Annotated in this window: 58 protein-coding genes and 1 riboswitch (1 of these 59 cut by a window edge); of the genes, 35 read left to right on the forward strand and 23 right to left on the reverse strand. The window is 71.4% G+C overall.

Annotation, left to right across the window (positions count from 1 at the left end; translation table 11 throughout):
- The first annotated feature begins 116 nt into the window (after positions 1–116).
- Positions 117–395, forward strand: coding sequence for a GlsB/YeaQ/YmgE family stress response membrane protein (locus tag AB0M36_RS32965; protein ID WP_364165728.1), 279 nt, complete (start codon positions 117–119; stop codon positions 393–395).
- Positions 396–808: 413 nt separating this feature from the next.
- On the opposite strand, the gene AB0M36_RS32970 is transcribed toward AB0M36_RS32965, so the two are convergent.
- From AB0M36_RS32970 to AB0M36_RS32980, 3 genes are all read right to left on the reverse strand, one after another.
- Entirely contained in the window at positions 809–2,479 is a 1,671-nt protein-coding gene (locus AB0M36_RS32970) for a PAS domain S-box protein (RefSeq protein ID WP_364165731.1), read from the reverse strand.
- Between the two features lie 138 nt (positions 2,480–2,617).
- Entirely contained in the window at positions 2,618–3,457 is an 840-nt protein-coding gene (locus AB0M36_RS32975; protein ID WP_364165734.1) for a hypothetical protein, read from the reverse strand.
- 54 nt (positions 3,458–3,511) lie between these two features.
- Positions 3,512–4,282 carry an enoyl-CoA hydratase-related protein gene (locus tag AB0M36_RS32980; protein WP_364165737.1) on the reverse strand — a complete coding sequence of 257 codons (771 nt, stop codon included), beginning with the start codon at positions 4,280–4,282 and terminating at the stop codon, positions 3,512–3,514.
- A 36-nt stretch (positions 4,283–4,318) separates the two neighbouring features.
- On the opposite strand from AB0M36_RS32980, the gene hemW reads away from it, so the two are divergent.
- The gene (hemW, locus tag AB0M36_RS32985; protein WP_364165740.1) at positions 4,319–5,518 is read left to right on the forward strand and encodes a radical SAM family heme chaperone HemW; all 1,200 of its coding nucleotides are present in this window, start codon (positions 4,319–4,321) and stop codon (positions 5,516–5,518) included.
- A gap of 39 nt (positions 5,519–5,557) precedes the next feature.
- On the opposite strand, the gene AB0M36_RS32990 is transcribed toward hemW, so the two are convergent.
- Positions 5,558–6,199, reverse strand: a complete 642-nt coding sequence (locus tag AB0M36_RS32990; RefSeq protein ID WP_364165743.1) for a DUF4870 domain-containing protein — start codon at positions 6,197–6,199, stop codon at positions 5,558–5,560.
- 177 nt (positions 6,200–6,376) lie between these two features.
- On the opposite strand from AB0M36_RS32990, the gene hrcA reads away from it, so the two are divergent.
- The 14 genes from hrcA (at position 6,377) to era (ending at position 22,721) form a co-directional block, all read left to right on the forward strand.
- Positions 6,377–7,399, forward strand: coding sequence for a heat-inducible transcriptional repressor HrcA (hrcA, locus tag AB0M36_RS32995; RefSeq protein WP_364165746.1), 1,023 nt, complete (start codon positions 6,377–6,379; stop codon positions 7,397–7,399).
- Positions 7,400–7,460: 61 nt separating this feature from the next.
- Positions 7,461–8,609, forward strand: a complete 1,149-nt coding sequence (gene dnaJ, locus AB0M36_RS33000) for a molecular chaperone DnaJ (RefSeq protein ID WP_364165917.1) — start codon at positions 7,461–7,463, stop codon at positions 8,607–8,609.
- Between the two features lie 2 nt (positions 8,610–8,611).
- Positions 8,612–9,346 (forward strand): 16S rRNA (uracil(1498)-N(3))-methyltransferase, encoded by a 735-nt coding sequence (locus AB0M36_RS33005; protein WP_364165749.1) that lies wholly within the window; start codon positions 8,612–8,614, stop codon positions 9,344–9,346.
- The gene (locus AB0M36_RS33010) at positions 9,343–11,028 is read left to right on the forward strand and encodes an ABC transporter ATP-binding protein (RefSeq protein WP_364165751.1); all 1,686 of its coding nucleotides are present in this window, start codon (positions 9,343–9,345) and stop codon (positions 11,026–11,028) included. The genes AB0M36_RS33005 and AB0M36_RS33010 overlap by 4 nt, the downstream gene beginning before the upstream one ends.
- Positions 11,025–12,776 (forward strand): ABC transporter ATP-binding protein, encoded by a 1,752-nt coding sequence (locus AB0M36_RS33015; protein ID WP_364165754.1) that lies wholly within the window; start codon positions 11,025–11,027, stop codon positions 12,774–12,776. The genes AB0M36_RS33010 and AB0M36_RS33015 overlap by 4 nt, the downstream gene beginning before the upstream one ends.
- A 120-nt stretch (positions 12,777–12,896) precedes the next feature.
- A complete protein-coding gene (locus AB0M36_RS33020; protein WP_364165757.1) occupies positions 12,897–13,796 on the forward strand; it encodes a hypothetical protein in 900 nt (299 codons plus the stop codon).
- 130 nt (positions 13,797–13,926) lie between these two features.
- The gene (locus tag AB0M36_RS33025) at positions 13,927–14,796 is read left to right on the forward strand and encodes a helix-turn-helix transcriptional regulator (protein ID WP_364165760.1); all 870 of its coding nucleotides are present in this window, start codon (positions 13,927–13,929) and stop codon (positions 14,794–14,796) included.
- Between the two features lie 160 nt (positions 14,797–14,956).
- Positions 14,957–15,412 (forward strand): hypothetical protein, encoded by a 456-nt coding sequence (locus tag AB0M36_RS33030; protein ID WP_364165763.1) that lies wholly within the window; start codon positions 14,957–14,959, stop codon positions 15,410–15,412.
- 52 nt (positions 15,413–15,464) lie between these two features.
- On the forward strand, positions 15,465–16,841 hold the full coding sequence (locus AB0M36_RS33035; protein WP_364165920.1) for a serine hydrolase domain-containing protein: 1,377 nt from the start codon (positions 15,465–15,467) through the stop codon (positions 16,839–16,841).
- Positions 16,842–17,365: 524 nt separating this feature from the next.
- Entirely contained in the window at positions 17,366–18,421 is a 1,056-nt protein-coding gene (locus AB0M36_RS33040) for a PhoH family protein (RefSeq protein WP_364165765.1), read from the forward strand.
- A gap of 417 nt (positions 18,422–18,838) precedes the next feature.
- Positions 18,839–19,309 carry an rRNA maturation RNase YbeY gene (gene ybeY / locus AB0M36_RS33045; protein WP_071807580.1) on the forward strand — a complete coding sequence of 157 codons (471 nt, stop codon included), beginning with the start codon at positions 18,839–18,841 and terminating at the stop codon, positions 19,307–19,309.
- A gap of 229 nt (positions 19,310–19,538) precedes the next feature.
- Positions 19,539–20,921: a hemolysin family protein gene (locus tag AB0M36_RS33050; protein WP_364165923.1), complete on the forward strand. Its 1,383-nt coding sequence runs from the start codon at positions 19,539–19,541 to the stop codon at positions 20,919–20,921.
- A complete protein-coding gene (locus AB0M36_RS33055; RefSeq protein ID WP_364165768.1) occupies positions 20,914–21,285 on the forward strand; it encodes a cytidine deaminase in 372 nt (123 codons plus the stop codon). Before AB0M36_RS33050 ends, AB0M36_RS33055 begins: the two co-directional genes overlap by 8 nt.
- Before the next feature lie 560 nt (positions 21,286–21,845).
- Positions 21,846–22,721, forward strand: a complete 876-nt coding sequence (gene era / locus AB0M36_RS33060) for a GTPase Era (protein WP_364165926.1) — start codon at positions 21,846–21,848, stop codon at positions 22,719–22,721.
- 6 nt (positions 22,722–22,727) lie between these two features.
- Here era and AB0M36_RS33065 read toward each other — a convergent pair whose 3' ends face one another.
- Complete coding sequence (locus AB0M36_RS33065; RefSeq protein ID WP_364165771.1) at positions 22,728–23,516, reverse strand: DUF4097 family beta strand repeat-containing protein; 789 nt, start codon at positions 23,514–23,516, stop codon at positions 22,728–22,730.
- A 119-nt stretch (positions 23,517–23,635) separates the two neighbouring features.
- On the opposite strand from AB0M36_RS33065, the gene recO reads away from it, so the two are divergent.
- Entirely contained in the window at positions 23,636–24,448 is an 813-nt protein-coding gene (gene recO, locus AB0M36_RS33070) for a DNA repair protein RecO (protein WP_364165774.1), read from the forward strand.
- Complete coding sequence (locus tag AB0M36_RS33075) at positions 24,445–25,224, forward strand: isoprenyl transferase (protein WP_364165777.1); 780 nt, start codon at positions 24,445–24,447, stop codon at positions 25,222–25,224. The genes recO and AB0M36_RS33075 overlap by 4 nt, the downstream gene beginning before the upstream one ends.
- Positions 25,225–25,486: 262 nt before the next feature.
- Here AB0M36_RS33075 and AB0M36_RS33080 read toward each other — a convergent pair whose 3' ends face one another.
- Positions 25,487–26,161, reverse strand: a complete 675-nt coding sequence (locus AB0M36_RS33080; protein WP_364165780.1) for a haloacid dehalogenase-like hydrolase — start codon at positions 26,159–26,161, stop codon at positions 25,487–25,489.
- A 138-nt stretch (positions 26,162–26,299) separates the two neighbouring features.
- Positions 26,300–26,596, reverse strand: a complete 297-nt coding sequence (locus tag AB0M36_RS33085; RefSeq protein WP_364165783.1) for an MTH1187 family thiamine-binding protein — start codon at positions 26,594–26,596, stop codon at positions 26,300–26,302.
- Positions 26,597–26,653: 57 nt separating this feature from the next.
- On the opposite strand from AB0M36_RS33085, the gene AB0M36_RS33090 reads away from it, so the two are divergent.
- The 3 genes from AB0M36_RS33090 to AB0M36_RS33100 all read left to right on the forward strand — a co-directional run bounded on the left by AB0M36_RS33090 (position 26,654) and on the right by AB0M36_RS33100 (position 30,425).
- Complete coding sequence (locus tag AB0M36_RS33090) at positions 26,654–27,028, forward strand: cyclic-phosphate processing receiver domain-containing protein (RefSeq protein WP_364165786.1); 375 nt, start codon at positions 26,654–26,656, stop codon at positions 27,026–27,028.
- A gap of 334 nt (positions 27,029–27,362) precedes the next feature.
- Positions 27,363–28,892 (forward strand): MFS transporter, encoded by a 1,530-nt coding sequence (locus tag AB0M36_RS33095; protein ID WP_364165789.1) that lies wholly within the window; start codon positions 27,363–27,365, stop codon positions 28,890–28,892.
- 36 nt (positions 28,893–28,928) lie between these two features.
- A complete protein-coding gene (locus tag AB0M36_RS33100) occupies positions 28,929–30,425 on the forward strand; it encodes a hypothetical protein (protein WP_364165792.1) in 1,497 nt (498 codons plus the stop codon).
- Here the strand turns inward: AB0M36_RS33100 and AB0M36_RS33105 are convergent.
- From AB0M36_RS33105 to AB0M36_RS33115, 3 genes are read right to left on the reverse strand one after another with little or no spacing between them, the layout of a single operon-like run.
- Positions 30,406–31,209: an energy-coupling factor transporter transmembrane component T gene (locus AB0M36_RS33105; protein WP_364165795.1), complete on the reverse strand. Its 804-nt coding sequence runs from the start codon at positions 31,207–31,209 to the stop codon at positions 30,406–30,408. The two genes, AB0M36_RS33100 and AB0M36_RS33105, sit on opposite strands and share 20 nt — an antisense overlap.
- Positions 31,206–32,639 (reverse strand): ABC transporter ATP-binding protein, encoded by a 1,434-nt coding sequence (locus AB0M36_RS33110; RefSeq protein WP_364165798.1) that lies wholly within the window; start codon positions 32,637–32,639, stop codon positions 31,206–31,208. Before AB0M36_RS33110 ends, AB0M36_RS33105 begins: the two co-directional genes overlap by 4 nt.
- A 3-nt stretch (positions 32,640–32,642) precedes the next feature.
- Positions 32,643–33,236, reverse strand: a complete 594-nt coding sequence (locus AB0M36_RS33115) for an ECF transporter S component (protein ID WP_364165801.1) — start codon at positions 33,234–33,236, stop codon at positions 32,643–32,645.
- Positions 33,237–33,303: 67 nt separating this feature from the next.
- Positions 33,304–33,410, reverse strand: a riboswitch (TPP riboswitch).
- A gap of 101 nt (positions 33,411–33,511) precedes the next feature.
- Here AB0M36_RS33115 and AB0M36_RS33120 point away from each other — a divergent pair.
- Positions 33,512–34,327, forward strand: coding sequence for an alpha/beta hydrolase (locus tag AB0M36_RS33120; RefSeq protein WP_364165804.1), 816 nt, complete (start codon positions 33,512–33,514; stop codon positions 34,325–34,327).
- Between the two features lie 54 nt (positions 34,328–34,381).
- Positions 34,382–34,927: a DUF6328 family protein gene (locus AB0M36_RS33125; RefSeq protein ID WP_364165807.1), complete on the forward strand. Its 546-nt coding sequence runs from the start codon at positions 34,382–34,384 to the stop codon at positions 34,925–34,927.
- Here AB0M36_RS33125 and AB0M36_RS33130 read toward each other — a convergent pair.
- From AB0M36_RS33130 to AB0M36_RS33160, 7 genes are read right to left on the reverse strand one after another with little or no spacing between them, the layout of a single operon-like run.
- Complete coding sequence (locus tag AB0M36_RS33130; protein ID WP_364165929.1) at positions 34,905–35,510, reverse strand: hypothetical protein; 606 nt, start codon at positions 35,508–35,510, stop codon at positions 34,905–34,907. The two genes, AB0M36_RS33125 and AB0M36_RS33130, sit on opposite strands and share 23 nt — an antisense overlap.
- Positions 35,511–35,540: 30 nt before the next feature.
- On the reverse strand, positions 35,541–35,948 hold the full coding sequence (locus AB0M36_RS33135) for a Fur family transcriptional regulator (protein WP_364165810.1): 408 nt from the start codon (positions 35,946–35,948) through the stop codon (positions 35,541–35,543).
- Positions 35,945–36,247, reverse strand: a complete 303-nt coding sequence (locus AB0M36_RS33140; protein WP_364165813.1) for a metalloregulator ArsR/SmtB family transcription factor — start codon at positions 36,245–36,247, stop codon at positions 35,945–35,947. Before AB0M36_RS33140 ends, AB0M36_RS33135 begins: the two co-directional genes overlap by 4 nt.
- Positions 36,248–36,258: 11 nt before the next feature.
- Positions 36,259–37,134: a metal ABC transporter permease gene (locus AB0M36_RS33145; protein ID WP_364165931.1), complete on the reverse strand. Its 876-nt coding sequence runs from the start codon at positions 37,132–37,134 to the stop codon at positions 36,259–36,261.
- An 11-nt stretch (positions 37,135–37,145) separates the two neighbouring features.
- A complete protein-coding gene (locus AB0M36_RS33150; RefSeq protein ID WP_364165815.1) occupies positions 37,146–37,925 on the reverse strand; it encodes a metal ABC transporter ATP-binding protein in 780 nt (259 codons plus the stop codon).
- A complete protein-coding gene (locus AB0M36_RS33155) occupies positions 37,922–38,845 on the reverse strand; it encodes a metal ABC transporter substrate-binding protein (RefSeq protein ID WP_364165818.1) in 924 nt (307 codons plus the stop codon). The genes AB0M36_RS33150 and AB0M36_RS33155 overlap by 4 nt, the downstream gene beginning before the upstream one ends.
- 48 nt (positions 38,846–38,893) lie before the next feature.
- Entirely contained in the window at positions 38,894–39,154 is a 261-nt protein-coding gene (locus AB0M36_RS33160) for a DUF6703 family protein (RefSeq protein ID WP_364165821.1), read from the reverse strand.
- A 33-nt stretch (positions 39,155–39,187) separates the two neighbouring features.
- On the opposite strand from AB0M36_RS33160, the gene AB0M36_RS33165 reads away from it, so the two are divergent.
- From AB0M36_RS33165 to AB0M36_RS33175, 3 genes are read left to right on the forward strand one after another with little or no spacing between them, the layout of a single operon-like run.
- On the forward strand, positions 39,188–39,529 hold the full coding sequence (locus AB0M36_RS33165; RefSeq protein ID WP_364165824.1) for an antibiotic biosynthesis monooxygenase: 342 nt from the start codon (positions 39,188–39,190) through the stop codon (positions 39,527–39,529).
- A 17-nt stretch (positions 39,530–39,546) separates the two neighbouring features.
- The gene (locus tag AB0M36_RS33170) at positions 39,547–40,131 is read left to right on the forward strand and encodes a hypothetical protein (RefSeq protein ID WP_364165827.1); all 585 of its coding nucleotides are present in this window, start codon (positions 39,547–39,549) and stop codon (positions 40,129–40,131) included.
- Positions 40,132–40,188: 57 nt separating this feature from the next.
- Positions 40,189–41,568: a glycine--tRNA ligase gene (locus AB0M36_RS33175; protein ID WP_364165829.1), complete on the forward strand. Its 1,380-nt coding sequence runs from the start codon at positions 40,189–40,191 to the stop codon at positions 41,566–41,568.
- A 45-nt stretch (positions 41,569–41,613) separates the two neighbouring features.
- Here the strand turns inward: AB0M36_RS33175 and AB0M36_RS33180 are convergent, their stop codons facing one another.
- A complete protein-coding gene (locus tag AB0M36_RS33180; RefSeq protein ID WP_364165832.1) occupies positions 41,614–43,233 on the reverse strand; it encodes a hypothetical protein in 1,620 nt (539 codons plus the stop codon).
- A 128-nt stretch (positions 43,234–43,361) separates the two neighbouring features.
- Between AB0M36_RS33180 and dusB the strand changes: the two genes are divergently transcribed.
- Positions 43,362–44,516: a tRNA dihydrouridine synthase DusB gene (gene dusB, locus AB0M36_RS33185; RefSeq protein WP_364165933.1), complete on the forward strand. Its 1,155-nt coding sequence runs from the start codon at positions 43,362–43,364 to the stop codon at positions 44,514–44,516.
- A gap of 63 nt (positions 44,517–44,579) precedes the next feature.
- On the opposite strand, the gene AB0M36_RS33190 is transcribed toward dusB, so the two are convergent.
- The 5 genes from AB0M36_RS33190 to AB0M36_RS33210 form a co-directional block, all read right to left on the reverse strand.
- Entirely contained in the window at positions 44,580–44,951 is a 372-nt protein-coding gene (locus AB0M36_RS33190) for a hypothetical protein (RefSeq protein WP_364165834.1), read from the reverse strand.
- Between the two features lie 52 nt (positions 44,952–45,003).
- Positions 45,004–45,477, reverse strand: a complete 474-nt coding sequence (locus AB0M36_RS33195) for a roadblock/LC7 domain-containing protein (protein ID WP_364165837.1) — start codon at positions 45,475–45,477, stop codon at positions 45,004–45,006.
- A gap of 51 nt (positions 45,478–45,528) precedes the next feature.
- On the reverse strand, positions 45,529–46,539 hold the full coding sequence (locus tag AB0M36_RS33200) for a helix-turn-helix domain-containing protein (RefSeq protein ID WP_364165840.1): 1,011 nt from the start codon (positions 46,537–46,539) through the stop codon (positions 45,529–45,531).
- Positions 46,540–46,572: 33 nt separating this feature from the next.
- Positions 46,573–46,953: a hypothetical protein gene (locus AB0M36_RS33205; protein ID WP_364165843.1), complete on the reverse strand. Its 381-nt coding sequence runs from the start codon at positions 46,951–46,953 to the stop codon at positions 46,573–46,575.
- A 178-nt stretch (positions 46,954–47,131) separates the two neighbouring features.
- A complete protein-coding gene (locus tag AB0M36_RS33210) occupies positions 47,132–47,632 on the reverse strand; it encodes a DUF4388 domain-containing protein (RefSeq protein WP_364165845.1) in 501 nt (166 codons plus the stop codon).
- A gap of 136 nt (positions 47,633–47,768) precedes the next feature.
- Between AB0M36_RS33210 and AB0M36_RS33215 the strand changes: the two genes are divergently transcribed.
- The 8 genes from AB0M36_RS33215 to AB0M36_RS33250 form a co-directional block, all read left to right on the forward strand.
- Positions 47,769–48,125 (forward strand): VOC family protein, encoded by a 357-nt coding sequence (locus AB0M36_RS33215; RefSeq protein WP_364165848.1) that lies wholly within the window; start codon positions 47,769–47,771, stop codon positions 48,123–48,125.
- A 2-nt stretch (positions 48,126–48,127) separates the two neighbouring features.
- Entirely contained in the window at positions 48,128–49,345 is a 1,218-nt protein-coding gene (locus AB0M36_RS33220; protein ID WP_364165936.1) for a deoxyguanosinetriphosphate triphosphohydrolase, read from the forward strand.
- 19 nt (positions 49,346–49,364) lie between these two features.
- On the forward strand, positions 49,365–51,209 hold the full coding sequence (gene dnaG, locus AB0M36_RS33225) for a DNA primase (protein ID WP_364165851.1): 1,845 nt from the start codon (positions 49,365–49,367) through the stop codon (positions 51,207–51,209).
- Positions 51,206–51,736 carry a hypothetical protein gene (locus AB0M36_RS33230; protein WP_364165854.1) on the forward strand — a complete coding sequence of 177 codons (531 nt, stop codon included), beginning with the start codon at positions 51,206–51,208 and terminating at the stop codon, positions 51,734–51,736. The genes dnaG and AB0M36_RS33230 overlap by 4 nt, the downstream gene beginning before the upstream one ends.
- 32 nt (positions 51,737–51,768) lie before the next feature.
- A complete protein-coding gene (locus tag AB0M36_RS33235; RefSeq protein ID WP_364165856.1) occupies positions 51,769–52,689 on the forward strand; it encodes an ABC transporter ATP-binding protein in 921 nt (306 codons plus the stop codon).
- Between the two features lies 1 nt (position 52,690).
- Positions 52,691–53,443, forward strand: a complete 753-nt coding sequence (locus AB0M36_RS33240) for an ABC transporter permease (RefSeq protein WP_364165859.1) — start codon at positions 52,691–52,693, stop codon at positions 53,441–53,443.
- 40 nt (positions 53,444–53,483) lie between these two features.
- On the forward strand, positions 53,484–54,293 hold the full coding sequence (locus tag AB0M36_RS33245) for an ABC transporter permease (RefSeq protein WP_364165862.1): 810 nt from the start codon (positions 53,484–53,486) through the stop codon (positions 54,291–54,293).
- A 287-nt stretch (positions 54,294–54,580) separates the two neighbouring features.
- Positions 54,581–56,103, forward strand: the 5' portion of a protein-coding gene (locus tag AB0M36_RS33250) for a diguanylate cyclase (protein WP_364165865.1). The gene runs 91 nt beyond the window's last position; 1,523 of the gene's 1,614 nt are visible here — the first part of the coding sequence; it begins with the start codon at positions 54,581–54,583; the stop codon falls past the right edge of the window.

Here is a 56,103-nt window from a genome sequence, read left to right on the forward strand (position 1 = left end):
GGGCGGCGGGCGGCTGAGAGCTTCCTGGCAATTCGCGGTTTGATTTTTCGGGTGCTCGGGAACTCTGCGGTTCGACGGACGCAACGAATGTTCCACCCCCCGAGGAGGTACTCCCAATGACTGTCACCGGCATCATCACCGCGCTCATCGTCGGTCTCATTATCGGCGCCCTGGGTCGCCTGGTCGTACCCGGCAAGCAGAACATTCCGATCTGGCTCACGATGGTTATCGGTGTCGTGGCCGCGCTGCTGGGCACCGTGCTCGCCCGCGCCGTGGGTGTCGACCGGACCGCTGGGGTCGACTGGACTGAGCTGCTGTTCCAGGTCGTTCTGGCCGCGCTGGGTGTGGCGCTGGTCGTCGGCATCGGCGGTCGCCGCGGTGTCAGCCGCCGCTAACCTCAGGCCCCTCGGGGGCTTGTAGGAACCGCACTGCCAAGAGACGCCGGGCCCGAAGGGGCCCGGCGTTTCGCATGCCCGACCCGCCACGGGCGCTGGAGAGGGCCAAGGCAGGTCAGCCCCCACGGCCGGAGAAGAGGGTCAGGCAGGTTGCCCCCACGGCCGGAGAAGAGGGTCAGGCAGGTTGCCGCTACGGCCGGAGGAGAGGGTCAGGCAGGTTGCCCCCACGGCCGGAGAAGAGGGTCAGGCAGGTTGCCGCTACGGCCGGAGGAGAGGGTCAAGGTGGGTCGCCACCACGGCCGGAGGGGCGGGTGTGGCAGGTCAGCCCGGCGCGCCCGTAACGGTCTGGACCAGAGTCCTGGGTCGGGTGTGTGCCACGGGACTGGGGTGTGCCCGTATCTGAAAAAAGATCTTCAGTAGCGGAACTTGTGCTGGGCGCTGCGGCGGTTGACCCAGGCCGGGAGGGCGTCGATGTGCCCGAGGTGGGGGATCTGCTCGACCGGGTCGTGGGCCTGTGTCACGTCGCGCATTGTGACGACGCAGCCTTGGACGAGGCGGTCGCCGCGCAGGTCGCGGTAGGTTGCTTCGACCAGGATCTGGGTGTCGTCCGGGCGGCGTAGGGCGCAGTAGAGGACTCCGTCGCCGTCCTCGCGCAGGGCGCGGCGGACGTGGCTGGTGTCGTCCGGGTGGACCAGGTCCAGGAGGGTGGCGAAGGGCGGGAGTTCCTCGGTGCCCAGCAGTTCGTGGAGGGCGGGGCTGGCGTAGCGGATCACCTGGTCGTCGTCGACGACGAGCATGATGTCCGCGGTGTTGCGGATGACCGCGCGCAGGTAGAGGTCGCTGTCGCGGCGGCCGACCGCGTCGACCAGGCAGATGCGGTCCAGGGCGAGGGCGGCCTGGCCGGCGAGGACTTCGAGGGCGTCGCGGCTGGCGGTCAGGGTGTCGCGGTTGCCTTCGAGGACGAGGGCGCCGCCGTTGGGGCGGGCCACGGCCAGCGGTTCCAGCCAGAGTGGGCACACGAGTGTGGCCTCGCCCACGGGGTCTGTGTCGGTGCCCGGTGGGGTGGTGGGGCGGGTCGGGCTGAGCCACCAGCTGCGTGGGCGGGGGCCGTTCGCGGCCGGGGGCAGGGCGGCGAGGGTGAGTTGGCGGTCGTCGGTGGCGAACACGACGCGGGTCAGGTCGTTCGCGAACAGGAGTTGGGACACGGCGCCGCGGACCGCCCGGTCGACGGCGGCTTCGTCCGCCGCGGCGACCAGGGCCGCGCTGGCCTCGCGGAGGGCTCGTTCGCGCAGGAGGGCCTGGCTGTTGAGCGTGACCGAGTCGGCGAGGCGGGTGATCGTCAGCACCAGGGTGATGGCGGCCGTGACCGCGATGACGACGCCGTCGGTGACCGTGCCTGACGCCGCTTCGACCAGCAGGACCAGCGGGGGTGTGGCGACTGACACACCCAGCAGGGCGGCCCAGCGGCCCTGCCACGGGGCCGGGCGTGTCGGGATGGGGTTGGTCAGGCGGACCATCGAGGGGTGCAGGGCGGCGGCGCCCCAGGCGAGGTAGAGGACCATGTAGCCGATCTCGCTGTACCAGGCCGGGTGCAGGCCGTACGCGAGGTCGCTGGCGAGCAAGCCGACCGCGCCCGTGCAGAGCAGCAGCGCCGACCAGTTGAACCAGGCAGCCGCCGCCAGCCGGACGGTGACGCCGATGAGGAGCAGGGAGCCGATGACGTCGGTCGACGAGAGGGCGGCGAGCCGGCCGCTGTCGCCGATGAGGAAGACCCATCCCACCAGCAGGGCCGCGCAGGCGGCCGCGAGCAGGTCGATGAGCCGGGCACGGCTCATGAGCAGGGCGCCTCTGCGGGTGAACTGCAGCAGCGCCAGCGCCACGAAGACGAACATCGTCAGGTAGCAGGTTGCCGCGGCGTCGTAGGCGCCCAGCGCGTAGCAGGCGTCACCAGCGGAAATGCAGACGATCGAGGCAGCGAGCAGGAGCCAGGGTGCGAGGCGGGCCGGCCGGTGGCGGCTCAGCCCGACGGCGAAGGCTCCGACGCTCGCGGCTCCGAACAGGATCCATTCCAGGGCTTGGAGCACCAATAACTAGTACCAGCACGGTCGCTGTCTGTCCATGTCGATATATACGCAGCGCTATGACCGAGGAAGCGTTGCGCGACCGGCGTGAACCCGCGTGAATGCGCGTGAATGCGCGGACGCATCGAGAATCGGCGCAGGTCAGTGAAATACCTCGGCCACGACAGTGCCGTTGCCGACCCGGCGGTCGCCGGTTACGGGCTGCCACTTTCCGTCCGGTGCGGTCCACTCGCGATCGGCGAAACGTACCCGTTCGAGGCCGGTGGATTCGGCGTGCGACACCAACCAGTGCGCGTACTGCCATCCCGCACTCGGGTCCTTGACGGCGACGGTGAGGTCCGCGGCGTTCGGGGCCTCGACTCCCCAGTCGAGGGCGAAACCCTGCGCCAGGGCCGTCGCCGCGGCCGCGCCCCGCAGGGTGGGTTTGCCGCTGACCGCGCACTCCACCGCGCCGGTGGCCCGACCGGTGAGCGCCTTGGCGAGCACCTCGGACTCGTCGGCCCATTTCTCGTACGCGTTCGGGTACGCCGAGCGCTGCACCTTCTGCGCCGCGTCCGTGACCCGCATCTTCTTCCAGCCCTTGACCTTCTTGAGCGCGGAATAGAACTTGTCCGCCGCGTAGCGGGGGTCCTGGATCTTCTCCGGGGTGCCCCATCCCTGGCTGGGCCGCTGCTGGAAGAGGCCGACCGAGTCGCGGTCGCCGGTGTCCAGATTCTCCAGCTTGGACTCCTGGAACGCGGTGGCCAGCGCGACCACGACGGCGCGTTCGGGCATTTTGCGCCGCATGCCGACCGCCGAGATCGTGGCCGCGTTGGCCATCTGGACCGAGTCGAGAGTGACCTCACCGTCGGCTCGGACCGTGCACTCCGGTCCGAGCCGCGGCAGCTTGAGGCCGCCGGTGAAGGACTTGCTGACGAAGAACAACCCGAGGGCGGCGACGAGCACGACCACCGCGGTAATCGCGATCGGCTTCCGCTTCACCGCAGCCTCCCCCTTGTCGTCGGACGACAAGCGTAGACAACGATCGCGCGTGGTTTACGTGACCGGTACCCAGCTCGCCGGGCGCTTCTCCCGGAAGGCCGTCACGCCCTCGCGTCCCTCGTCCGACTTGAAGTATGCCGCCGAGCGCTCGGAGAGCTCCGCGAGATCGGCGCGGATGGACCCGCCCGGTGACCGGCGCAACAGCTGCTTGGTGCCGGCCAGCGCGAGGGGGCCGCCCTTGACCAGGGCGTCGCAGTACGCGCCCACGGCGGCGTCCAGCCCGTCGGCCTCGACCGCGGCGGTGACCAGGCCGATCTGCTCCGCCCGGGCGCCGTCGAACACGTTGCCGGTCAGGTAGAGCTCCGCGGCGGCCCGGGGAGCCAGCCGGGGCAGCACGGTGGCGCTGATCACAGAAGGGATCACGCCGAGCCGCACCTCGGAGAAGGCGAACGTGGTCTCGCGGGTGCAGACGGCGATGTCGGCCGCGGCGACCAGGCCGAGCCCGCCGGCGCGGGCCGGCCCGCCGATCCTGGCCACCACGGGCTTGGGGAACTCCCAGATGGCCGCCAGCACGTCGGCCAGCAGTTCGGCGGGGACCCGGCCGTTCTCCCGCGCCTCGGCGGTCTCCTTCAGATCGGCCCCGGAGCAGAACACCGGGCCGGTATGGGAGATCACCACCGCCCGGACGGCGGCGTCGGTCAGCGCGGCGCTGAGGCCGCTGAGCAGTTCGGTCATGAGCTGGGAGGACAGCGCGTTGCGGTTCGAGGGGCTGTCCAGCGTCAGGGTGGCAACCCCGGCGTCGGTGACGGTACGGACCAGAGCCATGACCGAACCCTAACGGTGCCCGTGCACACTTGGCAGATGCCTGGTCCCCTGCCCGACGGCGAGCCCGTGCCGGCTGACGGTTCGCTGCCCGCCTCGGCGTTGCGCGAGGCCGGCCGCGGCGGCTTCGGCGTGTACGTCCACGTGCCGTTCTGCGCGAGCCGCTGCGGCTACTGCGACTTCAACACGTACACGGCGAGCGAGCTGGGTGGCGGGGCGAGCCGCGACGAGTACGCGGACACGGTGCTGCGCGAGCTCGCGCTCGCCGGCGGGATCCTGCGGGCGCGGGTCGACACGGTCTTCGTCGGCGGCGGCACGCCCACCCTGCTCGACCCGGGCGACCTGGGCCGGATCCTGGAGGGCATCGACCGCACCTGGGGCCTGGCCGCGGACGCGGAGATCACCACCGAGGCCAACCCCGAGTCGGTGACCCCGGCCTCGTTGCAGGCGCTGCGCAAGGCCGGATACAACCGCATCTCGCTGGGCATGCAGTCGGCCTCGCCCGGCGTGCTCGCGATTCTCGACCGCCGGCACACCGCCGGGCGGGCGCCCCAGGCCGCGGTGGAGGCCCGGGAAGCCGGGTTCGACCACGTCAACCTGGACCTGATCTACGGGACGCCCGGGGAGACCGCGGACGACTTCGCCGCCTCGCTCGACGCCGCGATCGCGGCCGGGGTCGACCATGTCAGCGCGTACTCGCTGATCGTCGAGGACGGCACGCGGATAGCCGGCCGGATGCGCCGCGGCGAACTGCCGTACCCGGAGGACGACGTCGCGGCCGATCGCTACCTGGCCGCCGAGCGGGCCCTCGCGGCGGCGGGATTCTCCTGGTACGAGGTCTCCAACTGGGCCACGTCGGAGGCGGCGCGGTGCCGGCACAACCGCCTGTACTGGACCGGCGGCGACTGGTGGGGCCTCGGGCCGGGCGCGCACAGCCACGTCGGCGGGGTGCGGTGGTGGAACGTCAAGCACCCTTCCGCGTACGCGAAGCGGCTGGCCGACGGGGTCTCGCCGGGACTGGGCCGGGAGGTGCTCAGCGGCGAGGACCGCCGGATGGAGGAGGTCATGCTGCGGCTGAGGCTGGCCGACGGGCTGCCGCTCGGCCTGGCCCGCCAGGACGGCGCCCGGCGGGCCCTGGAAAACGGACTTCTCGAACCGATCGCGTACGGGGAAGGCAGGGCGGTTCTGACCCTGCGTGGCCGTCTGCTGGCCGACGCGGTAGTTCGCGACCTCGTGTGACCTGGGCGGCGCCGCCGAGTGCCGACGCCGCCCCACGCGCTACTTGATCAACGACATCGACATCGGATATTTGTACGGCGTGCCCTCGTTCGCCTTCATGCCGGCGATGAGGGAGAACACGACGACAACCACCCATGCGGCCAACGGCAGGAAGAAGAGCAGACCCGCCGAACACACCGCGAGGATGCTGGACGCGATGGTGGCAATCGCCCAGGTGATCTGGAAGTTGAGTGCGTCGACAGCGTGCGCACGGACCGTCGGTGACACGTTGCCCCGGGCCAGGAGCGCTACCAGCGGAGCGATGAAGCCGACGACGATGCCGCCGAAGTGCGCGAGCAGGATCCAGGTCTTGTCGTCGCCACCGGGCTGGCCGTAGCCCTTCGACGGGTAGCCGGGCTGCTGGCCGTACGCGCCGGGAGCGCCATACGGGGAGCCGGAGCCGGGCGGGGGTCCGTATCCGCCCGCGCCGGAACTCGGCGGCGGGCCGTACCCGCCGGCGCCGGAGGTGGGCGGCGGGGCGCCATAGGGCGGGGGCTGGGGAGCTCCGTAGGACGGAGGCTGGGGGGATCCGTAGGCCGGGGGCGGCGGCGGGGCCGAGCCCTGGCTGCCCGGATACTGGTGGAAAGGCGCGGTGGGGTCCGAGGGATTTCCCTCACCGGGCGGGCGCGGCGGTTCAGTCATGGCCCACACGGTAGGACCGCGGGCCGATCGTGGCGAGGGCAACACCCGGCCCAGGTCGAAGAATAGACACTCGGCTAAGTAGCCTCTGCATCATCGGTCGATCATCGCGCGGCGACCGGGGGCGTCGTAGACTGGCACTCGACTTGACGGAGTGCCAGGGGACAGGGTGGAGGGGTCATGAGTCTCGATGACCGCAAGCTCGAGGTGCTCCGCGCCATCGTCGAGGACTACGTCGCCACCCAGGAGCCGGTGGGCAGCAAAGCCCTCGTCGAGCGCCGCCAGCTCGGCGTCTCCCCGGCCACCGTCCGCAACGACATGGCCGTGCTGGAGGAGGAGGGTTACATCCGCCAGCCGCACACCAGTGCGGGTCGGGTGCCCACCGACGCCGGCTACCGGCTCTTCGTGGACCGGTTGTCGCGGGTCAAAGCGCTGAGCCCGGCCGAGCGGCGGGCCATCGAGCGGTTCCTGGCCGGCGCGGTCGACCTGGACGACGTGGTGCACCGCACGGTGCGCCTGCTCGCCCAGCTCACCCGCCAGGTCGCCGTGGTGCAATATCCGAGTTTGTCCCGCTCCTCCGTGCGGCACCTCGAGCTGGTGCCGATCTCCACCACCCGGATCATGCTCGTGATGATCGCCGACACCGGTCGGGTCGAGCAGCGGCTCGTCGAGCTGCCCGCGCCGACCGGCCCCGACGACGTGCTCGACATGCGGCGCAAGGTCAACGCGAAGTTGACCGGGGTGAAGCTCGCCGACACGCCGCCGCTGGTGCAGGCGCTGGTCGACGAGTCCGCCCCGGAGAAGCGCAACACCGTGGCGTGCGTCGCCTCCGTGCTCCTGGAGACCCTGGTCGAGCGCAGTGACGAACGTCTCGCCCTGGCCGGCACGGCCAACCTGACCCGCGGCGGCGTCCTGGATTTCCAGGGTTCGCTGCGTCCCGTGCTGGAGGCTCTCGAGGAGGAGGTCATCCTGCTCAAGCTCATCGGCGAAGTGGAGCCCAGCACCACCCGGGTCCGCATCGGCGACGAGAACGAGATCGACAATCTCCGGGCGGCGTCGGTGGTGAGCACCGGTTACGGACCGGGTACGACAATCGTTGGTGGCCTCGGCGTGCTGGGGCCGACTCGGATGGACTACCCCGGCACCATCGCCACGGTGCGTGCCGTGGCACGCTACGTTGGCGATCTGCTGGCCCAGAACTGAAGCAAAAGCGACGACGGTCTCCGGCGCACAGCGCGGGGCAGACATGAGGACTCGAAACCCTGTGGCGAAGGACTACTACGGAATTCTCGGCATCAGCCGCGAAGCCACCGACGACGAGATCAAGCGTGCCTACCGCAAGCTGGCCCGTCAGTACCACCCCGACGTCAATCCCGATCCCGAGGCGCACGAGAAGTTCAAGGACATCAACGCAGCCTACGAGGTCCTCTCCGACGACCAGAAGCGGCAGATCGTCGACCTGGGCGGCGACCCTCTCGCCCCCGGCGGCGGCGCGGGTGCCGGTCCGGGCGGTCCCGGCGGCGCCGGCCCGTTCGTCGGCTTCCAGGACATCATGGACGCGTTCTTCGGCACGGCCGCCGGCGGCGCCGGGGCCCGGGGCCCGCGGCCGCGCACCCGGCCCGGCGCCGACGCGATCCTGCGCCTGGAGCTCGACCTGGTCGAGACCGCGTTCGGGGTCGAGGCGCCGATCACCGTCGACACCGCGGTGCTCTGCACCCAGTGCACCGGCGCCGGCACCGCGCCCGGCACCCATCTGGCCACCTGTGAGACCTGTGGCGGCCGGGGCGAGGTCCAGTCGGTGCAGCGCACCTTCCTGGGCCAGGTTGTCTCGTCGCGTCCCTGTCAGAACTGCCAGGGTCACGGCACGGTGATCCCGCAACCCTGCCCGACCTGCGCCGGCGACGGCCGGATCCGGACCCGGCGCTCGCTGACGGTCAAGATCCCGGCCGGCGTCGAGGACGGCATGCGGATCCGCCTGGCCCAGCAGGGCGAGGTCGGCCCCGGCGGCGGCACGGCCGGCGATCTCTACGTGGAGATCCACGAGCGTCCGCACGACGTCTACTCCCGCAAGGGCGACGACCTGCACTGCCGCGTCACCCTGCCGATGACGGCGGCGGCCCTCGGCACCCGGCTGACCATCAAGACCCTCGACTCGGAGGAGAACATCGAGGTCAAGCCCGGCACGCAGCCGGCTTCGACCCTGCGCGTACGCGGCAAGGGCGTGCCGCACCTGCGCGGGCAGGGCCGCGGCGAGCTCTTCGTGCACCTCGACGTGAAGACCCCGACCAAGCTCACGGCCGACCAGGAGCGGATGCTGCGCGACTTCGCCAAGACCCGTGGCGAGGACGTGGCCGAGCTGAGTAAGCAGGGCGGGTTCTTCTCGCGCATGCGGGACGCCTTCAACGGGCACTGACCGTGTCCGCGCCCCTGTTCCTCGTCGACGACCTGCCCACGTCCGGGCGCTTCACGCTGGCCGGCCGGGAGGGCCATCACGCCGCCGACGTGCAGCGACTGCGGGTCGGGGAGGCCCTGGTCCTCGCCGACGGGCGGGGCGGCTCGGTGCGTGCCGAGGTCACCGGGGTCGGCCGGGGCAGCATCGACGTCGAGGTCGGGGAGCGGACCCTCACGCCCGCGCCGGACCCACGGTTGGTCGTCGTGCAGGGGATCGCCAAGGGTGACCGCGGCGAGCTCGCCGTGCAGGCGATGACGGAGATCGGGGTCGACGAGATCATTCCCTGGGCCGCGTCCCGGGCGGTGACGCAGTGGCGCGGAGACCGGGGCGTACGCGCCCGGGAGAAGTGGGTCTCCACCGCGCGCGAGGCCGCCAAGCAGGCACGCCGGCCCTGGCTGCCGCTGGTGTCCGGCGACCCCGACGTGTCGACCAAGCAGGCCGCCGCGCGGCTGTCGGCCGCCGCGGCGGCCTTCGTGCTGCACGAGGAGGCGACCGACCGGCTGACCGGGGCGAAGCTGCCAGACTCGGGCGAGATCGTGCTGGTCGTGGGGCCTGAGGGCGGGATAAGCGACCAGGAGGTGGGCGCGTTCGTCGCGGCCGGCGCCCAGCCGGTGCGGCTCGGCGACGCGGTGTTGCGGACGTCGACCGCGGGGGTTGCCGCGCTCGCCGTGCTGTCGGCGCGGCTAGACCGTTGGTGAGCCGCTCCGGCGGCCGCATTCTGCGCAGGGCGATCACCCGCAACGGCCGGCGGCTGTCGGCCGGCACCGCGCTGGTTGGCCTGTTCCAGGCCTGCGAGGCGGCGATCCCGGTCCTCATCGGCGTGATCGTCGACCGTGCCGTCACCCCGGGCGACGGCACCGCGCTGGCGCTCTGGATCGGGGTGCTCGGCCTGGTGTTCGCCGTGCTGACCCTGTCGTACCGGTTCGGGGCGCGGCTGCTCATGGCGGCGATCGCCGAGGAGGCGCACCGGCTGCGCGTCGAGGTTTCCGCGAAGATCCTGCATCCTCGCGGCGTTCATACCGATTTCCGCGCCGGGGACCTGCTGACCGTGTCGACCAGCGACGCCGACAACACGTCGTACCTGCTCGACTATGTGCCGCGCATCGTCGGCGCCCTCGTGGCAACCGCGGTCAGCGCCGTCACGCTGTTGCTGATCTCCGTGCCGCTGGGGCTGGCAGTGCTGCTCGCGACGCCGCTGGTGCTGATCGTGTTGCAGATCAGCGCCCCACTGATCCGCAAGCGGGTCGCCGACGAGCAGGAGCAGGCCGGCCGGGCCGCCTCGCTCGCCGTCGACCTGGTCACGGGACTGCGGCCGTTGCGGGGCATCGGCGCGCGGGAGGCGGCCGCCGAGCGCTACCGCGGGGTGAGCCGCCGCTCGCTTGCCGCCACTTTGCGCGCCGGCCGTACGCAGAGCATCTATCTCACCGCTTCCACCACGCTGAGCACGCTCCTGGCGTGCGGCATCGCGATCCTCGCCGGGTGGTTCGCCCTCACCGGCCGCATCACGGTCGGCCAGTTCATCACCGTCATCGGCTCCGCGCAGTTCCTCGTCGAGCCGTTCGGCCTGCTGGCGATCGTGCCGGGCCTGGTCGCGGAGGCGCGCGCCAGCGCGGACCGGGTCGCCCGGGCCACCGACGCCGGCCTGATCCTGCCGCGGGGGACCGCCGCCCCCGCCGCCGAGCGGTGCGAGCTGCGCCTGAGCGGAGTCCGGCACGGCCCGCTCGCGGGCCTGGACCTGCACGTGCGCCCCGGGGAGTTCGTCGGCGTCGTGGCCCGTCGGGCGGCGGACGCCGAGGCCCTGGTCGGACTGCTCGCCCTTCCGACCGGCTACGAGGGTACGGTCCAGCTCGGCGGCGTACCGATCGACGAGGTCGACCGGGACCACGCCCGACGCCTCCTGCTGGTCGAACCGCACCACTGCGACCTGTTCACCGGCACCATCGCGGCCAATGTCGCCGTACACGACGATCGCGACTCCCTGGCCGAAGCGCTCGCCGCCGCGGCCGCCGACGAGGTGGTGGACACCCACCCCGACGGGCTCGACACGCCGGTCGCCGAGCGGGGTGCCAGCCTCTCCGGCGGCCAGCGGCAGCGGCTCGCCCTGGCCCGTGCCCTGCTCGCCCGCCCGCCGGTGCTGGTGCTGCACGATCCGACCACCGCCGTCGACGCGGTCACCGAGCACGCCATCGCCCAGGGCATCCGCGCGCTGCGCCACGGTCCGGGATCGGGCTTCGGCACGGTCGTGATCACCAGCAGCCCGGCCCTGCTCGCCGCCACCGACCGGGTCGTCGTCCTCGGCGACGGCGTGGTCACCGCCGAGGGCACCCACGCGGATCTCGGCGCCGCCGACGACTCCTATCGCCGGTTGGTGCTGCGATGACGGCCAGGCTTCCGGTCGCGACGGCTAGGCAGAGCTGGGACTGGCTTCGAGCCGAGGCGCGCGACCGCCGGGGCGAGGTGGCCGGGACGGTGGCGGTCGGACTGCTCGCGGCCGCCGCCTCCATCGTTCCGGTGTGGGCGCTGGGGCTGCTCGTCGACCGGGTCCGCGCGGGAGCCGGCACCTCGGCGATCGTGGGGCTCATCCTCGTCATCGTGGTCTCCGCGCTGGTGGGTGGCGGTGCGACCGGGCTGTCCACGTACCTCGGTGGCCGGCTCGGCGCCCGGATGCTCGCCGACCTGCGCGAGAGCACCGTGGCGACCGCGCTGCGGCTGCCCGCGCTCGTGCTGGACCGGGCCGGCCGCGGCGATCTGCTGTCACGGGTCGGCGCCGACATCGCGGCGATCGGCAAGGCCGTGTCCGACGTCGTGCCCCCGCTGTTCTCGTCCGTCCTGCTCGCCGTGCTGAGCCTCGCCGCGATGACGGGGATCGACTGGCGACTGGGGCTGGCCGGTGCCGTCGCGGTGCCGTTCTACGTCGCCGCGCTGCGGTGGTACCTGCCGCGTTCGGGCCCCCGGTACGCCCAGGAGCGGGCCGCCGTCGCCGAACGGTCCCAGTTGCTCGTCGAGAGCATGCAGGGCCTGCGGACGGTGCATGCCTACCGGCTGGAGGACCGGCACCTGCGCGACGTCGACGGCGCCTCCGCCCGGGCCCGGGACCTCACGGTGAACGTCTTCGCGCTGTTGACCCGCTTCGGCGGCCGGATCAACCGGGCCGAGTTCTTCGGGCTCGCCGCGCTTCTGACGACGGGCTTTCTGCTGGTCCGCGAGGGCGCCGTCACCGTCGGCGAGACGTCGGCGGCCGCCCTGCTGTTCCACCGGTTGTTCAACCCGGTGGCGATGCTGGTGTTCACCTTCGACGAGGTGCAGGCCGCCGGGGCGAGCCTGGCCCGCCTGGTCGGCGTCCAGCGGATGCCCGTGGAGCAGCGTGCCGGCGGGCGGCGGCCCGCCGACTCGACGCTGTCGCTGGACGAGGTCGGCTTCAGCTACGACGGCGTCACCCCGGTCTTGCGCGACGTGTCGCTGCGGGTCGCGCCGGGGGAGCGGGTCGCGCTGGTCGGCTCGACCGGTGCCGGGAAGACGACCGCCGCGTCGATCGCCGCGGGCCTCCTGCGGCCCGGCAGCGGCACCGCCCGGGTCGGCGGCGTGCCGGTCGCCGAGTTGCCCGCGCACACCGTGGCCATCGTCAGCCAGGAGACGCACGTCTTCGCCGGCCCGCTCGTCGAGGATCTGCGCCTGGCCCGGCCGGGGGCGGACGTCGCCGACGTCGAGGCCGCCCTGGCGACGGTCGGGGCGTGGGAATGGGTGCACGCACTGCCCGACGGGCTGGACACGGTCGTCGGCGAAGGTGGCCGTGACCTGACCGCCGCACAGGCGCAGCAGCTGGCGTTGGCCCGGCTCGTCCTGCTCGACCCGGCCGTGGCGATCCTGGACGAGGCGACCGCGGAGGCGGGCAGCGCGGGCGCCCGGGCGCTGGAGGAGGCCGCCGCGGCGGCGTTGCGGGGACGGACCGCGCTGGTCGTGGCGCACCGGCTGACCCAGGCGGCCGCCGCCGACCGGATCGTGGTGCTGGAGCACGGCTCCATCGTGGAGTCCGGCCCGCACGCCGAGCTCGTCGCCGCGGGCGGCCGGTACGCCCGGCTGTGGGCGGCCTGGGAGTCCCGCACTCCCACCGGCGCCGACCATCCGTGATCCAGACCACCATTCGCGGTTTCGCCGACCCCGCCTGAACCGCTTCGTGGGGGCGTACGTGTGAAGGGCGTTCGTATCGCAAAGGCCATAAGAAAGGGCCCAGCCATGCAATCCCCGCGAATGCTTTCTTTTGCCGCAGTTGCCGTCACTGGCGCGCTCCTCCTGTCCGCGTGCGGAAGCGCGACTCCGGGCCCGGCGGCCGCGCCGGTCGCGGCCCTGGCCGACTTGGTGACGGGTACGGCGAAGAGCTCCCAGGCACTGCGCGGCACCGGTGACTGGGCGGCGCCGAAGGGCGGTACGCCGACCGGCGAGGCCGCCACCGTGGCGCAGAAGTGGGTGCAGCTGACCGCCGCCCGGGCCGGGGACCTGAACCCGGTGCTGGTGAACGGCGCCGGCCTGACGCTCTACCGGTTCGATCAGGACACGGCGAAGCCGTCCAAGTCCACCTGCAACGGCGACTGCGCGGCGAAGTGGCCGCCGGTGACCGTCAAGCCCAACGGCAAGATCTTCGTCGCCGGGGTGCCCAAGAGCAAGGTCGGCGTGGTCAAGCGCGATGACGGCCGGCTCCAGGTGACCGTGGCGGGCTGGCCGGTCTACCGCTTCGCCAAGGACACCGCTCCGGGCGACACGAAGGGTCAGGGCGTCGGCGGCACGTGGTTCGGCATCCGGCCGGACGGCAAGAAGGCCGGCGTGGACGAGGGAAGCGAACCCGCCCCCGGTGACGGCGCCGGACGCAACGTTCCGGCCAAGCGCGTCGTGCTCTTCGGCGCCCGGTCCTTCAACGTCTTCGACGAGACCGCGAACTCCCAGAAGATCGAGGGCAAGACCGGCTGTGTCGACGCGACCGAGCCCGGCACCGCGTCGTCCATCGTGTTCGACGGACTCGTCAAGATCTGGAGCGGTCCGGGCTGCACCGGGAAGTCGAAGGAGCTGGGGGCGGTGGACGCGGAGAACGTCGGTGGCATCGCCGACCTGCGGGAGATCGGCTTCGACAACCGGATCGGATCCGTGAAGCTCTGAGCGGGTCGCGGTAGTAAGGGGCGGCCGCGCGGCCGCCCCTTCGCCGTAGCGTCGGGTTTATGCTTGCGCGACGATCGAGGACCGTCCGTTCCTTCCTTCGTCCCAGGCCCGCGACCAGAGGAACCAGCAGATGAGCGCCCCCGAGCAGAACGGCGGGCCGACCGTTCGCCGGCTCCAACTCGGCGCGCGCCTGCGCGGCCTGCGGCTGGCGGCCGGAATCACCCGCGACCGGGCAGGCTACGAGATCCGCGGCTCGGAATCGAAGATCAGCCGGATGGAGTTGGGCCGCGTCGCGTTCAAGGAGCGCGACGTCACCGACCTGCTCACCCTGTACGGCGTGACGGACCCCGGCGAGCACCAGCGGCTGGTCGCCCTCGCCCGCGAGGCGAACTCGCCCGGCTGGTGGCATTCGTACGGCGACGTGCTGACCACGTGGTTCCAGAACTACCTAGACCTGGAGCAGGCCGCCGAGCTGATCCGCTCGTACGAGATCCAGTTCGTGCCGGGCCTGTTGCAGACGGACGCGTACGCCCGCGCGGTCATCATGCTCGGCCACGGCACCGCCTCCGCCGAGGAGATCGACCGCCGCGCCGATCTGCGGATGGCCCGTAAACGACTCCTCGCCCGCGAGAACCCGCCGCGCCTCTGGGCGGTGATCGACGAGGCGGTCCTCAAGCGCCCGATCGGTGGCCGGGCGGTGCTGCGGGAGCAGGTCGCGTACCTGTTGGAGATGTCCACACACCCCTACATCCGGCTCCAGGTGATCCCGTTCCGCTCCGGCGGCCACGCGGCGGCGGGCGGCGCGTTCACCATCCTGCGGTTTCCGCACCAGAACCTGGCCGACGTGGTCTACATCGAACACCTGACCAGCGGCATCTATCTGGACAAGCGCGAGGAGGTCGACCACTACTCGGCGGCGATGGGCCGGCTGTTCATCGACGCGGCGCAACCGGACGAGACGCCCGCCCTGCTGCGGCAGGCGCTCCGGGACCTGCAATAGATCCACTCGGGGTCAAACCTGGGGGATAGGGTAGGCCTTTCTTCCAATGTCGAATCATCTGTTCGGCCGAGTTCGACTTCTGATCGTTGTCCCGGTTCGTTACTCGGAGGAAACTTCGTCCTCGCGTTGATCCCTCCCCCTCGACGCTCTAGGACGTGTCATGAACCAGCACCGCCACCCCGCCCACCCGCGGAAACGAAGTCCGATCCCGTGGGTGATCCTCGCCGTCCTCCTCGTCGCGGGCGGGGTCGTTCTCGTGCCCCGGATCCTCGACAAGGACACCGCAGACGACCCCGCGCCGGTCGCCGCCTCCGAGGCCGACCCGATGCTGACCGTGATCGGCAAGTGCGACCCGGTCAAGCGGGGCCTCAAGCTCTCCGACAAGAACCGCAAGCTGACCGTCAACGGCTCCGGGAAGACGTTCCCCATGGGCCTCGACGAGCCGGCCATGACCTGCGTCATGGACACCCTCGAGGTGCCCGGCGCCCTCAGCTCCCGGATGCTCTCCACCGTCGGCGCCGACGGCCGGCTCGAAGGCGAATGGCCCGGCTACACCGCCGTGTGGACCAACGACCCGGACAAGGGCCTCGACCTGACGATCACCCGGGTCGGCTGACGCCTGGCCCGTCACACCCCACCCTAAGATCTTCGTCGTGGAGCCAGAACGCTTGACGAACGCCCGGCAGCGCCTCGAGCGGGCCGTCCGCAAGGTCCAAGCCGACGCCCGGGTCCCGGCGCTCTCCGTCGCGCTGCACCGGGCCGACCGCGAGCCCTGGACCTGCACCGTCGGGACGTCCGGCGACCCGGCGCGGCCGCTGGACGCCGGCACCCGCTTCCGCGTCGGCTCGGTCACCAAGACCCTCACCGCCGTGCTGGTGCTCCAGGCCCGCGACGACGGCCTGCTCGACCTCGACGACCCGGTCTCCGCCCACCTCGACGTCCCCGCCCACGGCACGGCGACGATCCGGAGCCTGCTCTCACACACTGCCGGCTACCAGCGCGAACCGCACGGCGACGTCTGGGACGTGCTGACCGCTCCCGACGACCGCCAGCTGCTCGCCGACCTCGCCCGCGCCGAACGCGTCCTGCCGGCCAACCGGCGCTACCACTACTCCAACCTGGGCCTCGCCGTGCTCGGCCAGCTCGTCGCCCGCCTCCGCGGCGGCACCTGGGCCTCGGTGCTGCAAGAACGCGTCCTCGACCCGCTCGGCCTCACCGCCACCACGGTCGACCCGACCGCCGAGGCGGCGATCGGCTACCTCGTCGACGCCTATTCCGACGCCGCACGCCCCGAACCCCGGCTGGATCTCGCGGGCGTCTCCCCGGCGGCCCAGCTGTGGAGCACGGCGACCGACATGGCCCGCTGGGCGGCGTTCCTCGCCTCGCCCGAGCTCATCGACCCGGACGCGCGCGTGCTGGCGCCGGCCACCCTCGACGAGATGCGCTGGCCGCGCACCACCACCGACGAGAACCTCTGGACCGGTGGCTTCGGCCTCGGCCTGATCCTGGTCCCCCAGGGCGGCCGCGTCCTGCACGTCGGCCACGACGGCGCCATGCCCGGCTTCCTGGCGGGCGTCTACGGCCGCCGCGGCGGCGAGGGAAACCCCGGCGCGCTGGGTGCGGCGGTCCTGGCCTCCTCGGGTACGGCGACAGAGATCAACGACCTCGTCCACGACCTTTTGACCATCGCGGTCGACGCCGACCCGGCCGACATCCGCCCCTGGTTCCCGGGCGCGGCCGCCCCGCCGCAGTTCCGCAGCATCCTGGGCCCATGGTGGGGCGAGGGCTTCCCGCACATCTTCACCTGGCACGACGGCACCCTGCAGGCGCGCGCGGCGGATGCCCCGGCCGACCGGCCGCCGTCGGTCTTCCGCCCGATCCCCGACCGGCCGGACACGCTGCGAACGGTGTCGGGGCGGGAGGCGGGCGAGTTGCTGCGGCTGACCCGGGACGCGGAGGGGGTGGTGGTGCGGATGCATTGGGCCACCTACCGCTTCACCCGGGCGCAGGAGACCTTCGAGGGGGTGCCGGTCTCCCAGGGCTGACCGCCGGCCGCCTCGTGTTGTCTGCGCGACCTTCTGTTGACCACGCGACTTTGTGTTGTGCGCAGCGTGGTGTTGTGCGCGCGACGTCGTGTTGTGCGGGCCATCTTGTGTTGGGCGGGCGACGTGGTGTTGTGCGCGCGACCATGTGTGGTGCGCGACCATGTGTGGTGCGCGCGACCATGTGTGGTGCGCGCGACCATGTGTGTTGTGCGCGACTTTGTTGTCCGCGTGGCCGCGCCGGCCCGGTCGCACGCTCTGCCCTGCCTCGGACCGCCCCGCCTGGCGCGTTCGCCGATGCCGTCGCCCGGTTCGCCGATGCCCTCGGCCGGTTCGCCGATGCCCTCGGCCGGTTCGCCGATTTTGTCGGCCGGGAGCCCCGCCGCGGTCGGCACGTCGAAACGGCCGATAATGGCCTCGGCGGGGTCGCTCCCGAACGGATACGATGGCACGATCCTTACGCACGCCGCCACGCAACGGCGGTGATGAGAAAGAGAGCAGGTGGCGTAGGCCGTACGGCCGCCCCTATGACCGGCACCGAACACAGCAGCGCTGCCGCTCGGGTGCAGACCAGGATCTCGGTCTCCGACCCGAAGATCATGGTGAACCTGCTCGGCCCGAAGGACGAGATCCTGCGGCTCGTCGAGCGCACCCTCGCCAGCGACGTGCACGTCCGCGGGAACGAGATCACCATCACCGGCGCTCCGGCCGACAACGCCACCGCCGAGCGGCTCTTCTCCGAGCTCATCGAGCTCACCGAGAAGGGCGAGACGCTCACCGTCGACGCGGTCCGGCGTACGGTCGCCATGCTGGAGCAGAACACCACCGAGCGCCCGGCCGAGGTGCTGACGCTCAACATCCTGTCCCGGCGCGGGCGCACCATCCGGCCCAAGACGCTCGGCCAGAAGCGCTATGTCGACGCCATCGACGCCAACACGATCGTGTTCGGCATCGGCCCGGCCGGCACCGGCAAGACGTACCTCGCCATGGCCAAGGCCGTCCAGGCCCTGCAGGCGAAGCAGGTCAACCGGATCATCCTCACCCGCCCGGCGGTCGAAGCCGGCGAGCGTCTCGGCTTCCTGCCCGGCACGCTCAACGAGAAGATCGACCCGTATCTGCGCCCGCTGTACGACGCCCTGCACGACATGCTCGACCCCGAGACCATCCCGCGGCTCATGCAGGCGGGAACCATCGAGGTCGCGCCGCTGGCCTATATGCGCGGAAGAACCCTCAATGACGCTTTCATCATTCTCGACGAGGCGCAGAACACGACGCCCGAGCAGATGAAGATGTTCCTGACCCGGCTCGGCTTCGGCGCCAAGATCGTGGTCACCGGCGACGTCACGCAGGTCGACCTGCCCGGCGGCACCACCAGCGGGTTGCGGATCGTCCGGGAGATCCTCCAGGGCGTCGAGGACGTGCACTTCGCCGAGCTGTCCAGCTCGGACGTGGTCCGGCACCGGCTGGTCGCGGAGATCGTCGACGCGTACGCGCGCTACGACGCCGAAGTGGAGCAGCAGACCACCCAGCAGTCCGTCCGGGCGGTGCAGCAACCCGCCGCCGCCGGGCGACGGCGGCGCTGAGCCGCTGATGCGCCGACCGCAACGGCCGACCCGGGCCAGGGCAGGACGGCCACCGACCGTCCTGCCCGGCACAGGACGGCCACCGGCCGTCCGGCTGGGCGCGGGACTGCCGCCGACCGTCCGGCTGGGCGCGGGACTGCCATCGGCCGTCTGGCTGGGCGCGGGACTGCCATCGGCCGTCCGGCTCGGCGCGGGACTGCCGCCGACCGTCCGGCTCGGCGCGGGACTGCCATCGGCCGTCTGGCCCGGCGCAGGACTCGGCGGTGGGGTTCCGCACAGCACGGGGACTGATGACGGCGGGGGTTCGCGGCGTGGGAAGGGTCACGCGCCGCGGGGAGTTCCGTTCAGCAAGGGCAAGACCGGTGGCCGCCGGACCGGCGGTGCCGAACCGATTCGAGACCAGGGGTAACGCACCGCATGTCCATCGAGATCGCCAACGAGTCGGGAGTCGAGGTCGACACCGACGCGATTCTCGCAGTGGCCCGGCACGCGCTCGAGGAGATGGGGGTCAACCCGCTCGCCGAGCTGTCGATCCTGCTCGTCGACATCGACTACATGACCGAGCTCAACCATCGCTGGATGGGGAGCGACGGCCCGACAGACGTCCTCGCCTTCCCGATGGACGAGGGCAGCGTCGACCACGGTCCGGGCGAGGCGGGCACGGGCGAGCCGGCCCTGCTCGGCGACATCGTGCTGGCGCCGGAGGTAGCCGCGAAACAGGCCGCCGCCGCGGGGCACACTCCCGCGGACGAGTTGCACCTGCTCACCGTGCACGGCGTGCTGCACCTGCTCGGCTACGACCACGCCGAACCCGACGAGGAGCGTGAAATGTTCGCCCTGCAGGCTCGGTTGCTGCAGAGCTGGCGCTCCGGACGGCGGACCGGCTGATCCGATGGAGCCGTCCTCACTGGCTGCCGCGGCCCACCTGAGCGCGCCAGTCGCCGCGGCCGCCCCATCGGCGCCGCCCGCGGCCGACCCGTCCGCTCTGATCGCCACAACAGACCCGTCCGCGTTGCTCGCGGCGGCCGAGCCGTCCGCTCTGAACGCCACAGCCGACTCGTCCGCGTTGCTGGCGGCCGAGCCGTCCGCGTTGCTGGCGGCCGAGCCGTCCGCGTTGCTGGCGGCCGACCCGTCCGCGCTGCTCGCGGCGGCCGATACCGCGGGCGCGGCCGGGTTGCCGGATCTTCAGCTCATCATCTATGCCGTCGTGCTGGTCTTTCTCGCCGGGCTGGCGTCGATGACCGATGCCGCGCTCGGGACCGTCTCCCCGGCCCGGGCCGCCGAGATGGAGCGGGAAGGACAGCGGGGTGCCGCGGCGCTGACCGCCGTCGCCGGTGACGTCGTGCGCCACCTCAACCTGCTGCTGCTTCTGCGGTTGCTCTGCGAGCTGACCGCGACCACGCTCGTCGCGCTCGTCGCGGTGGACAGTTGGGGTGCGGGGTGGCGGGCCGCGCTCGTCACCGCCGGGGCGATGACCCTGGTCAGCTTCGTCGTGGTCGGGGTCGGCCCGCGTACGGTCGGGCGGCAGCACGCGTACGCCGTCGGCAAGGCGACCGCGCCCCTGGTGCGGTGGATCGGGCGGGTGTTCAATCCGCTGGCGTCGCTGCTGATCCTCATCGGTAACGCCGTCACGCCCGGTAAGGGATTTCCCGAGGGGCCGTTCGGCAGCCAGGTGGAGCTGCGGGAGCTGGTCGATCTGGCCGAGCAGCGGGGCGTCGTCGAGCACGGCGAGCGCGAGATGATCCACTCGGTGTTCGCGCTGGGTGACACCATTGCCCGCGAGGTCATGGTGCCGCGGACCGAGATGGTGTGGATCGAGGCGCCGAAGACGTTGCAGCAGGCGCTGTTTCTCTTCCTGCGGTCCGGTTTCTCGCGCATCCCGGTCATCGGTGACAGCGTCGACGACGTGCTGGGCGTGCTCTACCTGAAGGACGTGGTCCGACGCACCCAGAACGGTGACTCGGGCTCGTCCGTCGTGCCGGTCGCCGAGCTGATGCGCCCCGCGACGTTCGTGCCCGAGTCGAAGCCGGTCGACGACCTGCTGTCGGAGATGCAGGCGGCACGCATGCACCTGGTCATCGTCGTCGACGAGTACGGTGGCACCGCCGGCCTGGTGACCATCGAGGACATCCTCGAGGAGATCGTCGGCGAGATCACCGACGAGTACGACGTCGAGCGTCCCCCGGTCGAACACCTGGACGGCGGCGCGGTGCGGGTCACCGCGCGCCTGCCGATCGAGGATCTGGGTCAGATCTTCGGCGTCGAGCTGCCCGCCGACGAGGTCGAGACGGTCGGCGGCCTGCTCGCCCAGACCCTGGGGCGGGTACCCATCCCCGGCGCCACCGTCGACGTGGGCGGCCTGCATCTGATCGCCGAGGGCACCACGGGCCGCCGCAACCGCATCGATTCGGTGCTGGTGCGCCGCGTCGAACCCCTGTCGGAGGAATCCGACGACGAGAACGCCCCCGAGACTGAGGAAAGACAGCACGCCGATGCCTGATCAGACCATTCCCGCCGGTTCCGCGAACGCCGAGCTCAGCGCGGAGGACGCGAAGCTGGTCACCCTGGCCCGCGGCGCCCGCGCCCGGGTGGGCGCCACCGAGGGAGCATCGGTACGCGACCAGGACGGCCGCACCTACGCGGCCGCGACGGTGTCCCTGCCCAGTCTCAAGGTGACCGCCCTGCAACTCGCGGTGGCCTCCGCGGTGGCCGCGGGCGCGACCACGATCGAGGCCGCGGCGGTGGCAACGGAGTCGGCCACGCTCGACGGCGCGGGCCATGACGCGGTGCGCGACCTGGCCGAGGCCGCCCCCATCCACGTGGCGGCGCCGGACGGCACCCTGTTGGGCACGGTGACGCAGTGACGGCTCCGACCGGCGGTGGCGAGGAGCGCAGGCTCACCCCGGGGGAGCGCAACGAGAAGCGCCGCCAGGAGCGTCGCGCGGCGCGCCGGGAGCAGGAAGCGGGTGGTCGACCCGCCCAGGGCCGAGCAGCCAAGAGCAGCACCGGCACTTTCGGAAAGAACGGCTCGGCCGGAAAAGGCCGCCCGGGCGGCCGGAGCGCGGCGGGCGAGAGCGGCGGCGCGGCCGGAGCGAGCGGCCCGGGCGGTAAGAGCGCGGCCGGAAGAAGTGGCGGCTCAACCGGCGTGGGCGGGCCGGGTGGTAGGAGTGCGGCCGGAAGAAGCGGCGGCTCAACCGGAGTGGGCGGGCCGGGTGGTAGGAGTGCGGCCGGAAGTAGTGGCGGCGCGGGCGGGAAGAGGCCCGGCGGCCTGGTTGGGGACGCGGGCGGTAGTGGTGGCGGCGCGCCTGAGGAAGCCCTGAGCTCGGGGCCACGGGCAGGGGATGGTTCGGGGAACGCCCGTACCGTATCCGGGGTAAAGAAGCACCGGCATAAGGCCGCGCGCCTCACCCGGCCGGTGGACGACGTGTATCGCGCGGGGTTTGCCTGTTTTGTCGGGCGGCCTAACGCTGGCAAGTCGACGCTGACCAACGCCATCATCGGGCAGAAGATCGCGATCACGTCGAACAAGCCGCAGACCACCCGGCACGTCATCCGGGGCGTGCTGCATCGGGAGAACGCCCAGCTCGTGCTGGTCGACACGCCGGGGCTGCACCGACCGCGCACGCTGCTCGGCGAGCGGCTCAACGATCTCGTGCGCGAGACGTGGAGCGAGGTCGACGTGATCGGGGTCTGCTTCCCGGCGGACGAGGCCGTGGGTGCCGGTGACCGCTTCATTTCCGCGGAGATCGCCGAGCTCAAGGCCACGGTCATCGCGCTGGTCACCAAGGTCGATCTGGTGTCGCCCGCCGTCCTCGCGCAGCGGCTGCTCGAGGTGAGCCGGCTCTACGACTTCGCCGACATCGTGCCGGTCAGCGCGGTTTCCGGGCATCAGGTGGACACGCTGGTCGATGTGATCGTCAAGCACCTGCCGGAGTCGCCGCCGCTGTACCCGGACGACGTGCTCACCGAGGAACCCGAGCAGGTGCTCATCGGCGAGCTGATCCGGGAGGCCGCGCTCGAGGGGGTGCGCGACGAGCTGCCGCACTCGATCGCCGTGCTCGTCGAGGAAATGCTCGTCGAGGGAAACATCACCAAGATCTATGCCAACATGTACGTCGAGCGTGACAGCCAGAAGTCGATCGTGATCGGTACGCGGGGAGCCCGGCTGAAGGACGTCGGGACCCGGGCACGTGCCGAGATCGAGGCGCTGCTGGGCCGTCGGATCTACCTCGACCTGCACGTACGCATCGCGAAGGAGTGGCAGCGCGACCCGAAGCAGTTGCGCCGGCTCGGGTTCTGACCGGTCCTACAAGGCCCTGATCGTCGCGTTGCCGCTGCTCGTGCGCACGGTCAGCACCTGTGTCGCCTTCGGGTCGGATCGCACCTGGGAGTCGAAGTTTCCCGCGCCGACCTGCTCCACGATCTTGTAGGAGCCGGCCGGCACCGCCAGGTCGACGTTGCCGCTCGTCGCCCCCGCGGTGACCGTTGCCGGCTGGCGCAGGAGCAGGTCGACGTTGCCCGAACTGGCGTCCGCCCGGATCGCGCCGCCGCCGGTCAGCTCCAGGGCCTCGATGTTGCCCGAGGTGGCGATCAGCGTGGCCGGGCCGGCGAGGCCGTTGACGACGATGTTGCCCGAGGTCGACTTCGCCTTCACCTCGCCGGTGGCCCCCTCGATGTGGATCTCGCCGGACGTCACGCTCACGTCGGCGGACGCTACCGCGAGGAGGTCCAGGTTGCCGCTGTGGAGCGTGCCGCGGACGGCGACGCCGGTGGGCGCCTCGATCTCGTACGAGGCGTGACAGTCCAAGCCGCAGCTCGTGTCGACGGTCAGGGTGGTGCCGGAGAGCCGGTAGGAGACCCCGGGGTCGCTGGTGCCGCCCCGGACGACGCGCTTGATGTGGGTCTCGCCGATCGCCGCGGTCTTCACCTGGACGTTTCCGGAGCCTCCCGTCACCACGATCTCGGTGACCTTCACCTTCTCGGTGTCGTCGTAGGTGAGCTTGGCGCCGATCACGCCGTCACAGCCGGTGAGGACCGCCGCCGCGGCGGCGATCAGGGTGAGTGCGCCGGCGCGCCGGGTCAACCTCGCTGTCATGAGAATGAACCTATGAGCCCGGGTACGCCCGGCGCCATCCGTCCCTCCACCCAGCAACCCCCGAGATGACCCTGAGATCCGGGTCAGGGTCTGTCGCACCGACCGGGCAGAATGGCTGCGTGCCCGCCGGATACCGACGCCAGCTCTACCGCGACGACGCGGTGGTGCTGCGTGTGCAGAAACTCGGCGAGAGTGACCGGATCATCACCCTGCTGACCCGCCGCCACGGCAGGCTACGCGCCGTCGCCCGGGGCGTGCGCCGCACCTCCTCCCGCTTCGGCGCCCGGCTTGAGCCGTTCGGCCACATCGACGTGCAGCTCGCCGGTTCCCCGGAGGGCGTGGGCAGCAGCCTGCACTCGATCAGCCAGGTCGAGGGCGTCGCCCTCTACGGCAAGCGGTTCCTCGAGGACTACCCCCGATACACCGCCGCCAGCGCCATCGCGGAGACCGCCGAGCGCCTCACCCCGGTGGAGCGGGAACCGTCGCTGCGGCTCTTCCAGCTCACCCTCGGCGCGCTCAAAGCGCTGTCCGTGGGTGAGCACGCCACGAGCCTCGTCCTCGACGCCTACCTGCTGCGGGGCATGGCGTTCGCCGGGTGGGCCCCGGCGCTGGCCGAGTGCGCGGTCTGCGGCACACCCGGGCAGCACGGCGCGTTCTCGGTGCCGGCCGGCGGCTCGGTCTGCCCCGACTGCCGTCCGCCGGGTGCGGCCCACCCGGCCCCGGCAACGCTCGGCCTGATGCTCGCCCTGACCCACGGCGACTGGCACGTCGCCGACGGCACCGAGCCGCCGGTGCGCCGCGAGTGCAGCGGTCTGGTCGCCGCCCACCTGCAGTGGCACATGGAGCGCAACTTGCGCGCCCTGCCCCTCGTCGACCGCCGCGAGTCGCCGCCGGCTCCGCGTCACCCCATCACCGAACGGGAGACCCTGTGACACGTCCGCCCACCCCGCACATCTCCGGCGCGAAGCCGCCGGCGCTGCCCAAGGATGCGATTCCGCGGCACGTGGCGCTGGTGATGGACGGCAACGGCCGCTGGGCCAAGGAGCGCGGCCTGTCCCGCACCAAGGGTCACGAGCAGGGCGAATACTCGCTCTTCGACGCCATCGAGGGCGCCATCGAGCTCGGCATCCCCTATCTCTCGGCGTACGCGTTCTCGACCGAGAACTGGAAGCGGTCGCCGGAGGAGGTCCGCTTCCTCATGGGCTTCAACCGCGACGTGATCCGCCGCCGCCGTGACCAGCTCGTCGAGCTCGGCGTCCGGGTGATCTGGTCGGGCCGCAGCGGCCGGCTCTGGAAGAGCGTCATCTCGGAGCTTCAGACCGCCGAGGAAATGTCGCGCGGCAACAAGAAGCTGACCCTGCAGTTCTGCGTCAACTACGGCGGGCAGGCCGAGATCGCGGACGCGACGGCGGCGATCGCGCGTGACGTGGCGGCCGGGAAGCTGCGGGCGGACAAGGTCAACGAGAAGACCATCCAGAAGTACCTCTACCACCCCGAGGTGCCGGAGGTGGACCTGTTCCTCCGCCCGTCCGGCGAGCAGCGCACGTCCAACTTCCTGCTCTGGCAGTCCGCTTACGCGGAGCTGGTCTTCCTCGACACGCTGTGGCCCGACTTCGACCGCCGGCATCTCTGGTACGCGTGCGAGCTCTACGCCCAGCGCGACCGCCGCTTCGGCGGCGCTATCCCGAACCCGATCGCCCCTCGGTGAGGCCCTGACCCCGTCGGCTGGCGATGAGCGCGATGGTCGCGGCGTTAGGTCGGGACCAGGTTGGGGCCGGGTCGAGGCTGGGTTGCGGCGTCAGGTTGAGGTTGCGGCGTTGGCTCGAGGTCGGGTCGCGGCGTCAGGTCGAGGTTGCGGCGCGTGGGCGGGGTTGGGTTGCGCCGCCTGGTCGAGGTTGGGTTGCGGCGCGTGGGCGGGGCTGCGGCGCGTGGTCGAGGTCAGGTCACGGCCTGGCCGAAGACAGGTCGGGTCAGGCCGTGATGATCTCGATGGTTGCCGCCACGTCCGACAGGTCGGGTAGGACGGCGTGGGCGCCGGCGAGGGCCAGCTCGGCCATCGTCGTTCCGCCCGTCGCTACCCCGACGGCGAGGGCGTCGTTCGCCAGGGCCGCCGACACGTCGTGTGCCGTGTCGCCGATGACGATGGGGCGGAAGCTTTCGCCGTACTTCGCCTCTGCCCGCTCGCGGGACCGGCGGACGAGCGTCGCCCGTACGCTGTCGTCGGTGCCGTAACCACCGACCTCCGCGTCGAACGCACCGGTCAGGCCGAAGGCCGCGACCTTGGCGGCGGCGACCTGCGGCACGTTGCCGGTGACCAGCGTCTGCACGACGTCCTCGCGGGTGCCCAGCGCGTCGAGTACGGCCCGCACGCCGGGCAGCAGCATCCCCCGCTCGGCGAAGAGATGCCGCGAAGCGTGCACCTGCTCCACATAACGGGCGAAGAACCGCTCCGGCGTGCAGTCGGTGACCCCGTGCACGGCGAACACCTCGGCGCAGATGTCCAGGTCGGTACGCCCCCCGAAGGCCGGCGTCGCCTGCCAAGCCAGCCCGGTCACCTCGGTGAAGGCAGCCATCCACGCCCGCGCGGCGACGTCCCCGCCCCGCAGCAGGGTGTGGTCGATGTCCCACATGACCAGCCGTCTCACTGCGGGGCCAGCCTTGGCTCGATGTCGCATATGGCCAGCCGTCTCACCGCGGGGCCAGCCTTGGCTCGATGTCGCATATGACCCAGGCGCCTCACTGCTCGGCCAGCCCTCGCTCGATGTCGCACATGTCCAGGCGCCTCACTGCTCGGCAAGCCTCCGCTCGATGTGCTCCACCTTGGCCTCCAGCGCGCCGGTTACCCCGGGCCGCACGTCGGCCTTGAGCGACAGGCTGACGCGCGGCGCCCCGGCGGCGACGGCGTCGACGGCCTGTTTGACGACGGCCATGACCTCGTCCCACTCGCCCTCGATGGTGGTGAACATCGCATCGGTTCGGTTCGGCAATCCGGAGGCGCGCACCACCCGGACGGCCTCGGCGACGAGGTCGCCGACGGAATCGGAGACGCCGATGGGGGTGACGGAGAAAGCGATCAGCATGGGCCTCATGGTCGCATCGTCCCCATCGATTCGCCCACCGCCTGGCATCATCGCCGGATGACGACCGCCGAGACCAGGATCATCCTCGTCGACGATCTCCGTTCCTTCGTTGACGGCCGTCGCGCGGAGGTGGCACGCACCAGCTTGGCCGGGGTCGAACTCCTCGCTCGTCATAGGCGGCACCGGCTGGACGAGCTGTGGCTCGATCACGATCTCGGGGAGCGGGACACGATCTGGCCGGTCGTGGAGGTCCTCGAGCTGGCGGCCTTCGAGGGGTCTCCCTTCGAGGTCGGCGTCATCAACATTCACTCCGCCAACCCGGCCGGTGCCGCCAAGATGGCGCAGGCCCTGCGGCGGTGGGGCTATCCGGTGCGAATCGCGACGGGAGCCGCGGACGTCGGATATCTCGGCGGCGCACTGCCCGCCGAGTGAGCGTGCCCGCCGAGTGAGCGTGCCCGCCGAGTGAGCGTGCCCGCCGAGTGACCGTGCCCGCCGAGTGAGCGACCAGCATGGACCGGGTGTGGCGGCATGCGACGGCGGCCGCGGAAAGAGGCCGGAAGGGAAAGTGGAGAAGAGGAGGGAAGTGGAAAGAAGGACTACGCACTTCTTTCCACTTCTAATATATACCGCATTGGGGGGCTTGCGGCAAGACCCGGGTCATGGCGCAGAATCGCTGGCCGAAACCGGAATCGCGCAATTTCGGTAAGCGATCTGAAGAAATTGGAGACCGATGACGTCTGTCACCAGTCCGCCTCACCAGCCCTCCATGGCAATGTCGCACCGCGAGGTCGTCCAGGCGCTTTCCGGCCTGATGCTCGGCATGTTCGTGACGATCCTCGCCTCCACGATCGTCTCGAACGCCCTGCCGCGGATCATCGCCGATCTGGACGGCAGCCAGTCGGCCTACACCTGGATCGTCACCACAGAACTTCTGGCTATGACGGCGAGCGTGCCGTTGTGGGGCAAGCTCGCCGATCTCTACAGCAAGAAACTTCTCATCCAGATCTCGCTCAGCATGTTCGTCGTCGCCTCGCTGGTCGCCGGGCTCACGCCGAACGTCGCGGTTCTCATCGTCAGCCGGGTCGGGCAGGGCATCGGCGCGGGCGGCATGGGCGCGCTCACGATGATCGTGATGGCGGCGATGATTCCGACGCGCGAGTTGGGCCGTTACTCCGGCCTGTTCCATGCCGTGTTCGGTCTCGGGACCATCGGGGGTCCGCTGATCGGCGGCCTGCTGGTGGACACGTCGTGGCTCGGGTGGCGCTGGTGCTTCTTCATCGGCGTACCGTTTTCGCTGGCCGCGATCGTGTTGTTGCAGAAGACGCTGCAACTGCCCCGGACGCCGCGGGGGCCGGTCTCGATCGACTGGCTCGGCGCCGTACTGATCGTCGGGGGCGTGTGTGATCTGCTGATCTGGTCGACCCTGGCCGGTCACCGTTTCGCCTGGGCGTCGGGCCAGACCGCGGTCTTCGTCGCGGGCGGCGTCCTGCTGCTCGCCCTCGCCGTGTACGTGGAGTCGCGGGCCAAGCAGCCGATCGTCCCGTTGAGCATTTTCCGCAATCGGACGGTCTCGTTGGCGATCGTCGTCAGCGTGCTGGTCGGTCTGGCGATGTTCGGCGGCACGGTGTTCCTGTCGCAGTATTTCCAGATTTCGCTCGGCAAGTCGCCGACGGTCGCCGGCATGATGAGCCTTCCGCTCATCGGGGGTGTGATGGTGTCGTCGACGGTGGTGGGCCAGCTGATCACCAGGTACGGCCGCTGGAAGGCCTTCCTGGTGGCCGGCTCGGTGGTGATGACCGGCGGGATGTTGCTGCTCAGCACGATCGACGCGCACACCCCGGTGCTGAGGCTGGCGCTGTTCATGGCGGTGCTCGGCGTCGGTGTCGGCATGCTGATGCAGAACCTGATGGTGGCGGCCCAGAACGACGTGCCGGCGCGGGAGCTGGGCGCGACCACGTCCGCGCTGACGTTCTTCCGGACGATGGGTGGTGCGGTCGGCGTCAGCGTGCTGGGTGCGGTGCTGACCGCGAAGGTGACCTCGATGCTGGCCGAGCATTTCGGCGCGACCGCGGCGGGCGGCACCGCGAAGGTGCCCGATCTGGCCTCCTTGCCGCCGCAGGTGCTGACCGTCGTCCAGGACGTCTATGGCGAGGCCACCGGCGGTCTGTTCCTGGTGGCCGCGCCGATCGCGCTGCTCGCCGTGATCGCGGTCCTGTTCATCAAGGAGAAGCCGCTGCACACGGTGAGCGGCGACGAGCGACGTGCTCGGGAGGAGGTCGGAGCGTCGACGCACTGATCCCGGGCCTTTGCGCCGGCATGTGATCATGGCGCGATGCCGGACTGGACCTACCATCCCCTGCGGTCGGCCGCGGCCGCGGTCGGGGGTCGGCGACGGTCTCAGCGGGCGGCGCTGCGGGCGTTGGCCACGCTGACCTCGCTGCCGGGCGGCTTCCGGTTGGTCTCGGCGTTCGCCGGCCGGTTCGACGCGCCGGCGGGTGTGGTGGAGCGGCTGGGGGTGACGGTTCCGCCCGCGGTGGCCAGGGATGCCATCCGGGCGATGCCGGCCCTGGGGGCGGGAGTCGTCGAGGTGCGCCCGGTGGGCCCGGCCGACGTCCCGCTGGTCCGGCGCGCCGCGGCCGGGCGCCGCTGCAGGCTTGTCGTGGGCGCCGCCGCCCCGGAGGTGGCGGCGGCGCTCGCGTCGGACGTCGACCGGATCGCGTGTGGCGACGAGCCGGATTTGGTGCGACTGAGCGAGCCGGATGTGGCCGCTGCGGCGGCGGTGCTGGCCGACCCGGCGGTGACGGTTCTGGCTACGACCGACCTGCTGGTCACGGCCGGCCCCGGCTGGTTCCAGAGGGTCGGCGAGGCGACGGCGCCGCCGGAGCGGGCGGTCGTCGTGGACCCGCGCCGGTGGCCGGCGTGGTGGTGGGGGCTGCTCGTGGGGACCGGCATGATTGTCTCCGGCCTCGTCGCCGCGGCGATCACCCTCGGCCCGCTGCTGGCGTGGTACGACAACGACTACCTCGGCGTGGACCGGGGGCAGCTGCACGCGATCAACCCGCGGCTTGTCCACTTTGTGCAGCATGACCGGATCAGCCTGGCCGGCGCCCTGGTCGCCATCGGCGTGCTTTACGCCGGTCTGGCGACCGGCGGCATGCGGCAGGGCTGGAGGTGGGCGCGCTACGCGTACCTCGCCTCGGGGGCGGTGGGCTTTCCGACCCTGTTCTACTTCATCGGTTCCGGCTTCGTGGATGTGCTGCACGCCGTGGCCACGGCGGCGATGTTCCCCATGTTCGTGCTCGCCGTCCGGCACCGTCCGGGCGCACCGCGGTGGAGCGTACGCCCGGACGGGCCGGAGCCGGTGCGGCGCCGGGCCCTGGTCGGCCAGCTCCTCATGGTCGTCGTCGGCGCCGGGATGCTCGTCGGCGGCGTCACCATTTCCGTCGTCGGCCTCAGCTCTGTCTTCGTCGGCACCGATCTGGCTTTCCTGAGCACCGACTCCCACCAGCTGCACGCGGCGAACCCTCACCTCGTGCCGTTCATCGCCCATGACCGGGCCGGCTTCGGCGGCGCCCTGATCTCCGCCGCGGTGGCCATCATCCTGCTCAGCGCGTGGGGGTGGCGGCGCGGCGAGTCCTGGGTGTGGTGGTCACTGGCCCTGGCCGCGGTCACCGGGTTCGGGCCCGCGGTGGTCGTGCACCTGTTCATCGGATACACCAGCTTCGAGCACCTGGTCCCGGTCTATCTCGGCACCGCACTCACCGCCGTGGCCCTGGGTCTCGCCCGCCCGTTCCTGTGCCGACCGCGGGTCAGCTCAGGACCGGGTTGAAGAAGCCGGTCAGGATGCTCGTGGTCAGCGCCGCGGCCGACAGCAGCGCCGCGCCCAGCAGCAGGGCCGTGTCGGCGGGTCCGAAACGCTGGTGGCGGGCGTAGGTCCGGGGCATTCCGGAGTCGAATCCCCGGGCGTCCATGGCCGTCGCCAGTCGGACCCCTCGTCGCAGCGCGCCCACGAGCAGGGCGAAGGCCGTCGAGCCGAAGAGCCTCAGCTTCGCCAGCGGGTTGCGGCCCGCGTCGATGCCGCGGGCCCGCCGGGCCAGGGTCAGCATCTGCCATTCCCGCGCCAGCAGCGGGATCAGGCGAAAGGCGGCCAGGGCGCCGATGGCGAAGCGGGCCGGGGCCTTGGCATTCTGCACCAGGGCGTCCGCGAGGTCGGTCGGGTCGGTGGTGGCGAAGACGATGATGCCCGGCAGCGCCACCGCGAAGACCCGCAGGACCAGGGCCAGTGCGGTGGAGAGTACGCCGGTGGTCACGGCGAACGGCCCTAGCTCGACCAGCAGTGCGCCGGTGCGCTCGGCGGCGAACATCACCATCGTCACGAGAATGCCGCCCGCCGTGATGAGCAGCGGCCATGCCCGGCGGGCCAGGACCAGCGGGCGTACGCCGAAGAACGGCAGCAGGACCAGCTCGACGGCGAGGGCGAGGGCCGGGGTGAGCGGATCGAGGGTGGCGATCAGCGGCAGGGAGAACAGCAGGGCCGCACCGAGCTTCGCCACCGGGTTGCGGCGTGCCAGTGGCGCCGTGGGGTCCGCGACCGGTTCCAGCGCGAGGCTCACGCGGGCCTCCGGTCGGGTCGGCGGGGGAGCGGCTCGGGCTGGGCCGGGTTGTCGTGGACCCGGTCGGCCAGCGCGGCGACGAACGCGTCGTCGTGGGTCACGGCCACGATGCCGTGCCCCTCGTCCCGGAGCCGGGCCAGCAGGGCCACCAGGCCGATCCAGGTGCTGCGGTCCTGGCCGAAGGTCGGCTCGTCGAGGACGAGCAGGCGGGGCGCGGTCGCCAGCGCCGTCGCCACGCTGAGGCGGCGGGCCTCACCCCCGGAGAGCGTGTGCGGGTTGGCCTCCGCCAGCGCTGTCAGCCGCAGCCGAGCGAGGAGCTCGTCCACAGTGGCCGATACCTCGGCGGCCGGGCGGCGCAGGCGGCGCGGGCCGAGGGCGAGCTCGTCGGCGACCCGGGAGGTGACGAACTGGTGCTCGGGTGTCTGGAAGACCGAGCCGATGCGCTGGGCCAGCGTCGCCGCGCGCCAGCGGTGCGGAGGCTTGGGGTCGTCGAAGGCGGTCACCGTGCCCGAGGTCGGCGCCAGCAGTCCGCCGAGGATGAGCGCGAGGGTGGACTTGCCCACCCCGTTGGGGCCGGTCACCGCGAGGACCTCGCCGGAGCGCACCTCGAGGTGTGCGGGTGCGAGGCGGCGGTCGACGGCGACGGCCTCCGCCCGTACCAGAAGATCTCCCGGTGGTGCGACGGCCCGGTGGTGGGGCAGCGGATAGCCCGGCACCCAGACCCCCTGCTCGGCCAGTGCGGGGCCGTGACCGGCGAAGACGACCTCTGGCGCGCCGTCGGCGGCGACGCCGCCGCCCGGCGCGAGCACCACGACCCGGTCGATCAGGGGCAGCGCCTCCTCGACCCGGTGCTCCACGACGATCATGGTGGTGTCGCGGTCGACGGCCCTGGCGATCGCCTCGCGGATCAGCGTGCCGCCGGCCGGGTCGAGGTTGGCGGTGGGCTCGTCGAGCAGCAGCAGGCCCGGGCGCGGGGCGAGGACGCCCGCCAGCGCCAGGCGTTGCTGCTCGCCGCCGGAGAGGGCGTGGGTCGGCCTGGTGATCGGGTACGGGAAGCCGACCCGGTCCAGCGCGTCGCTGACCCGCGGCCAGATCTCGCCCGCGGGCACGCCCCTGTTCTCGAGGCCGAACGCCACGTCGTCGCCGCTGCGGGCCATCACGAGCTGGGTCTGCGGGTCCTGGAAGAGCAGGCCGGCGCTCTCCCGGGCATGCGGATCCCGCCCGTCGACGGTGACCGTGCCCTCGGATTCGCCGGAGTCCTCCGGCAGCAGCCCGGCGAGCGCGGCGAGCAGGGTGCTCTTGCCCGCGCCCGACGGGCCGAGGAGCAGCACCCGCTCGCCGCTACGGATGCGGAGGTCGACGCCGCGGACGGCCCAGGCCCGGCGTCCCGCGTGGCGCCAGCCGAAACCGCGCAGTACGACCTCCGCCATCGCTCAGACCAGGGTCCGGTCCCGGCCGGCCGCGAAGCGGTCGAGAACGCCGGTGGGTGCCAGGGCCCGGGTCAGCGCCCAGCTGCCGACACCCGCGATCACCGTGCTGCTGACGACGGTGATCAGCGCGTACGGGATCCGGTAGTCCCACAGGTCGTAGGTGCTGTTCCAGGCGAAGAAGTCGAACAGGGCGGCGCCCAGGCCGGCGAAGGCCCCGGCCAGCAGGGCGACGGGCAGCTTCCACGACCGGTAGAACAGCATCGCGAAGGCGAGCTCGGCGCCGAGGCCCTGGACCAGGCCCTGCGGAATGACCATCGCGCCCCACCTCTCGCCGAGCAGCGCGGAGATGACCGCGGCGACCGTCTCGGTGTAGAGGGCCGCGCCCGGCTTGCGGATGATCAGTGCGGCGAGCACGGCGGGCACCAGCCAGATGCCGTAGAGCACGGCCTGCGCCGGCTTGTAGAAGGCGAACGCGCCCTCGGTGACGGTCCAGAGGTGGCCCCAGGCCCAGAAGATGACGCCGAAGGTGACGGCGATGACCGAGGCGATCACGATGTCGATCGTGCGCCAGCGATATGGATCGTTCTGATTGCTCATATATGTGCCTCCCAGCGATGACCGGGAGAAGACGCACGCCATATCCGGACGGTCCCGGACGTGGCGCGGCTGGAGAAGACCGAGCTCCCTGCGCTGGCATTACCCAGATCAGGTTCGAGGGTCTGCGGCGGTGATACCGCACTCTCAGCGCCGTGCGCTCCCCTGTCGGTGAAGTTTGTCCGCTATGCAAACGCGACTGCGCCATCGCGAACAATCTTCATGGCATGTGTTTCGATGACGCTAACACCGTACGGGAACAGCGTAGGAGGCGTCACATGGAGATCAAGACGCGAGGGCTCGCCTTCGACGTGTCCGTTTCCGGTCCGGAGGACGGGCCGCCGGTGCTCCTGCTGCACGGCTTTCCGCAGGACCACCGCGAGTGGGACCTGGTTCTGCCGCGGCTGCACGGTGCGGGGCTGCGGACCTACGCCCTGGACCAGCGCGGGTACTCGCCGGGGGCGCGGCCCGACGCGGTCGCCGACTACCGGCTGCGTGAGCCGGAGGCCGACGCGGTGGCGGTGCTCGACGCGCTCGGCCTGGAGCAGGTGCACGTGATCGGGCACGACTGGGGTGCCCAGGTGGCGTGGATGCTGGCCGCCCACCACCCGGATCGGGTCCGTACGCTCACCGCGGTCTCGGTGCCGCACCCGCGCGCCATCTCCGTCGCGCTGCGCAACCAGCCCTCACAGCGGCTGCGGTTCGCCTACATGACGGTGTTCCGGTCCCGGTTCGCCGAGCGCCTGCTGCTGGCCCGCGACGGCGCCGTGCTGAGGGGGATGATGCGCGACATCGGCCCCCGCGCCGCGATGTACGCCCGGGCGATGGCCGAGCCGGGCCGCCTCACCGGGGCGTTGAACTGGTACCGGGCGCTCTCCCGAGGACAGTTGGCCGACGTCGGGACGATCACCGTGCCCACGACGTACGTGTGGAGCGACGGCGATCCGGTCGTGGGCCGCTCCGCCGCACTGGCGACGCGGACCTGGGTGGAAGCGGACTACCGCCTGGTCGTCCTGCGCGGGATCAGCCACTGGGTGCCGGAGGAGGCGCCGCAGGCGCTGGCCGAGGTGGCGCTCGCGCGCATCGGTGTTTGACGTTCTTCCGCAGCGGGCATGCGGTGCGCCACATGACCTGGAGGTGGCGCACGGATGGCCGGCGAGAAACAGCGGATGAAGCACGAGACGGAGAAGGAGCGTTGGGACCGCAACTTCGCGGACCTGTTGCAGGAGTTGCGCGTCGCGCAGACCGGCGTGCAGATCCTCTTCGCGTTCCTGCTGACGCTGCCGTTCAGCAACGGCTTCCCGAAGGTGACGGATTTCCAGAAGGACACCTACGTCGTCGCGCTCATCACGGCGGCGTTCGCCACCGCGATGATCATCTCGCCGGTCGCCTTCCACCGGGCGCTGTTCCGTCAGGGCCGCAAGCCGGAGCTCGTCCGGTACGCACACCGCATGGCGACCGGCGGACTCGCCTTCATGCTGATCTCAATGGTCAGCAGCATCCTGCTCATCACGGACTACCTGCTGGACACCTGGGTGTCGATCGTGCTCACCGCGGTCGCGGCCGCCTACTTCCTGACGTTCTGGGCGGCCATCCCGTTCGCCAAGCGCAACTGGCTGGACGATGACGCGGAGGAGGAGGACGAGGACTTCGCGAAGGACGCGGCGGAGCCTAACGTGCCTTCGCGGGCTTGAGCCCGAGCTCACGCAGCTCCAGGGCGGCCAGCGCGTCGACCGCGGCGGCGTCACCGTTGCGCCAGGACTGGGCGATGTCCGGGCCCAGCCGCGTCAGCTCGTTGAGCGGACGGCTGGCGAGTGCTCGCAGCGCCAGCAGGTCCCGCCCGGCCGGGTCATTGCGGACCCGGGCCGCCACCGCGGCGCGCCGCATCCAGCGCAGCCGCAGCGGCAGCCAGCCGAAGAGCACCAGCGCCAGCGGCGCGGCGACGATGAGCAGCGACACGGCCAGCGCCAGGTCGGCGACGATCTCCTGTTGCTGCCGTCCGGCCTCGGCGAGACCGTTGGCCGCGTCGGCGGCGCGGGAGAAGGGTGACGTCAGCTCGTCGCCCACCAGTGGCACCCGGCCCACCTTGCCGCCGATGTCACCGAGGTTGCCCGCGATGGCGGTGCCCGCCTCCTGCACCTTCCGCCCCGGCACGCCGAGCTTCTCCACCAGATCGTGCACCCAGAGGCCGGCCCGGATCCAGCAGTAGATCCAGAGCACGACGAAGAGGTCGGTGAGCAACTGGCGTACGGCGGTGGGCAGCCGGTCGGCGTACATCTTCACGCCGGCCAGCCTGCCACGGGCGGCCTAGATCCGCTTGGCCGCGCAGTCCGGGCACATACCGAAGATCTCCATGGTGTGCGAGACGTCGACGAAGCCGTGCTGACCGGCGACCTTGTCGGCCCAGGTCTCCACCGCCGGTCCCTCGACCTCGACCGTACGCCCGCAGGAGCGGCAGACGAGATGGTGGTGGTGGCCCTCGCTGCACCGCCGGTAGAGGTGCTCGCCGCCCGGCGGGCGCATCACGTCGATCTCGCCGGCGTCGGCGAGGCCCTGCAACGTGCGATACACAGTGGTCAGACCCACCCGCTCGCCGCGATCCCGCAGGAGGGCGTGCAGGTCCTGGGCGCTGTGGAAGCCCTCGCAGTCGGCGAGGAGCTCACGGACCGCCGCGCGCTGCCGGGTGTTGCGGACAACGGTTGTTTCGTCCGTCATGTTCGTGCCTCCCTCGCGTGGCTTACGGCGTCGGCGACGATGTGCGCGACGTGTTCGTCCACGAGTGAGTATGCGATCTCGCGTCCGCGGCGGGCACCCCGGACCACCCCCGCGCCCCGCAACACCCGCAGATGCTGGGAAACCAGGGGTTGTGGCGCGCCCAGCTTCTCGACCAGCTCGTGCACGCAGCGCTCGCCGCCGCCCAGCTCCGCGACGATCGCCACGCGGATCGGCGCGGACAGCGCCCGCAGCAGCTCACCGGCCGCTTCGTAGGCCTCGTACCCGGCGGGCTGCGTCATGGCGTGCGCGCTCACACGCCGGCCCGCAACACGACGTCCGGCGGCTCGGCTCCGGCGGGGTCCGTGGCCGTGCCGGCCGAGACCCGATGGCGCACCATGCGCCAGATGCCGCCGCCGACGGTGAGCAGGACGAAGGCGGCGATGGCGAGGATGACGATGGTCGCGCCCGACGCCGTGTCGGCCCGGGCGGACACGACGACCCCGGCGGCGGCGGCGAGGACGCCGATGGCCATGGCCGTCGCCATCGTGGCGCGGAAGCCGCGGGTGACCTGCTGCGCGGCGGCCACGGGCACCACCATCAGGGCGCTGACCAACAGCAGGCCGACGGTGCGCATGGCGATCGTGACGGTCACGGCGGTGGTCACCGCGAGCACCAGATTGAGCGTACGGACGGGCAGGCCCGAAACCCGTGCGTACTCCTCGTCGTTGCAGACCGCGAACAGTGCCGGGCGCAGCCCCAGCGTCGCGGCGAGCACGGCGGCGCCCAGGATCGCGATCACGATCAGTTCCTGCCGGCTCGTGGTGGTCAGCGAGCCGAACAGGTACTGCACCAGGCTGACGTTGCCGCCGTTCTCGGAGAGGCCGACCAGCACCACCCCGCCCGCGATCCCGCCGTAGAAGAGCAGGGCCAGGGCCAGGTCGCCGGAGGTACGCCCCCGCTCGCGAACCAGCTCCACCGCGACCGCGCCGAGCACCGACACCACGACCGCGGTGATCACGGGGGAGCGGTCCAGCAGCAGGCCGACGCCGACGCCGGTGAGCGCCACGTGGCCGATGCCGTCGCCGATCAGCGACAGCCGGCGCTGCACCAGATAGATGCCGAGCGCGGGAGCGGTGAGACCGATGATCAGCGCGCCGGCGAATGCCATGAGCACGAAGTCGTGCATGAGTAGGTCGATCAATTCGCCGACATCCGATCCGTGGGGGCCACGCAGATCCCGGCCTGTTCGGGTGCCGCGTGCGGGTGGACATGGTCGTGGCCGGGCCGCGCGTGATGCCCGGCCGGTTCGGGGACCTGTCCCTCGTACGCGATCCGTCCGTCGTGCACGACCACGGCCTTGTCGATCAGCGGCTCCAGCGGGCCGAGCTCGTGCGCGACGAGCAGCACCGTGCCGCCGCGCTCGGCGAAGCGGCGCAACGCGTCGGCGAAGGCCTCCTGGCTGCCCACGTCGACCCCGGCGGTCGGCTCGTCGAGGACGAGCAGGTCGGGGCGCCCGGCGAGGGCCCGGGCGATCAGGGTGCGCTGCTGCTGGCCGCCGGAGAGGGTGGCGACCGGGTCGGCGATCCGGTCGAGGAGCCCGACGTCCTCCAGCGCCGCGCGGACGGCGGCCCGGTCGACGGCGCGGGCGGGCCGGAAGATGCCGCGCCGGGCCAGCCGGCCGGAGGCCACGACCTCGCCGACCGTGGCGGGCACGCCGCTGCCGGCACCCATCCGTTGCGGCACATATCCGATGCGCGCCCACTGTCGGAAGCGGCGCCGGGGGGTGCCGAAGAGCTCGATCTCGCCGTCGGCCAGCGGCACGAGGCCGAGGATCGTCCGGATCAGCGTCGACTTGCCGGAGCCGTTGGCGCCCAGGATCGCGACGAACTGGCCGTCGGTGACGGTGAGGGATACGTCGCGCAGGACCGTGCGGCCGGCGTACGCGACCGCGGCGTGGCGGACGTCGATGACGCTCATGACGAACACCCCAGTGCCGTGGCGAGGGCGGTCAGGTTGGCGCGCATGACGGAAAAGTAGTCCGCGCCGGGCTGGCTCACACCCTCGACCGGGTCGAGGACGGCGGTGCCGACGCCGACCTCCCTCGCGACGGTCTTGGCGACTTTGTCGCTGACCAGAGTCTCGAAGAAGATGGTGGTGGCGCCCGTGGCGCGCGCCTGCTCGGCGACCTCCGCGAGGCGTTGCGGCGAGGGTTCCGCCTCGGGGGAGATGCCGGTGATGCCGATCTCCTTCAGGGAGTAGCGGTCGGCGAGGTAGTGGAACGCGGTGTGGCTGGTCACGAACTCGCGGCGTTCGCACGTCTTGAGCTTGGCGACGTACTCGCCGTGGAGCGCGTCCAGCTCGGCGTGCAGGGCGCGGGCGCGTTCCGTGTAGGCCGTGGCGTGCTCCGGATCGGCCGTGGCCAGCTGCTTGCCGAGCGCGTCCGCGATGGTCGCGTAGCGCGTCGGATCGAGCCAGACATGCGGATCGGTGCCGCCCTCGTCGGCGTGCTCCTCTTCGCCGGGCTCGTGCTCGTGGTGGCCGGCGGGGAGCAACTCGACCGCGGTGCCCGCGTCGAACACCCGCCGTGCCTGCTGCCCGACGGCCTTGTCGACGGCCGGCTGGAAGCCCTTGAGATAGACGACGAGCCCGGCGTCGCTGATCTCGGCGACCTGACGGACGGTGAGCTCGACCTCGTGCGGCTCGGCGCCGGGCTTGGTGAGCTGGGTGACCCGCACGTCGTCGCCGCCGACGCGCTCGGTCAGGAACTTCAGGGGATAGAACGCCGTCACCACGTCGAGTCGGCCGCCGGTGGACCCGCTCGCCTTCTGCCCGCAGGCGCTGACCGCGCCCAGGAGTAGCGCGGCGGCGGTCACGGCGAGGAGTCGGTGGAACGGCATAGCATCTACCATGCGCGATATTGGTAATGATTGTCAAAAGCGCATGGGTCAGAGCGCCTTGGCCAACGCCGTGACGAGGAGCAGGCCCAGCAGAATCACCCGTACGGTGCGCAGCGCGGGCGTCTGCACCGGCCACGTCGTGAACGTCAGGGCCGCCAACCCCGCCCCCAGCGTGAACAGCAGCGCCGCGCCGATGATGCCGGGCAGGAAGAGGCCGGCGAGAAACACCGCCAGCGCGACGAGCAGCGCGGTCGTCGGGTTGACGCCGGCCAGCCGGCGCAGCAGGTTCTCGGGCGGGGACTGCGTCATGTCGGTTCCTCCTGCGATGCGTACGCTCACGACATGCTGGTGCTCAACCGCTTCGTCGTCCCATCCGACACGCAGGACTCGTTCGTCGAACGGGCGCACGCCGCTCTCGCCGCCCTCGCCGCGAGCACCGGGTACGCCTCCGGGCGGCTCACCCGCGCCCTGGACGACCCCGCCTACTGGACCCTGGTCACCGAATGGGAGTCCGTGGGAGCCTACCGCCGCGCGCTGGGCCGATTCGACGTGAAGGTGCACGCCACGCCCCTGCTGTCCGAGTCGCTCGACGAGCCGTCGGCGTTCGAGACGCTGGCGGCGGCCGAACCCGGCGCGGGCGTCGTCGCCAGCGCCAGCGACCGCGCCGCCGAACCCTGGCGCTGAGCCGTAGGCTTGATCCCATGACCGCCCTCGGAGACCCCGCGTTCGGTGGCCCGGCTCCGGCCTTCCCCGGCCCGGCGCCAGCCGGCCCACCCACGGCTCCGGAGGCCGCACCGCCCACGGCTCCGGTGCCCGACCCGCCGCCGGGTCCGGGGGTCGTCCCGCCCTTCCCGGCCCCGCCGGTCGAGGGCCGTGGCCGGCGCGTCGGCCTCGGCGTGGGCCTCGGCATCGGCGCGCTCGTGCTGGTCCTCGGCGGTGGCCTCGCCGCCGGGATCGGACTCGTCACGGTCGCCACCAGCGCGCTCAACGAGCAGGCCGACGTCGTGGTCGGCGACTACCTCGACGCGCTCCGCGACCGGCGCTACGGCAGCGCCTACGACATGTTGTGCCAGGAGACGAAGGACAACACCACCGAGGCGGAGTTCACCAGCGAGGTCTCCGACCAGGAGCCGATCGCCACCTACGACGTGGGCGACCTCGATACCCTCCGGCTGTCCGCGCCCGTCGACGTCACCTACGTCGACGGCTCCACCGACCGGCTCAAGGCGTACCTGGCGCAGAACCGCCGGACAGGTGGTTTCGAGGTGTGCAGTATCGAGGGGTAATCTCCTCATTTTGTCCGTCACACGTCCCCGCCGACAACCAGCCGGCGTAGGAGGAACATGCCCGTCGACCGTATCGACGCCGTTGTCAGCCTGGCCAAGCGCCGCGGCCTCGTCTTCCCCTCCAGCGAGATCTACGGAGGCACCCGCTCGGCCTGGGACTACGGTCCGCTCGGCGTCGCCCTCAAGGAGAACGTCCGCCAGCAGTGGTGGCGCACGATGGTGCAGCAGCGTGACGACATCGTCGGCCTCGACTCCGCCGTCATCCTGTCCCGCGACGTGTGGGCCGCCTCCGGTCACCTCGACGCGTTCGTCGACCCGCTGACCGAGTGCCAGTCGTGCCACAAGCGGTTCCGCGCCGACCACCTCGAAGAGGCGTACGAGGCCAAGCACGGCTCCGCGCCCGCCTCGCTGAGCGAGCTCAACTGCCCCAACTGCGGCAACAAGGGCACGTTCACCGAGCCGAAGATGTTCAACGGGCTGATGAAGACCTACCTCGGCCCGACCGAGAGCGCCGAGGGCCTGCACTACCTGCGCCCCGAGACCGCACAGGGCATCTTCGTCAACTACAACAACGTGGCGACCGCCGCGCGCAAGAAGCCGCCGTTCGGCATCGCGCAGGTCGGCAAGTCGTTCCGCAACGAGATCACCCCGGGCAACTTCATCTTCCGTACGCGCGAATTCGAGCAGATGGAGATGGAGTTCTTCGTCGAGCCCGGCGAGGACGAGAAGTGGCACGAGTACTGGCTCGAGCAGCGCTGGAACTGGTACCGCGACCTCGGCCTCAGCGAGAACAACCTGCGCTTCTTCGAGCACCCCAAGGAGAAGCTCTCGCACTACTCCAAGCGCACGGTCGACATCGAATACCGCTTCAAGTTCGGCGGTACGGAATTCGCCGAGCTCGAGGGCATCGCCAACCGCACCGACTTCGACCTCTCGACCCACTCGAAGCACTCCGGCGTCGACCTGTCCTACTTCGACCAGGAGAAGCAGGAACGCTGGGTGCCGTACGTCATCGAGCCGGCGGCCGGTCTGACCCGCGCGGTGCTGGCGTTCCTGCTCGAGGCGTACGACGAGGACGAGGCGCCGAACACCAAGGGCGGCGTCGACAAGCGCACGGTGATGCGGTTCGACCCGCGCCTGGCCCCGATCAAGGTGGCGGTCCTGCCGCTGTCGCGTAACCCGGAGCTGTCGCCCAAGGCGCGCGGCCTGGCGGCTCTGCTGCGCAAGCGCTGGATGGTGGAGTTCGACGACTCCCAGGCCATCGGCCGGCGCTACCGCCGCCAGGACGAGATCGGCACCCCGTTCTGCGTCACGGTCGACTTCGACACCCTCACCGACGACGCGGTGACGGTCCGCGACCGCGACACCATGAAGCAGGAGCGGGTCGGCCTCGACCAGATCGAGGACTACCTGATCAAGCGTCTCCCTGGTTGCTGATCTGAAGAACGGCACGCCGCCCGCTCACGGGCGGCGTGCCGTTTTTCAGTTGACGACGAGGGACTGCGAAATCACGGTGGGGGAGGCTCCGGCGACCGAGTCGGCGGCGGCCTTGACCACGAAGCGGAAAGTCACCTTCTTGGCGGCCCCCGTCATCACGATCGGCAACGTGCCGTTGGCCGCGGTGGCGACGGTGCCCTTCTGGACGGTCTTCCAGGTGCCGCCGCTGCGGCGCTGCAGGGAGATGCTCACCTTCCCGAGGTGCTTCGGCAGGATCTGGATGTTCAGCCGGACCTTCGAGTACGACGTGTACTGAGCCACACCCTTCTTGGTGCTTGCCTGGCCGGTCAGCTTGGCGGTCACCACGGACGGGGTGCTGAACCGCGCCGAGGTCGAAGCGGCCAGATACGACAGGTCGGTCGGGGTGCTCGCGGTGACGGTGCCGCTGGCCTTCGCCGGGAGTGCCACGGTCGCCACGCCGCTGCTGTTGGTCGTGAGGCTCGTCTTGATGGCCGCACCGTTCTGGGTGACGGTCACGTTCACCCGGGTGCCGGGGCGGTTCGCCGTACGCACGGTGACCTTGAGGTTCCTGCCGTAGGCGGAGGCCGGCGTGACGCTGACGGTGAGCGGGGCCTTGGCCTGTCCGGCCGCGGGCGTCACCACGAGGTACGTGTTGCCGGCGTGCTCCTGCGCCAGCGAGTAGAGGTAGCGGCCGTCCGCGGACCAGGACGCCTCGTCCGCCTGGCTGTCGTACGACGTGGTGCCGGCGCTGGTGGCCCGCGTGAGCACGGTGCCGTCCTGCGCGGAGAAGACGTGCACCGGCGACGTTTCATACATCGCGTCCACGATCCCGGCGAACTTCGTGCCGTCCGGGGACCAGGCGACGGCGCTCGGGTACGGCCCGGTGTCGAAGGTGCCAAACGGCGCGAGGGTCGCGGCGTCGTACCGGGCCAGGCCGTAGCCGCCGCCGTACCGGGTGGTGAGCAGCTGGGTGCCGTCGGGTGAGAGCTCCGCGTCGTAGGTGGTGCTGGTGTATTCGTCAGCCTGCTCGGTGAGGGCGCCGTCGGCGCCGATCGCATAGGACGTCAGCTGCCCGCCGGAGGTGTACGTGACCAGCGTGGAACCGGCGGCCGTCAGCGCCTGGGCGTTGTCGTCGGTGAGCAGGCTGGCGTCGGTGAGGGTGGACAGGTCGAGACGGGCAACACCGCGGGTGGCCGCGTCGCAGCCGTACACGTAATACAGCGCCCCGCCGGCGATCGCCGACTTGCCGGGACAGCCCTGTGAGGCCCACGACCCCAGGATGGCGCCGGACGTGGAGACCTGGAAGATCTTCGACCCGGTGGACGCGGAGACGTAGACGCTCTGCCCGTCGGGGCTCAGAGTGAGCGCCTTCGCCCCGAACAGCCCGTTCACCGAAGTCTTGACCGTGCCCGTCGGGGTTGCGATGAGCACGCTGTTGCCCGCGGCCACCCAGACGTCGGAGCCGACGGCCAGGACGTCGGTCGTCTCGTCGGTGGTGGGCAGGGCGAACCTCAGTGGGGTGGCGGTGGCCACGCCGGCGGCGTACGCCGGGGTCGAGGCGAGGCTAGCCGCGGCCAGTGCGCCGGTGACGAGCATCGCGGTGGACAGCAGTGACGCGGTGATACGCGGGGCGCGAATGATCATGAAGTCCTGGTCCTGGCTCGGCGACGGGGGAGCTCCGTCAGCAATCGGCGCCCGAGGGTGAGTTCCTATCGATGTCGTCTGTGCGTTTGGTCACCTCGGCGATTTCCGTGCCCGGAAAGCGCTGTGCCATGCTCGACGGCGTGACTCTCGCGACCTCCGCCACGCCCCTGACGTTGGGAAAGCACCAGGTATGGCCGCCCGTCGTGCTGGCCCCGATGGCCGGCATCACCAATGTCGCCTTTAGGAGGCTCTGCCGGGAACAGGGCGGCGGCGTCTACGTCTGCGAGATGATCACCACCCGGGCGCTGGTGGAGCGGATCCCCAAGACGCTCAAGATGATCCGGTTCGCGCCCGACGAGGGCTTCCGCAGCCTTCAGCTCTACGGCGTCGACCCGGACGTGACCGCGGCGGCCGCCCGCATGATCGCCGAGGAAGACCTCGCCGACCACATCGACCTCAACTTCGGCTGCCCGGTGCCCAAGGTCACCCGCCGCGGCGGCGGCAGCGCCCTGCCCTGGCGGCGCAAACTCTTCGGCCGGATCGTCCGTCAGGCGGTCCAGGCCGCCGCGCCGGCCGGCATTCCCGTCACGGTCAAGATGCGCAAGGGCATCGACGACGACCACCTGACGTACGTCGAGGCCGGGCTGATCGCCCAGGAGGCCGGCGTCGCCGCGGTCGCCCTGCACGCCCGCACCGCGGAACAGCGCTATTCGGGTACGGCCGACTGGGACGCGATCGCCACCCTCAAGCAGGCCCTCGACGTGCCGGTGCTCGGCAACGGCGACATCTGGGAGGCCGCCGACGCGATGCGGATGGTCGCGCACACCGGCGTCGACGGCGTCGTGGTCGGCCGTGGCTGTCTCGGCCGGCCGTGGCTCTTCAAGGATCTCCACGCGGCCTACGACGGCGTGCGGTCCCAGGAACTGCCGAGCCTCGGCGAGGTCGCCGCCATCATGTCCCGGCACGCCCACCTGCTGGTGGAGGCGCTGGAGGACGAGAGGCACGGCTGCGCCGACTTCCGCAAGCACATCGCCTGGTATCTCAAGGGCTTCCCGGTCGGCGGCGACCTGCGCCGCTCCCTGTCGATGGTGGCGTCGCTGGCCCAGCTCGACGACCTCCTCGGCAAGCTCGACGCCGACGCGCCGTTCCCGCGCGAGTCACTGGGTCAGCCCCGGGGGCGGATCAACGCGCCGGGCAAGGTGTCCCTGCCGTACGGATGGCTCGACAGCCGCGACGACGACACCGTGCCCGAGGGCGCGGAGATGGACAACAGCGGGGGCTAGTTCCCCGGGATACGACAGCGGGGAGGACGCCAGGTGCCCTCCCCGCTGTGCCGTACACGTTGCTCAGACGTCGAGGTCGTTCTCGATGCGCCTGAGTTGGTGGCGGGCCATCGCCAGGTTGGAGCGGTCGCGGCGCAGGGCGACGTACAGGAACAGGCCCTTGCCCGAGCGGCTCGTCAGCGGCCGGATCATGTGGTACTGGGTGTCGAGGGTGATGAGGATGTCCTCGATCTTCTCGGTGAGGTTGAGCATCTCCATCGCCCGGAGCTTGGCCCGGACCACGTCCGTGTTGCCGGCCGCGGCGACCGTCAGATCGAGGTCCTTGCCGCCACCGGCCGTGCCGAGCGCCATGCCGCTCGTGTGGTCGACCAGTGCGACGCCGACGGCGCCGTCGATGTTCATGACCTCTTTGAGTGCGGTGTCCATGTCAGGCATTTGGTGGTCCTCCGTGTTCGCAATGGTGGGTAGGGGTGTTGCGGTCAAGACCTCAGCGGCCTCGGATCGTGTTCTGCAGCGTCGCCATCGGTGTCCGCCGGGCGAGCGGCGTCGCGGGCCCGGCCTGCGTTGGGATCTCCGGCCGGGGGGCCGCGGACTCGAGGACCAGCAGTTTCATGAGCCGGCGGACGGCTCGGCGAGCCTCGAGGTGGACCAGGGCCAGGTTCGCGCCTCCGGAGGTGACGAGGGTCAGCAGGGCGTTCGGTCCCGCGGTGTACGAGGTGATGTATCCGCCGTCGCACTCCACCACCGACTCGCGCAGGTCACCGTGGTTCACGGCGTGCGCGAAGCGCCGGGCGAGGGCGAGATGAGCGGCGGCCAGGGCGGCGAGGCTGTCGGGTTCGATGCCGTGTGCGTCGTGGGCGACCACCATGCCGTCGGCGGTGGCGAGGACACTCCCCAACAGTTCGGGCAGACGGCTGCGGAGGTTGCCGAGTTCCGTCAGTACCGCCGGGTCCACCGTCATCCGCGGTTTCTCCTTTCTGGTGTCGGCCGCCGGGTGGCGGAGGGGCGCGCGTCATCGCAGGGCTTTCAACGCGGTGCGGATGCGTTTGAGGAGGACCTCGTCCGTGCCGGGATGGATGGGCACCGGTTCGGCGGCGAGCTCCTTCGGCAGCTTGGCGCCGGGCTTGCGCCGGGCCAGTCGCGGCGATCGGTAGGCGGTGCCGTTCGCCGTCGCCGGGTCGGGCTCTCGCGCGGCCGGGGGCGGGTCGCCCGAGGCGAGACCCGGGCGGGCCGCGGTGACGGCGGGTACGGCCGGACCGGGCAGTTCCGGCCGCTGCACGTCCACCGCTGTTCCCCGGGCGCGCGGCAGGCGTACGAAAGCGGGCTTGCCGGCGGGATCGCGCGGCACCGGCAGCTCGATCAGGCCCGCCGCGGCCAGCCGGCGCAGTTCCTGGATCGTGGCGTAGCCGGCGCGGCCGAGCAGTTGGGCCAGGTCGGCCGGGGTGCGCTGGCCGTCCGCGTGGACCAGCAGCTCCCACTGCGGCGCGGTCAGGGTGATCCGTTCGCGGGGCGGCCGGGTCACCGGGATGACCACCGAGGTGTCGATCTGGGGGTACGGGAATATCTCGTCCAGGAGCCGGCCTCGGCGGCGCGACTCCCGAGTGAGCGCGGCCGGGTCGACGCGGACCAGATCGCCCAACCAATGCTTGGCGCCGTCCAGGAAGTCCACCGGCGCCGAGGTGGGGGAAAGCGCGAAGTACGCGGCGTCGTACGTCGCGCCCAGCACGCACAGTTCCAGTTCCCCCTGGGTGATGTGGCCCTGGTCGAGCAGCAGCCGGCCGACCGAAGCCCGTGGTGAGCCGGCGTCCAGGGCCGCCTGCCAGGTCCGCGCCGCCAGTCGCCCGGACGCGGTGAGCAGTTCACCGACGCCCGGCGCGGCGGCCGACTCGGCGTACGTCACCAGACCCTCGTCGAGGTGGACCGTGCCACCGGGCGTGCCGCCGACGATCAGGGCACCGGTCCGCCGCTCGCCCGCGACCTGCGTGAGCAGGCGGCCGGGCGCCGCGGACTTCGGGGGCTTCACCGTTGACTCCTCAGTGCGTAGGACTGTCATCGCCTATGTCCCGATCAACTCGTCGGCCAGTGTCTGCATGCGACGCCGGGCCATGGCGAGGTTGCCGTGGATCCGGTCGAGCCACACATAGAGCACGAGCCGGCTGTCGAAGTCGGTCTGGACCAGCCGCAGCAGGTGGTAGCCCCCGGCGGTCGTGATGATGAGGTCCTCGAGCAGGTCGTGCGGTACGGCCGAGACGAACAGCGCCCGGCTCTGTGCGGCCTGAACGACGTCGGCCGTGCCGGCCGCCGCGGCCTCGTGGTCCTCGTTGGGTGCGGCTCCGGTCGTGGCGACCGGGAAGCCGGTGGTGTAGTCGACGATGCTGGCGCCGATCGCGCCGGGGATCGCCATGGCCTCCTGTAGACAGTTCTCGACCCCGGGCACATCTCTCCTCAGCCGAGTGATGCTCCCGCCGGCGGCCGGTCCCCGCTGCCGGCGGTGTCGGGCATTCCTGGACTCATCGTTCCGGTGGGAAACCGTGCCGCCCGCCGTCACAATGGGCCATCCTGCGGCCACGCTAAGATCGCGAGTCGCACCCGGTGTGCGTCACGGTCGTCGATGCTCATCCGGGGACTGGCGAGCGCCGCCGGCATCGCACCGACCGGGCGCCGCGTGGCATGGGCCGGGCCAGCAGCCGCCGTGCCGTCTCCGGCCCGAGGTTGCCGAGATCGGCCTGGGTGATCGTGCCGAACCAGTGCCGCTCGCCGGGTACGAACACCAGCGGCGCGCCGTCGGCCTGAAGCAGCGCGTGAGTGACGGCGGTGATGGTCGCCACGACCCGGCAGGCCAGTTCGTGGTGGCCGAGGTGACCGTCGCGCAACAGCACCCGGCCGACGTTTCCCGCGTCGTGGCCCGCCTCGTACGCGGCCCGCCACTGCGCCGCCGAGAGCCGGCCGGAACCGATCAACCGGTCGCCGATTCCGGGGCAGGCCGGCGACTCGGCGTGGGTGATGCGTCCGGCGACGAGATAGACGACGCCGCCCGGCGTACCGCCGATGTGCAGGGCGCCGGTGCGCCCGGCCTCGGCCAGCGCGGTGAGGCGGTGGCTCAGCGAAATCACCATGTGCTCCTCCTTTCGGCCAGTGTCGGCCGCCTGGCCGGAGGATGTCGCACGACGAGTGCGACCGCGTTCCTGGTGCGGCCGACCTCCGCGCGTGAAATGATCGTCACTTTCGATGGCGTGTCATGAAGGGTGTCCAATGGCCAACACCTGGGAACAGATCGTCGTCGACGCCGAGGATCCGGCGCGGCTCGCGCGCTGGTGGGCCGAGGCGCTCGGCTACCGGATCGTGAACGAGTCGGCCGACGAGGTGGAGATCCGGCGCACCCCGGAAACCCTGCCCGGCCTGCTCTTCGGGTCGTGCCCGGACGCCAAGACGGTGAAGAACCGCCTCCACCTCGACCTGCGCCCGGACGACCAGGAGGCCGAGGTGGAACGCCTCGTCGACATGGGCGCCCGCCCGGTCGACATCGGCCAGGGCGACGTGAGCTGGGTGGTGCTGGCCGACCCGGAGGGCAACGAGTTCTGCGTGCTCGCCTCGAAGCAGTCCGGGTGATCATGACGGGAGACGCCGAGAGGTGGGTGGTGGAGCCCGCCAAGGACAGCGGCTACGGCCGCACCCAGTTCGAACGCGACCGCGCCCGGGTGCTGCACTCCGCGGGTTTTCGGCGGCTGGCGGCCAAGACGCAGGTGCATACGGCCGGATCCGACGATTTCCTGCGTACGCGGCTGACGCATTCCCTGGAAGTCGCCCAGATCTCCCGCGAGATGGGTGCGCGGCTCGGCTGCGATCCGGACGTCGTCGACGTGGCCGGGCTGGCGCACGACATCGGCCACCCGCCGTTCGGGCACAACGGCGAAGCCGCTCTGGACGCGGTCGCGCGGTCATGCGGCGGCTTCGAGGGCAACGCGCAGACGCTGCGGGTGCTCACCCGCCTCGAGGCCAAGGTCGAGGGCGCCGGCCTCAACCTCACCCGCGCCTCGCTCGACGCGAGCTGCAAATATCCCTGGCCCCGGCGTCCCGGCAGCCGCAAGTTCGGGGTGTACGCCGACGACCTGCCGGTGTTCACCTGGATCCGGTCGACCGCACCCGACGGCGAGCGTCGCTGCCTGGAGGCGCAGGTCATGGACTGGGCCGACGACGTCGCCTACTCCGTGCACGACGTCGAGGACGGGGTGCACGGCGGATATCTGTCGCTGCGACCGCTGCTCGACGACGCGGACGAGCGGGCCGAGTTGTGCGCCGACGTCGCCGCCGTCTACTCCGACGAGACCCCGGCGGCGCTCGGCGAGGCCCTCGACCTGCTGCTCTCCGACCCGGTGGTGCGGGCCACCGCCGATTACGACGGCACGTACCCGTCGCAGGTCGCCCTCAAGCGAATGACCAGCGTCCTGACCGGCCGGTTCGTCTCCTCGGCCGTCGGGGCCACGAACAGCAGGCACGGGTACGGCCAGGTCCGTCGCTACGACGCCGACCTGATCGTGCCGCGTACGGCGCGTAACCAGTGCGCCCTCCTCAAGGGCATGGCGCTGCGCTACGTGATGCGCGCCCGCGCCGCGGAGGACTGGTACGAGCAGCAGCGCGCCATCCTCACCTCGCTGGTCGAGCTCCTCTGCGACCGCGCCCCCGACCACCTCGACCCGATGTTCGCGAACCAGTGGAAGGCCGCCGAGGACGACGCCGCGCGCCTGCGTGTGGTGGTCGACCAGGTCGCCTCGCTGACCGACCCGGCGGCGGTCGCCTGGCACCGGACCCTCTTGGCGGGCCGCCGGTAGGGCGAGGCAGTATGTAGCCGTGGCGGGCAGGGTCAAGGACGAGGACATCGCGCTGGTCCGCGACCGCACGTCGATCGCGGACGTGATCAGCGAGACCGTGACGCTGCGCTCGGCGGGCGGCGGCAACCTCAAGGGCCTGTGCCCGTTCCACGACGAGAAGACCCCCTCCTTCACCGTCTCGCCCGCCCGGAATGTGTATTTCTGCCACGGGTGCGGTGCGGGCGGTGACGCCATCAAGTTCCTCATGGACGCCGAGCACCTCACGTTCGTCGAATCGCTCGAGCGCCTCGCCGGCCAGGCCGGCATCCAGCTGCGCTACGACACCTCGGACGAGCGGCCCGGCACCCCCCGGCAGCAACCCGGCCAGCGGCAACGCCTGATCGCCGCCCACGCGGCCGCCGCCGAGTTCTACGCCGACCAACTCGGCCGGGCCGGCGCGCGCAAGGCCCGGGAGTTCCTCGCCGAGCGTGGCTTCGGCCGGGACGCCGCCGAGAAGTACGGGTGCGGCTACGCCCCCGAGGGCTGGGACCTGCTCACCAAGCATCTGCGCCAGAAGGGCTTCACCGCGGAGGAGCTGACCACCGGCGGCCTGGCCAAGCCGGCCCGCTCCGGCTCGCTCATCGACCGCTTCCGCCGCCGCCTGCTCTGGCCCATCCGTGACCTGAGCGGCGAGGTCATCGGCTTCGGCGCGCGCAAACTCTTCGACGACGACGACGGCCCGAAGTATCTCAACACCCCCGAAAGCCCGCTCTACAAGAAATCCCACGTCCTGTACGGCATCGACAACGCCAAGCGCGAGATCGCCAAGCGCGGCCGCGCGGTCATCGTCGAGGGCTACACCGACGTCATGGCCTGCCACGAGGCGGGGGAGCCGACCGCGGTGGCGACCTGCGGCACGGCCTTCGGCGTCGACCACATCGGCGTGCTGCGCCGGTTGCTGATGGACAGCGACAGCTTCACCGGCGAGATCATCTACACCTTCGACGGGGACGCGGCCGGGCAAAAGGCGGCGCTGCGGGCGTTCGAGGAGGATCAGCGGTTCGTCGGGCGTACCTTCATCGCGGTCAGCCCCGACAACATGGACCCCTGCGAGCTGCGCCTGGCCAAGGGCGATCTCGCCGTCCGCGACATGATCGCCGGGCGCGAGCCGCTCGTCGACTTCGCCCTGCGCCACACCCTGGCCCGCTTCGACCTGGACACCGTCGAGGGCCGGGTCGAGGCCATGCGCCGGGCCGCGCCGCTGGTCGCCAAGATCAAGGACCGGGAGAAGCGTCCCGAGTACGCCCGCAAGCTCGCCGGCGACCTCGGCATGGACCTGGATCCGGTGCTGCGGGCGGTGGCCGCCGCCCAGTCGCCCGAGGCTCCGGTGGCCGCCCAGCGCCGTGCCGCCGACAGCCCTCAGCGCCAGGTCGAGCGGGAGACGCTGAAGCTGGCCCTGCAACTGCCGGTGCTGGCCGGTCCGATGTTCGACGCGATCGAGGGCGACGCCTACGGCGACCCGGTCCTGCGCGAGGTCCGCGCGGCCGTCGCGGCGGCCGGCGGCACCGCGTCGGCCACCGGCGGCGCGGTGTGGATCGAGGCGGTCCGCGACGCCTGTCAGGACCTGGGCGCCAAGGCGCTGATCGGCGAGCTGGCGGTCGAACCGCTGCTCGTCGACGGCGAGGCCGACCTGCGCTACGTGCAGATCACCCTGGCCCGCCTGCAGGTCGGCTCGGTGACGACCCGGATCAAGGACTTGAAGTCGAAGGTGCAGCGCCTCAACCCGGTGGCGCACAAGGACGAGTACCTGGCCCTGGCCGGGGAGCTCTTCTCACTCGAACAGCACGCTCGCGCACTCCGCGACCAGGCAGCAGGTGCATTGTGAAACTCTTCCGCCGCGTCCCGAAACTTCCGGCCGCGCTTCGACCGACGCTGGAACCCGACGAGCGGGTCCTGGCCTGGGCGCACGTCGGCGAGTCCGGCGATGCGGTCCTGGTGGCCACGAACCGGGGCCTGTGGCTGCCGGACGGCCGCCGGCTGGGCTGGCACGAGATCCACAAGGCGGCCTGGTCGGGCCGCGAGCTGCGGATCACGCCCGCCGAGGTGGCCCAGGAACGCAACGGCTACACCGTGCTCGTGGACGCCCCGGTCGCCGGCTTCCTGCTGCTGGAGCCGGGGGAGCTGCCCGACCAGGTGCGCACCCGGGTGACGCGCTCGGTCGCGTACACATCGCACCACCCGCTGCCGCCGCATGGCGGGGTCCGGGTCGTGGGCCGGCGGGTCCCGGGCACCGACGGCCTGACCTGGTCGGTCCGCTACGACGCGAAGACGGCGGTGGACGCGGACCCGATCATCGAGGCCACCGATCAGCTGGTGGAATCGGCGCAGGAGGCGACCGCGCCGCCGGCCTGATTTTGTCGGACCCCTTCACTAAGGTCCCACGGGTGAGCCTCATTCACGCCCGCGGGCTGGTCAAACGCTTCGGCGACTTCACCGCCGTCGACGGCATCGACGTCGACGTGGCGAGCGGTGAGGCATTCGGCTTCCTCGGCCCCAACGGCGCGGGCAAGAGCTCCACCATGCGGATGATCGGCTGCGTCTCCCCGCCGTCCGGCGGCGTCCTGCGCATCCTCGACAAGGACCCGCTGCGCGACGGGCCGGCCATCCGAGCCCGCCTCGGCGTCTGCCCCCAGCTCGACAACCTCGACCTCGAGCTCACCGTCCGGGAGAACCTCACCACCTACGCCCGCTTCTTCGGCATTCCCCGCAAGGTCGCCCGCCGCCGCGCCGACGAGCTCCTCGACTTCGTGCAGCTGTCCGAACGCGCCGACAGCAAGGTGGAGCCGCTGTCCGGCGGCATGAAGCGCCGGCTCACCATCGCCCGCGCCCTGGTCAACGAGCCCGACATCGTGCTGCTCGACGAGCCGACCACCGGCCTCGACCCGCAGGCCCGCCACCTGGTCTGGGAGCGCCTCTTCCGCCTCAAGCAGCAAGGCGTGACCCTGGTGCTCACCACCCACTACATGGACGAGGCCGAGCAGCTGTGCGACCGGCTCGTCGTGATGGACGGCGGCCGCATCGTCGCGGAAGGCTCACCCCGCACCCTCATCGAGCAGCACTCGACCCGCGAGGTGGTCGAGCTGCGCTTCAACGTGGAGTCCCAGGAAGCCTTCGCCGACAAGCTCGCGGGCGTCGGCGAGCGCCTCGAGATCCTCCCCGACCGCATCCTGCTCTACGTCGCCGACGGCGACGACGCGGTCGCCGAGGTCCAACGCCGCGCCCTCAGCCCGGCCAGCGTCCTGGTGCGCCGCAGCAGCCTGGAGGACGTCTTCCTGCACCTGACCGGCCGGACGCTGGTGGACTGACATGACCTGGTACGTCCTGGAGTATTACCTCGTCAGCTACCGCCGGATCTGGCGCTCGAGCGTGCTCTCGTCGTTCGTGCTGCCCCTGCTGACCATGCTCGGTTTCGGTGTGGGGGTCGGGGCCTATGTGACCGGCGGCGTCGAGGGGGTGCCCTACCTCGACTGGATGGTTCCCGGCCTCATCGCCTCCACCGCCATGCAGATCGCGATCGGTGACTCCACCTGGCCGGTGTTGGGCGGCTTCGAGTGGCAGCGAAACTACTTCGGTCAGGCGGCCGCGCCGCTGCGGGTCGCGGACATTCTCGACGGCCACCTGCTCTTCATCGTTTTCCGCACGCTGACGAGTTGCGGGGCCTTCCTGCTGATCGCCGCGGCGTTCGGCACCATGCATTCCTGGTGGGCGCTGGCAACGCTGCCGATCGCCGCGCTCGTCGGTCTGTCGGTGTCGACGCCGACGTTCGCCTACGCGGCGGCGATCCGCAGCGACAGCTACCTGGCCATCCTGTTCCGGCTCGGCGTGATTCCGATGTCGCTGTTCTCCGGGGTCTTCTTCCCGGTCGAGTCGCTGCCGGACCCGCTTCGCTGGATCGCCTACGCCCTGCCGCTGTGGCACGGCGTCGACCTCAGCCGGGCGGCGACGCTGGGCGCCGCGCCGGCCTGGTCCGTCACCGGCCACCTGCTCTATCTGGCGGTGTGGGCCACTGTGGGCTGGTTGTTGGCCCTGCGCCAGTTCCGCCGCCGGCTGGTGGTCTGAGATGTGCCGTCGAACGTTCCGGGCCCGCTGAGGAGCTGCCGTGGTCACCTTGGTTCTGCCGCGACTCGTCTCCTTCGAGGGTGCCGGCCGTCGGTCGGCGTCCGTCGTCGAGCGCAACGTGGCGACGTTGCGCAGCGCGTACTGGATGGTCATGGTCTCGGGGTTTCTCGAGCCGATCCTCTACCTGTTCTCGATCGGGGTCGGCGTCGGCACCCTCGTCGGCGACCTCACGCTGAGCGACGGGCGGGTCATCGGATATGCCGCGTTCGTGGCCCCGGCGATGCTGGCCTCCTCGGCCATGACCGGGGCCTTGTCGGAGACGACCTTCAACTTCTTCGGGAAGATGAAGTTCATGAAGCTGTACGACGGGATGCTGGCCACCCCCGTCCGCCCCATCGAGATCGCCATGGGCGAACTCGCCTGGGCGATGCTCCGCGGCAACATCTACGCGGCCGCGTTCCTGGTGGTCATGGTGGTCATGGACCTCACGACTCCGGCCCGGGCCCTGGCCGCCTTCGCCGGCGCGATTCTGGTCGGCTTCGCCTTCGGTGCCGCGGGCATGGCGCTGTCCACGTTCATGCGCAGCTGGCAGGACTTCGACCTGGTCGCCTCCGGCCAGTTCGCGCTTTTCCTCTTCTCGGGGACCTTCGTGCCGGCCGAGGCCTATCCCTCGATCCTGCGCTGGCTGGTCGAGATCACGCCCCTGTACCGCTCGGTCGACCTGATCCGCGCGATCACGACCGGGGGAGCGGGCTGGCTCCAGGTCGTCGACGTGGCCTATCTGATGGTCGTGGTCGGCATCGGCCTGGCTGTCGCCGGCCGCCGCATGGAGAAGCTGCTCTGTAAGTAACTTCTTCTCGCTGTCCCCGCGCTTCTCGCTGTCCTCGCCTTCCGCAGGCGGAAGGTCGCTCGGCGATGTGTTCCCGGGTTCTTCGCAGGTTTGCCCCGCGCGGGCCGATCGGAAGATCGGGAGCAAGCCCTCCCGCCGTCGCGGATCCACCGCTTGCGCGACGGGCTGATGGCCGCGGGCCCACTGTGGTGCGTGAGACCCGTGTGGCGGATGTCGCGGGACCGTACGCGGCGGGCTGCACCCCCGCCGTGGACCCGACCGCGGCCTGACGGAAGCCGGGAGTCGCCATGACCATGATGATGCGCTCGGGCACCCAGGTGCCGCTGGACGCGGCCCGGATGGCGCAGATCGTGGACGAGTACGAGGATCTCGCCGACTTCGACATCGCCGAGGCCGAGACGGCCGCCAGGGTGATCGGGCGGGCAGCGGGGGAGACCGAGCTGCGCTGGCGGGCGCGCCTGCTCCAGGCCGACCTGCTCGAGCGGCGGGGCGAACTCGCGTCCGCGGCGAAAATGCTCGTCGAGGTGCTCCAGTGGGCACAGGTGAGCGGCTGCCGGCGCGTACGAGCCCGGGCGCACCGGGTGCTGGCCCGCCTCTACCACGCGATGGGCGACGTCGCGGCGAACCTCGAACACATGATCCAGTGCGTCGACGCGCTCGACGACACCACGCCCGCCTCCGGCCGGATCGCCTGCCTGGTCAAGCTCGCCGACGCGTACGCCGAGACCGGCTCGATGTCGTCCGCCCGCGACCGCTACGAGCAGGCGATCCTGACGGCGACGGATCACGGCAACGCCGGCCGGCAGTTGATGGCCCTCAACAACTACGCGTACGCCGAGTACAACCGCGGCGATCTGCCAAGGGCCCGCCACGTCCTGGAACGCCTGCGTGCCGCCGGTGCGGAGCACGGCCGGCCGCTGGGCTTCTCCGCGCTGGACACCGTCGCCCGGGTCGAGGCGCTGCTCGGCGACCTCGCCGCGGCCGACCGGGCGGCGCGGGAGGCGCTGCGCACCTACCGGGACGAGAACGCCGAGGAGGCGGGCACCGAGGCCGACCTGCTGCTCACGCTCGCCTTCGTGCAGCGGCTGCGCGGCGAACTCGACGACGCGCAGCAGACCATCGACCGCGTCCGCGCGCTGTGCAGCCGGCACGCGCTGCGACCCACCGAGGTCCAGGCCCTCTTCGAACAGGCCGAGATCAAGGCGGCGGCCGGCGACTTCGCCCGCGCGTACGCCACCATGCACCGTTTTCATACGGCGGAGAAGCGGCTGCAGTGGGCGCGGCGCGAAGCCCAGGCCCGTAATCGCCAGGCGCTTTCGGAGGTCGACGAGGCGCGCCGCCAGGCGGAGTGGTTCCGCGACCAGGCCCGGCGCGATCCGCTGACGGGACTGCACAATCGCCGCTTCATCGACGAGCACCTGCCCGCCCTGCTGGAGAAGGCCACGGACGACGGCTCGCCGGTGACGGTGGCTCTGCTCGACCTCGACCACTTCAAGCGGGTCAACGACACGCTCTCGCACGAGACCGGCAACGAGGTCCTGGCGATCGTGGCGGCGATGCTGGGCCGCGCCGACGCCGGCTCGTCCGGGTTCGCCGCCCGGATCGGCGGCGAGGAATTCCTGCTCGTCGTCACGGGCGTCGACGTCGCGAGCGCGGCGCTGCGCCTGGAGGACCTGCGCCAGGCCGTAGCCGGCCATCCGTGGCGTCCCGTCACCGGCGAGTTGCCAGTCACGGTGAGCATCGGCGTCACCGCGGCGATGGCCGGGGACACCCAGAGCGGCGTGCTGGCCCGCGCGGACGAGGCCCTCTA

It is taken from the genome of Actinoplanes sp. NPDC051346, from assembly GCF_040682215.1.
In the GTDB taxonomy this organism is placed as follows: domain Bacteria; phylum Actinomycetota; class Actinomycetes; order Mycobacteriales; family Micromonosporaceae; genus Actinoplanes.

Coding starts and splice junctions, on each gene's coding strand:
- AB0M36_RS32965 (WP_364165728.1), top strand. CDS start 117: ATGACTGTCACCGGCATCATCACCGCGCTCATCGTCGGTCTCATTATC.
- AB0M36_RS33055 (WP_364165768.1), top strand. CDS start 20,914: ATGCCTGATCAGACCATTCCCGCCGGTTCCGCGAACGCCGAGCTCAGC.
- AB0M36_RS33150 (WP_364165815.1), bottom strand. CDS start 37,925: ATGAGCGTCATCGACGTCCGCCACGCCGCGGTCGCGTACGCCGGCCGC.
- dusB (WP_364165933.1), top strand. CDS start 43,362: ATGCTCGACGGCGTGACTCTCGCGACCTCCGCCACGCCCCTGACGTTG.
- AB0M36_RS33090 (WP_364165786.1), top strand. CDS start 26,654: ATGACGACCGCCGAGACCAGGATCATCCTCGTCGACGATCTCCGTTCC.
- AB0M36_RS33125 (WP_364165807.1), top strand. CDS start 34,382: ATGGCCGGCGAGAAACAGCGGATGAAGCACGAGACGGAGAAGGAGCGT.
- AB0M36_RS33195 (WP_364165837.1), bottom strand. CDS start 45,477: ATGACGGTGGACCCGGCGGTACTGACGGAACTCGGCAACCTCCGCAGC.
- AB0M36_RS32980 (WP_364165737.1), bottom strand. CDS start 4,282: ATGGCTCTGGTCCGTACCGTCACCGACGCCGGGGTTGCCACCCTGACG.
- AB0M36_RS33190 (WP_364165834.1), bottom strand. CDS start 44,951: ATGCCTGACATGGACACCGCACTCAAAGAGGTCATGAACATCGACGGC.
- AB0M36_RS33095 (WP_364165789.1), top strand. CDS start 27,363: ATGGCAATGTCGCACCGCGAGGTCGTCCAGGCGCTTTCCGGCCTGATG.
- hemW (WP_364165740.1), top strand. CDS start 4,319: ATGCCTGGTCCCCTGCCCGACGGCGAGCCCGTGCCGGCTGACGGTTCG.
- AB0M36_RS32990 (WP_364165743.1), bottom strand. CDS start 6,199: ATGACTGAACCGCCGCGCCCGCCCGGTGAGGGAAATCCCTCGGACCCC.
- AB0M36_RS33180 (WP_364165832.1), bottom strand. CDS start 43,233: ATGATCATTCGCGCCCCGCGTATCACCGCGTCACTGCTGTCCACCGCG.
- AB0M36_RS33065 (WP_364165771.1), bottom strand. CDS start 23,516: ATGACAGCGAGGTTGACCCGGCGCGCCGGCGCACTCACCCTGATCGCC.
- AB0M36_RS33030 (WP_364165763.1), top strand. CDS start 14,957: ATGAACCAGCACCGCCACCCCGCCCACCCGCGGAAACGAAGTCCGATC.
- AB0M36_RS33135 (WP_364165810.1), bottom strand. CDS start 35,948: ATGACGGACGAAACAACCGTTGTCCGCAACACCCGGCAGCGCGCGGCG.
- AB0M36_RS33100 (WP_364165792.1), top strand. CDS start 28,929: ATGCCGGACTGGACCTACCATCCCCTGCGGTCGGCCGCGGCCGCGGTC.
- AB0M36_RS33170 (WP_364165827.1), top strand. CDS start 39,547: ATGACCGCCCTCGGAGACCCCGCGTTCGGTGGCCCGGCTCCGGCCTTC.
- AB0M36_RS33175 (WP_364165829.1), top strand. CDS start 40,189: ATGCCCGTCGACCGTATCGACGCCGTTGTCAGCCTGGCCAAGCGCCGC.
- AB0M36_RS33215 (WP_364165848.1), top strand. CDS start 47,769: ATGGCCAACACCTGGGAACAGATCGTCGTCGACGCCGAGGATCCGGCG.
- AB0M36_RS33015 (WP_364165754.1), top strand. CDS start 11,025: ATGACGGCCAGGCTTCCGGTCGCGACGGCTAGGCAGAGCTGGGACTGG.
- AB0M36_RS33210 (WP_364165845.1), bottom strand. CDS start 47,632: ATGGTGATTTCGCTGAGCCACCGCCTCACCGCGCTGGCCGAGGCCGGG.
- hrcA (WP_364165746.1), top strand. CDS start 6,377: ATGAGTCTCGATGACCGCAAGCTCGAGGTGCTCCGCGCCATCGTCGAG.
- AB0M36_RS33220 (WP_364165936.1), top strand. CDS start 48,128: ATGACGGGAGACGCCGAGAGGTGGGTGGTGGAGCCCGCCAAGGACAGC.
- AB0M36_RS33165 (WP_364165824.1), top strand. CDS start 39,188: ATGCTGGTGCTCAACCGCTTCGTCGTCCCATCCGACACGCAGGACTCG.
- AB0M36_RS33155 (WP_364165818.1), bottom strand. CDS start 38,845: ATGCCGTTCCACCGACTCCTCGCCGTGACCGCCGCCGCGCTACTCCTG.
- AB0M36_RS33130 (WP_364165929.1), bottom strand. CDS start 35,510: ATGTACGCCGACCGGCTGCCCACCGCCGTACGCCAGTTGCTCACCGAC.
- AB0M36_RS33120 (WP_364165804.1), top strand. CDS start 33,512: ATGGAGATCAAGACGCGAGGGCTCGCCTTCGACGTGTCCGTTTCCGGT.
- AB0M36_RS33140 (WP_364165813.1), bottom strand. CDS start 36,247: ATGACGCAGCCCGCCGGGTACGAGGCCTACGAAGCGGCCGGTGAGCTG.
- AB0M36_RS33115 (WP_364165801.1), bottom strand. CDS start 33,236: ATGAGCAATCAGAACGATCCATATCGCTGGCGCACGATCGACATCGTG.
- ybeY (WP_071807580.1), top strand. CDS start 18,839: ATGTCCATCGAGATCGCCAACGAGTCGGGAGTCGAGGTCGACACCGAC.
- AB0M36_RS33240 (WP_364165859.1), top strand. CDS start 52,691: ATGACCTGGTACGTCCTGGAGTATTACCTCGTCAGCTACCGCCGGATC.
- AB0M36_RS33160 (WP_364165821.1), bottom strand. CDS start 39,154: ATGACGCAGTCCCCGCCCGAGAACCTGCTGCGCCGGCTGGCCGGCGTC.
- AB0M36_RS33040 (WP_364165765.1), top strand. CDS start 17,366: ATGACCGGCACCGAACACAGCAGCGCTGCCGCTCGGGTGCAGACCAGG.
- AB0M36_RS33025 (WP_364165760.1), top strand. CDS start 13,927: ATGAGCGCCCCCGAGCAGAACGGCGGGCCGACCGTTCGCCGGCTCCAA.
- AB0M36_RS33085 (WP_364165783.1), bottom strand. CDS start 26,596: ATGCTGATCGCTTTCTCCGTCACCCCCATCGGCGTCTCCGATTCCGTC.
- AB0M36_RS33145 (WP_364165931.1), bottom strand. CDS start 37,134: ATGCACGACTTCGTGCTCATGGCATTCGCCGGCGCGCTGATCATCGGT.
- AB0M36_RS33110 (WP_364165798.1), bottom strand. CDS start 32,639: ATGGCGGAGGTCGTACTGCGCGGTTTCGGCTGGCGCCACGCGGGACGC.
- AB0M36_RS33020 (WP_364165757.1), top strand. CDS start 12,897: ATGCTTTCTTTTGCCGCAGTTGCCGTCACTGGCGCGCTCCTCCTGTCC.